This is a genomic window from Neobacillus sp. S1115 (assembly GCF_055385565.1).
This window is the reverse complement of sequence record NZ_AP038275.1, coordinates 2,713,775-2,771,445: the sequence shown is the minus strand read 5'-3', so window position 1 is coordinate 2,771,445 and position 57,671 is coordinate 2,713,775. Positions and strand designations below refer to the sequence as shown.

The window sequence follows — 57,671 nt, the reverse complement described above, 5'->3', positions numbered from 1 at the left end:
AGTGGGGGTCGCTCATTACGGTTGGATGGGGAATGATGATCGGCGGTATCGTCTTCAGCTTTGTCTATCGACCATGGCAGTTTCATGGTGATTGGTCCGGAACGTCATTTTTGGCGATGGTGTTTGTCATCATTTTCGGAACAATCATCGCTTTTTTCTGTTACATGGAAAGCATGAAGTATATTAATGCATCAGAAGCGAGTCTTCTTGCTTCCGCAGAACCTTTATCGGCAGCCTTTTTATCTGTTGCTTGGCTGCAGGTTTCGTTTGGACCCGCTGAGTGGCTTGGCTCCTTCGCCATCATTGCAACAATATTTATTTTATCGGCTGTAAAAAAATAAGGATAACCCAAAGGGTCGTTGAATGACGACTCCTTTGGGTTATCCTCTGTTTTGGCTAATAAGAAAGTATTAACTTTCTGTCGAAAGCTTAATACTTTCTTAACGCATAAATTCAACTACGCCTCATGAACCGTCCTATCGGACTCGCCAATTGGCGAGTTTTCATTTATTATTCCCCTAAATCAACGTTATGATAAACCTGTTGAACATCATCAAGATCTTCAAGCGTATCAATTAATTTCTCGAACTTAGCCACCGCATCTTCTGGAAGTTCAACCTCGTTTTGCGCAAGCATAGTAAGCTCGGCAGTTGTAAACTCAGTAATACCTGCAGCTTTGAACGCTTCCTGCATGGCATGGAATTGGTCTGGTTCCGCATACACAATCACCTGATCGTCTTCCTCTACCACGTCACGGACGTTTACGTCTGCTTCCATTAGAAGTTCAAGAACTTCTTCTTCGGATTTGCCTTCTACTCCGATTACTGCTGTAGCATCAAACATATAAGCTACAGAACCGCTGACACCCATGTTTCCGCCATTTTTTCCAAATGCGGCGCGGACCTCCGAAGCAGTGCGATTTACGTTATTAGTTAAGGCATCAACAATAATCATCGAGCCATTCGGACCAAAGCCTTCATAACGAAGTTCATCAAAGCTCTCATCAGAACCGCCTTTAGCTTTATCAATCGCCTTGTCAATAATATGCCTTGGCACGCTGTAAGTCTTAGCACGCTCTAGGACGAATTTTAAACCCTGATTGGCCTCTGGATCTGGTTCTCCGCGACGTGCTGCCACGTAGATTTCACGGCCGAATTTAGCATAAATACGACTCGTGTTAGCGTCCTTTGCTGCTTTTTTATCCTTGATATTGTTCCATTTACGACCCATATGAACACTCTCTTTCTGGTTTGAATCTATCCAAAATAATTTATGAAAAAGCTGTTACGATTCATCCTTTTCAAAAATTGCTTATTGGAAGTCTATTTTCTAAATATACACAGATAATATTATACCTAATTTAGCTCATTTGTTAAGAGTTTGATTTTTAAAAAGAAAGAAAGTTCATTAGAAAATGATTAGTAACAAACCATTCAGCGGGTGATAACGACATTGATTACCAAAAATAATAACGAGAAATCCACTGTACTACCAGTAATACAATGCCCGTACCGATGTTTATCCAGCCCAAAAAGAGTGATGCGGTTTTTTCCTTTTTCATATTCGCATTTTTATATGCTTTATTGTCGGTAAGGAGAATTAAAGAGCCTGTTAAAAATAAGATGGCGATGACATAGCCTAAAAAACCAATATACATGCATGACACCCTCCAAAGTTATTTTGCTTTCATACCGACACGATGTATATGGGTACTTACCTGAACATCATAAGTAAGATTTTTATATACCTCTTCCCATCTATCTTTGGTTTTCACCTTATCATTCCAATAATTTGGTAGTTTCGCTCGAAAATGTTCTCCAAATCCAAATACATCAGATTCAACTTTTTGTGTCTTTGCGATCAATTTTCGAATAGATTGATCGACTCCTTTAGAAGTCTCCGTTTCAATTTTCTTTATTATGCGAGAGTTCGTTAACATAATCTTCGGACCTTGTTTTTCATCAATTTCACTTTCATATCGAATTTTGATAACAACATGTGGTTTTCCGTCCTTAAGACTAACATTTATTTTCGTTTTCCGGTTAATGGCCCTGACGATTACCATTTCATCAGTGTCCGGCACTTTTACGAAGGCTGCATAGCCTCCCCTTCCGATACCCAGGATGGCCATGTAGATGCCAATTTCTAAAGGCGTGGTCTTTCCTGCCATCTTGTCCCCCTTGAAATAGGCAAGACCATTCAATTGAATATTTTCTTTACCTTTAATAGCTAAGTAGGGCAAGTATGGATCCTGGCCTTTGCTGGATTGAACCGTCCAAAACAAACCAATAAAGCTGGGGGGGAATCTTCCCAACGCTGATAAATTATCAACCATATCTGCTAAATAAAGGGATGGGACCCGCTCAAGTTCCGGAGACAGCTTCATATAGGTGGACGCAGGCTCTTTAGAAACAACAAGGGAAGCGGTTCTTCGAATTTCCGGATTGCGCCTAAGAAAATCGTTAAATCTTAGTGTTCCTCCTTTTGCCACTTTTTCATTTAGTACGATAATTCGCAAATGCCCCAAAAACAATTCATCAGCTATCTCCTGCTGAAGATTGAGCATTGCATCTTCAAAAGTATGTCCTACCACCTTAACCACCAGAACAGAACTTCCTGAACCTTTTGTTTGTTCAGGACCTAATGGAATTCGACCGGGTACAGCAACTTGAGCCGTTAATTTGATAATTCCTTCCTTTGGATTAGGGAATTTACTTCCTAAATGAGCGATGGCTTCTTCCTTATTCTTTTCTTTTTCATCTGCTTCATCAATTCCGATGGCCAGAACATTTGCGCGCTGTTCAATTTCTTGGCTATCCCAACAGCCGCTGAGCAGAGGAATGACTAATATGGTTGCGATCAGTATTTTTATATAATCATTCAACACGTTTTTTCTGCCTCCATCCCTTTAAAAGGTCAATCGCTAATAACAATAGCGGGTACATGATAGTTATCACTAGACCCGCTCTGCCAATCATTTGGATTACCTCATACATATGTAAGATGTTTTGAGGAAGCATGGCGAGAACAAACACAATAGGCATGATGAAATAGGAAAGAGCTTTATGGTCCTTTAACCTAAAAAGTTCTTTTATAGAATGAATGGTAAAAAAATAGCTCGAGAAAAGGGTCGTAAAAACAGCGGTTACCCAAACAGCTAAAAAAATAACATCCAGACGTTGTAAAATATTACCTGGCACGCTCGTTGTTCTGGCCAATTCCAGCGTTGGCCAAAACAGATGTTTGATTTCTTCAGGCCCGAACACAGAGACTGTTGCAATGACAATTAATAGGTATAACCCTCCTGATATGAAAATCCCCCAAAAACTCGCCTTAAGGGCTTTTTGGGGATTTTTCATTGCTGGAATTATCATCGTTATGATAAAAGAACCTTGTAACAAGGCAGAAATGGTCAACATTCCAGACATCATTTCCTTAAAGTTGTTTCCAATCAGCGGCCGCAAATAAAGGATGTTGGCATTTTTTAGCGATAAGGCCACGACAATTAAAGCTGGAGCCAAAATCATTGGAAAATAAAAATTATGAATGTATGCAAAAACATTTATATTGTTTCGGCAGCTTATGCATGCAAGAGATAGCATCACGATGACGGTTACTTCCAACGGTGTTTCTCTCAATACTGCCGTTACAACAACAGCCCCAAATTCGCGTGCTGCTAGGCTTGTTAATACTAAAAAAAAGAAAATAACGAATAGGCTGCAAAACCTCCCAAGCCACTTACCTACTATAACCTCACTGTAAGTAATGATCGTTTTATCCGGATGACGGATTCCAAGATACGCGAGGATAAATAAGCCGATGGCGGCAAAACCAATTCCCAATAATGTGACCAATGGTGCACCTGAATCCCCTGATCGAACGGCAAACAAAGGCAACGGAAGAACTCCTACCCCGATAATGGTACTAATTAAGGTCGTTGTTGCCTGAAGTGTTGTTATCTCCTTTGGATCCCCCATTATTCGAAGCCTCCCGTTGATCGTTACCAACCTTGTTATGTTTTAAAACAGTATTTTCATTTTTACCAAGTCTGGTTCGATTTGCCGGATGCAGAAACTCCGGCCTTTTTGGCATCCACCACAATGGGCTGCGGATTACAACATCCTTCATGCCTTGATAGTTTTCTGGTGAGACAGGTGACATGTACGGGACACCAAAAGATTTTAAGGACAACATATGATTAAAAATAAAGATGATCCCTATAACGACACCGTATAATCCCAAAATCGCTGCCATGATCATAATCGGAAATCTAAGCATTCGTAGGGCAAAAGCAGCCGAATAGGCAGGTGTCGCAAATGAGCCAATCGTAGTTAATGCAATCACGACTACTGTAATAGGACTTGATAGCCCCGCCTCAACTGCAGCTTGACCAATGACCAAAACTCCCACAATCGATAAGGCTCCGCCCACTTGTTTGGGAAGGCGAACCGTTGCTTCTCGTAAAATTTCCATCGAGATTTCAATGATTAATACTTCAATTACAGCAGGATAAGGGACACCCGCACGTCCACCCGCTACCGCTACAGCAAACTCAGTAGGCAGAAGTTCGGGGTTAAATGAAATTAGTGACACATATAAGGACGGAAAAACAAGTGAAAATACCAGAGCTAATATCCGGGCGAGCCTGACAAAGCTGCCCATTAAGAATCTTGACGAATAGTCCTCCGTTGTTTGGTAGAATTGATTAAAAACAACTGGAACTAACAAAGCAAAAGGGGAGCCATCGACAAGAATGGCGACTCTCCCTTCAATCAAATTGGCTACTGTCCGGTCAGGCCTTTCCGTAGACTGCGTTTGGGGAAATGGTGAGAAAGGGTTATCTTCAATAAATTGTTCCAAATAACCCACATCCAAAATGGCATCTATATCAATTTCAGACAGTCTTTTTACCACTTCCTTGACGACCTTCTCATTTGCAATTCCTTTAATATAGCAAATGGCTACAGTTGATTTTGTCAAACGGCCAATTTTCATCGATTTCACTTGGAAATCACTGGTTGGAAGACGATATCGAAGCAGCATAATATTTGTTGAGATATTTTCTATATACCCTTCCCGTGGTCCTAAAATAACCTGCTCCGTCTCCGGTTGGTCAATGGAGCGTTTTTCAATCCTCTTCGTTCCTATATGAATGGCTATAGGAATACCGTCAATTAAAACAACGGTTTCTCCGCGTAAAAGAGCTTCAATTAATTGATCAGTATTCCTCCCAGTATCTGCAAGGCTATGATATAGAGTTTCATTCATAATGATGTCAATCAAATTATCAGGCTGTATTTTTCTATCTAACAAATGGTCAGGTACATACATAAGTGACTTTAAAATATCCTTATTAATGGCCTCTTGATTTACGATATTGGAAAAATAAAATAGCACCGCTTGAAATTGCCCAAAAATTTTAAATGGCTTAATGGTGAAATCGTCATTATCTCCTAAAATTTGCTTAATATATTCCTCATTTTCTCTAAGTGTACTGCTGAGGTGTCTGTCACCTTGTTCCTCCTCCATTTCGCTATGAAACTTCATATATGTATTTTTTCTATTTTTATTTTTACTCTTTCGATTTTTAAATAAGGTCACTTCACCACCGCCTTACCGATAATTTTTGTCATTTTTCGGTAAATATTCCTTTCTGTCTTACTCTGCAATAATAAATTTTTTTACATATAAAAAAAGCGGTCCACTTTTCAAGTGAACCACTTACAACATTGCTAATATTAATTTTGGTGCCTTTCAACATTTTTTCTATAATTTTAAACCAACATTTGAAATAGCGTACTATCCTTATTTACTTCCCTGCAGTTAAAACCTTTCGTCTTGATTCGTTCAATTAAAGGGAAATAGTCTTCTCTATCCTTAAGCTCGATTCCAACTAATGCCGGTCCGGTTTCACGGTTGTTCTTTTTCGTATATTCAAAATGGCTGATATCATCGTTTGGTCCAAGGACCTCTAATAAGAACTCCCGCAGTGCACCTGGGCGCTGTGGAAAATTAACGATAAAATAATGCTGCAGTCCTTCATAAAGCTTTGAGCGCTCCTTGATTTCCTGCATCCGGCCGATATCATTGTTCCCGCCGCTGACGATACATACAACAGTTTTACCTTTAATCTGCTCAGCATAAGTATCTAATGCAGCAATAGATAAAGCACCTGTTGGCTCAACAACGATCGCATTTTCATTGTATAAAGATAAAAGCGTCGTACAAACCTTTCCTTCAGGTACAACTACGATATCATCGATAAGCTCTTTACAGATATTAAAAGTCTTCGTACCAACTGTTTTAACCGCCGCACCATCAACGAATGGGTCAATTTTATCAAGCGAGGTGACTTCCCCTTTTAAAACCGATTCCTTCATCCCGGGGGCGCCTTCAGGTTCAACACCGATTAATTTAGTTTCTGGAGAAAAATGCTTCAGGTATGTACCCACACCAGCCATTAGACCGCCGCCGCCAATTGCTCCGAATAGATAGTCGATATTTTCATGACAGTCATTTAGAAGCTCTACACCTACTGTACCTTGCCCGGCAATGACGTCATAATCATCAAACGGATGGATAAACGTCCTGTTTTCTTCACGGCTGCATTCTATTGCTTTTTCGTATGCATCATCAAAGGTATCGCCTACCAAAACGATTTCGACGCTGTCCTTGCCCCAAAACTTCACTTGGTTTACCTTTTGTTTTGGTGTCGTATTTGGCATAAAGATTTTCCCGCTAATGTTTAATAGGTGGCAGGAATAGGCAACCCCCTGTGCGTGGTTTCCAGCGCTTGCACAGATAATGCCATTCTCTAAATCCTCGGGGCTCAACCTCTTTATACGATTATAAGCACCACGGATTTTAAAAGAACGGACACTCTGCATATCTTCGCGTTTTAAGTAGACATGGCAGCCATAACGCTCAGACAATAAATGATTGTATTGAAGCGGAGTCGGCGAAATCACATCCTTGATGGTGTGACTAGCAATGATGATATCCTCCACATTAAATGTTTCGACCTGTTGACTCATGGTCAATTCCCTCCTCAAGTTTGAAAAAATCTCAGCTTTTATAAACAATAAAAAACCCGTCCCCATTGGTATAGGGACGAGTTAGCTCGCGTTACCACCCTACTTCCGCAGCATCCAATAAACAACTTGCTGCGGCTCTCGATCATCCGTACATTGAATATACGTGTTCCATTGTAACGGCGGACTTCCCGGTGCGGCTTACTGGAAATATTTCAGCAGCACATCTCAGAGATGATTTTCAGACAAGGTCCGTCATCGGCTTCCACCAACCGCCGACTCTCTTTAGACAAACAGCAAATCCTACTCTTCTCGTCATCGATTTTATAAATCAATTTTTAATAAGGTTAACACCGAAAAATGGCTCTGTCAATATTTTTAGACTATTTATATTATTTAGACAATTATTAAAGCGCTTACATTTCCATTTCAGGACACAGACGTCATATATTAAAAGTTAGCTTCATTAAAAAGGACAATTACCCTATATTTCCACTAATTATGTTATAATAAAATATAAAAATATTCTGATATTTAGAGGAGAGGTAAAAATGATTATTCCCTACAATGGCAAAACCCCTTCTGTTCATGAATCTGTATTCGTCGCTCCTGGCGCTTATATCGTTGGCGATGTTACCATCGGCAAAGACTCCACCGTTTGGTTTAACGCTGTTCTACGGGCAGATGACGGCCCGATCATTATCGGAGAACGCTGCAGTATCCAGGATAATTCCACCATACATATGTTTGAATCCTGTATCATCGAGGACGATTGCACGATTGGCCATAATGCCATCCTCCACGGCTGTAAAATTGGCAGGAAGACAATCGTCGGTATGGGCTCTACCATATTGGACAATGTCGAGGTGGGCGAGGAATGTATTATTGGAGCCAATACCCTGCTGGCAGGCGGAATAAAGATACCGCCCCGCTCCCTTGTGTTAGGTTCACCGGGAAAAGTGGTCCGTGAGCTTACCGAAAAGGACTTGCAAATGCTGCAAATGTCGAGTGCACACTATGTCCAGAAAGGGAAAGAATTTAAGGATATATTAAAATAACGTTAATAAGGGCACTTGCTTAAGCAGTGCCCTTCAAATAAAAACGTAAGTTTACATAATATTATTATATTAAATATTATTGTAATGATTTAATATCCTTAATGATTTGCTCATAAGGTACATCCGTTGCACCTTCATACTTCTGAACAACAACCCCCTTTTTGTTTACTAAATAAAACGAAGTGCTGTGCACATATTGATTTGACCCTTCCAGCTTCGCTGCCGGGGCCATAAACGACTTATTAGCAAAGCTTTCAATAAACTCCTGCTTATAGCCCGTGATCAAATCCCAGTTTGCGAAATCAGCCTCCACTCCACTCGCATATTGCTTTAGGACTGCAGGCTGATCCTGCTCTGGATCAATGCTAAAGGAGACGAGCCGGGTGTCCACACCATCATCAGCCAATTTCCGCTGCAGCTCGGCCATATTGGCAGTCATTGGCGAACAAACCGTGTCACAGTTCGTAAACACAAAATCAGCCACCCAGACCTTACCCTTTAATTTTGATAGGCCAACTTGTTTCCCGTCTTGATTGATTCCTTCAAATCTCTCCACCTTCATGCTAAGCGGAAACTCTATCTTCTCCTTCTTTTCTTTATCCGCCGAACAAGAAGTAAGAAGCAGGACGGAAAATAATACAATTAAAAAACGTTTCATTCTCACAATCCCCTTTTGCTTAAAAAAAGTGCCGAGCATCCACTCAGCACCTTCTTTCATTTTTAGTTAATAAATTCTGTATCAATTAATGACGCAAAATCAGGCTTTTCCTTCAAGAATTTAAGCTCTACGGAAGAGTTAGCAAACTCTTGAATCACATCTTTATTGACATCAGTCGTGAAATGAATATTTTCCCAAGCAGCATCGACGACATCCTTAGCAAGGTCTTGCTTTGTAATCTCTTTAATGCTCTTAATTGTGATATCTTTTGCTTCTTCAGGGTTTTTTTCAATAAACGCAATAGCTTCGTCTTGTGCTTTCACAATTTTAGCAATAACATCTTTATCATCTTTAATTTTCTTGCCGCTTGAAACTAAGATTGTGTTTGGCAGAGTTTTACCAAAAGAAATTTTAGAGCTGTCGACGATAATTTTCCCGCCGCCGTCTTTCACTAACTGTGATGCCCATGGCTCTGGAACAGCCGCGATATCCACTTTTCCGGACTCAAACATGCTTGCATACTGGGCAGGGTTGCCGGTTACATGCTTCAATGTACCGCCAATCCGAGCCGAAGAGATTCCGAAATCCTGTAAAAATGTTTCCATTTGAACATCATGTGTACAGCCAACGCCTGGAGTAATAAACGTCTTTCCGTTGAAGTCTTCAACAGAATTAATGCCGCTCTTCTTGCTTGCTACAATGGCTGTACCGCCTGAAGAGGCACCTGCAAGGATTTTAACATCTGCGCCGTTTGTAAAGTTATTCATAACTGGCCCAGGTCCAACTAAACCAGCATCAATATCGCCAGTTTTAAGAGCGGTCATAAATGCGCCGCCGTCCGGGAATGTTTTGTATTCCACTGTTACATCTTTACCCAATTCTTTTTCATAATAGCCTTTCGCCTTTGCAACCATAGCCGGAGCATGATCAATGTTTGGAAAATAACCGATGACTACTTTTTTAGCAGCCTTTTCTGAACTGCCGGAACTAGCTTCTTTTGAGCCACAGCCCGCTAGCGCTCCGAATACCAATAATAGAATAATGCTGATGATGGATACCTGCTTTTTCATCTTTTTCTCCCCTTTTAATCTCTAATTGCTAGTTTCTAAACCCCAGCGGCGCATGACATTTTTTTCAACGCGCTGGAAGAAGGTAATATCAACAATCGTTCCAATGACGCCGATGATGATCATAATCGCGATAACAAGGCTCATATTGCCAAAATCGGAGGCAAATTTAAGTGTATAACCAAGCCCCGGACCGCTGCTTAAAAGTTCCCCCGCCATGAGCGCTCGCCAGGCAAATGCCCAGCCAAGTCTGGCACCCGTCACGGCGTATGGGATGGATGCCGGAAAAATAACCTTAAGGAATAAGTCCAATCCCCCTGAACCCATCGTTTGTGCGGCCTTAATATATAGAGGCGAAACGTTTTTAATCCCCATCCGCATATTGATGGTCATTACCAAGGTGGCGCCAAGAATGACGATAAACGTAACGGCTTGTTCGTTTAAGCCGAACCACATGATTGCAATCGGCAGCCAGACGATGCTCGGTACACTTTGCAGGGCCAAAATCAAAGTTCCAAGAGTCTCATCAGCGGTTTTATTTTTTGCTAAAAGAATGCCAAGACCGACACCAATTACGATGGCAAGTGACAATCCAATAGCTAAGCGCCGCAGGCTGGCAAGTATATCGTAGATTAGTGTTTTATCAGAAAAACCTTTGGCAAGTGCTTCGTAAACATCCGTTGGTGCCGGCATTAGTGCTGGTGAAATGTCAAAAATTCTTACTGCCCCCTGCCAGATGATTAAGAGCAGTGCAAAGAATATGGTGCGTTTAATTGTTTGCTGCATATGCGAGTTCCTCTTTCACAACTTTATCAATCTCGGATTGTAGTAATCCCATAATCTTTTCTTCCAATTTGGTCACCATTTGCGGATGGTTTGCGCGCGGCCTTGGGATTTTTACGTGAATATCCTCGAGAACCACTCCTGGACGCGTTCCCATCACAACAATCCGGTCTGATAGCTTAATAGATTCGCTGATGCTATGGGTGACAAATAGGATCGTTTTCCGTGTTTCAAGCCAAATTTTTTCTAACTCGGTATGGAGACGCGAACGTGTCTGCTCATCAAGCGCACCAAACGGTTCATCCATTAAAAGGACCTTTGGATTCATTGAAAGCGCACGGGCGATTGCCACGCGCTGCTGCATTCCGCCCGATAGTTCATGCGGTGAATGCTTTGTATAGTTGCTGAGCTGCACCATTTTTAAAAATTGGTGGGCTGTTTCCCTTGCTTCCTTCTTTTTCATCTCTTTGCGGAGCGGGAACATAACATTCTCTTCCACGGTCATCCACGGGAATAGAGCAGGCTGCTGGAACACCATCCCGCGGTCTCGGCCCGGTTTGGTAATAGGCTGGCCATTCAAAAGGACCTCGCCGCTGGAGGGCTTAGTCAACCCGGCCACAATAGATAATAAGGTCGATTTCCCACAACCGGACGGCCCAAGAATCGAAACAAATTCGCCCTCTTTTATTTCCAGATTTATATCTGAAAGAACAGTACTTACCTCATTTTGATTAAGAAACTGCTTATTTACCTCATTAATGTGAAGAAACACTTCGCATCCCCACTTTCCCTATAATTCGCATTAATTTTATCGGATTTATATTGATTAAAATTTATTATAAAGGTTCTGTGGGTAAAGTCAATTATTTTTCTGCAAATTTTGCAAATTAATGATTGTGGGTTGGGTAAAAAAGGTGCCAGGCTCCTCTGTATTTGTATATTTGGAAAATTCAAGGGGAAATCTACAGGAAAAAGGAGGATTCGTTGATGCAAAATGTATATCGTTTGGCAGCCAAGTTTATACCCTGCTTGATTGTACTTGGGATCATTCTCGGTTTGTTTTTTGATTTTAGTTTTGGAGATGTCCTATTGATAACGGCTGTACTGGGGATTGTCAGTTATGTAGTAGGAGATTTACTGATTCTTCGTAAAACCACCAACCTCTTGGCAACCGTGGCGGATTTTCTAGTTACCTTTTTGGCGGTGTGGTTAATGGGGCGAATGCTGACAAACGAAAATAATCTAATTTGGGCCTCGTTTATTTCAGCTGCTGCCGTGGCCTTATTTGAATACTTTTACCATGGTTTTCTTACGAATGAGAAAAACAAACAATTTACAAATACCTCGAGGCCTATCCAACAACAACCACATTTCCAAACAGAAGCTGCCGAGGAGTTTACTCCGGTAAAGCCGGACGTCAGGAGTTCGGACGAGAATAAGTAGAAATAACCTAATTCAGAGCATGGTTAACTCTTATAAAAAAAATCCTCATGGAACAATTCATGAGGACTTCTACCACAAAGGTTTACATAATATTTTTATATGCAACCTTCTTATCTAGTCATAAGTTGTTATCCCTCACTCAATTCTGCAGTCTTCGCAGGAATGAGGAAGCTTAGCACAACCGTGACCAAACTTAAAATTAAAGCATAAAGAAAGACATTCTGCATGCCATTTACAATATTTGCAGTATGGTTAATAATCAACCCCATCACGGTAACGCCAATCGATGTACCGATGTTCCGCAAAAACATCTGCAACGAGGTGGATACTCCTTTAATATTGGCTTCAGCGAACTCCTGCGAAGCAATCGTGCCGACTGCAAACAATAACCCAAATGAAAAGCCCTGTACCGTCAAAATTAAAAACAAATTCGTATACGACAAATCTTTAATAAACATAAACAGTGCAAGTCCTGATAACGCAGTAATAAAACTGCCGATAATAAATAACCGTTTATAACCGAATCGGATAATCCATTTTCCAGCGGGTGTACTGCCAAACATCCAGCCGACCGCAATGCTTAATAAAATCAAGCCACTCTTATAAATACTCATATGCGAACCCTCTTGAAGAAACAGCGGTATATAATTAGAGGTGCCAAAAAACGATAAACAGTACACTAACATAAATAGATTTGTCATCAGGATGCCTCTATTTTTAAAAAGGGAGACAGGTAAAAAAGGATGCGCTTCCTTTCTTTCTACCAAAATAAAAATAATCATACCAATTATGCCCGCTATCACATACCAGATGGCGTTGCCTACATTGGTAGATAATAATAGAAGGCTGACCGAAGCCCCAAATAAAAAGAAACCTTTATAGTCAATATGAGTTTTCTTAAATTCTGTTTGCTCTTTATAAGGAAGCAAACATAATACAGTTGCTATACCAATCGGAATATTAATAAAGAAAATCCATCTCCAAGTCAGAGCCTCGACGAAAAAGGAGCCCATCACTGGCCCGACAATAGAAGAAATGGCCCAAATACTGCTGAAAACCGCTTGGATCTTGCCGCGCTTTTCAATCGTGAACAAATCTCCGACAATAATCATCGAGAGTGGAATCATGCCGCCTGCTCCAAGGCCTTGAATACCTCTATATATAACTAAGGAAACCATTGAGTTCGCCATGCCGCATAAAATGGAACCTAATGTAAAAATTCCAACCGCAATCATCAGCAGATTTTTTCGTCCATACATATCCGATAATTTTCCGTACAAAGGTACGGTTACTGTACTTGCCAGCATATAGACAACAAATATCCACGCAAACAACTCCATTCCGCCAAGCTGTTTGACAATAGTAGGACTAGCTGTCTGCATAATATTGGCGTCAAGCGCCGAAATGAGGGTCGTGATGACCAGCCCCCAAAATACATATTTATTTTTCCCCATATAAACCTCCGTGAAAAAGCCAAAAATAACTCTTCCGATTTTTTACATATATATGATTTCAGTCTAAACTATTATAGCAAAAGGTTTACTAATTTTTTATTTTTTAAAAAATATGAATAATCGGCGCCTGGACATATGTTTCATTAGAACTGCCCCATACCTCTTCAAAAAAAAAAATCAGTTCTCATGCAAATGATGCACAAGAACCGTCCCCATGTTTCATTTTTTTAATAATGGCTGCGTAATTGTTGGGAGGGTGACTTCTACGGTTGTTCCTTGGTGTACTGCGCTTGTAAATTTGATTTGGCCGCGGTGGCCTTCGACTATTTTGAAACAGGTCATTAATCCGAGACCGGTTCCTTTTTCTTTTGTTGTATAGAATGGCTCTCCTAGTGTTAGAATCCGTTCTTCTGGTATGCCGACCCCTTCGTCGGTAATCCGGATGGATATCTCTCCTTCTTCCTTTACCCCTACCGTTACAAAGATATCGCCGCCTAGAGGCATGGATTCAATTGAATTCTTCAAGAGATTTAAAAAAACTTGCTTTAACTGATTTTCTTCACCAGATATCATCGGGAGCTCTTCAGCAATTTCAGTATAAATCTGCACATTATTAATGATAGACTGAGTATTTATTAAGGTAATAACATCATGTAACAATAGTTCAATATTCTGTTCCTTGAAAACAGCCGCGGATGGTTTAGCCAGAACCAGGAATTCGCCCACAATGGCATTAATACGTTCCAGCTCTGATAATACGATATCATAATATTCACCCTGTTCACTGTTCGCTTTGAATAATTGGATAAATCCCTTAATGGACGTAAGCGGGTTGCGGATTTCATGAGCAATTCCCGCCGCCATTTGGCCGAGCAAAGCCAATTTTTCGGATTTTTGCAGAAGTCTTTCTGTTTCCTCTCTTCGGGCTGTGACATCCTTTCCAACCACGAGGATCGCTTCTTTTTTTCCAAAAACAATTGATAAGGGGGTAACTTCAAGAAAAAATTCCGTTCCGTCGGTCCGTTTAATTTTATATTCAATAGTAGCAAGGGGGCATTTTTCTTTCTTAATTAGCTTGATTCGTTCTTCGAGCCGTTCTTTATACTCAGGCGTGATAAATTCAAAAATAGACTTCCCAAGAACTTCTGCCAAGCTTTTGGCGCCAACCATACTGAGAGCTGCCCGATTTCCATAAACAATTTTCGTATCCTGATAAATAAAGATAGATTCAGGGAGTGAATCAAGTAATCTCTTATAGCTTTCTTCACTTTCACGTGCTTTTTTTTCAAAAAATCTGGCCTTATCGTATTGCCAGCCAACAAACCAAGCGATCAGGGTAAAAAGGAAAAAGTCAAATGTAAAGAAGGGTTCATGATACATAATCTTTTGGTAGGTAGTAAAAATGAGTGATAGTAGCAGCAAAATGATTTGTCCTGATTTATTCATGTCCATTCCTCTTTGTGTATGTAGGTTACCTGATATAATTCGACGAAATCACAAATAATCCTTTATCATTCTCCAACTTTTTCATCTCAAGGAAAAAAGGTCCAATATAAAAGGCATCTATTTTATGCCCGGGTATAAATTAATTATTCGTTTTCCAACTAGGTCATTAAGAAGAAAAAACCACCTGAAAAAACTCAGGCGGTTCTTCTTATAGACTATCAACCCAGTGCATAAATTCACCAACAACCCGTAAAAATTCTTCCGGTTCCTCAATATATGGCATATGGGCACTGTTTTCAAATACATGAAATTTTGAGCCAGGTGTTGAACGGCTGTAATGCTCTGTTGTTTCCGGCGTAGCCTCATCGTACCGGCCACACGTATATAGTGCGGGGCAAATGATTTCCTTCAATTGTGAGGTGCAGTCAAATTCTTTTAAATTCCCCAGTACCGTAAATTCGGATGGTCCCCACATAATATTGTAAATTTCGGAGTTTCGGTATTCAGGGTGCGCTTTTAGATGCTCAGGTTTTGGAATCCGGCAGACAAATTCTTTGCTGAACACCTCGATGGCTGCCTCAAACTCTTCCGAATCCGTGGCTCCGTCTTCTTCACAGCGTTTTATGGTATCTTGGACTTCAACCGGCAGCTTTTTCAAATTCCGCTTTTGATCCTGTTCCCATAATGGCGCACTCAGGCATGGGCTTGAAAAAATGACACTTTTCACCCCGCTCGGTTTCGTTAAACAATAGGCTGCCGCTAGTGTGGTTCCCCAGGAATGCCCAAGAATATGTACTTCATCAAGGTTCAAAGCGGCGCGAATTTGTCCCAACTCTTCCACGAATCGATCCAACTGCCAAAGTGAATCATCTTGTGGCCTTTCTGACCTGCCGCAACCTAATTGATCGTATAGAATGACCGGGCGGTCTGCCGCCAACTTCTTCAACCCCTGTAAGGAAAAGCAAGATGAACCCGGACCGCCATGCAAAATAATTACCGGTGTGTTCCCCGTTCCATGATCATATTTCTCATACCAAACTTTCCCACCGATTACGTCTATGTATCCTTCTGTCCGCATTAGAATTTCTCCTTTAATATTTATCTTGATTCTGTTTAAGACTATTTTACATCATTTATCTACAACAGAATATTAGGGACTTATGAATAATTTTAATTTTACTTCCCACTCTATAGGATGTCAGGGAGGTGAAAAACACAATGGAACAATCGCCTAGTAACAAACAGCAAAAAGGAAAATCACTGACGAGCGGTCAGAATTCAGGAACTCAATACCATGAGGACCATGCCGGAAATATAGAAGGGTACGGACAGCCTCACCCCATTACTAATAGCATCGATACTAAAACGAATAACACAAAAGCATAAGAGCTGGCCAAGAGTGAATTTTTCGTTCACTCTTTTTTTACGGACTCATTATATTTTCAGTAAAACAAAAAGAGATTGGGATTTGCTCCAATCTCTTTGTTGTTATTGAAATATTAACCTGATTTTCTGGCAATAATCTTCCCTTTCAATGAACCACTTAACACACCTGCATTCCAATACACCATGCCCATGGCAGTTAAAAGAAGGACACCGGTTACCAGGAACACACTTTGAACCGGTAATATTCCGCCTAAGAAGCCACCAATCATCGGACCCGTCATGCCGCCAATCTGATTGGCGGTTTGGTTTAATCCAAAGGCACGGCCACGGAATTCATCTGGCGTGGATTTTACGACCAAACCGTTTAACGCTGGATAAACCGCGCAGAAGAAGACGCCAAACATGAAGCGGATGATAGAAAATCCCCATATTTGCGAGACCAGTACCTGGGCTAACATGCCGATGCCGCCGCCCATCAAGCCTATGAATAACACCCGCTGAAAACCTACTTTATCAGCCCATTTTCCCCAATACGGGGCAAATAAAGCACTGGCGATACCTGGCAGTGAAAACACGATACCGGCAATTAAAGAAGCGTTATCGGAAGACCCGCCCAACTTTACAACGTATAAAGGAAGCACCGGTTCGATCGTCATGATGGAACAACTTGTTACAACTGTTAAAATGAGCACAAGAAATAACGGCCGGTTGGTCATCGCTGTCTTAAAATCATTTCTTACAGAGCCTCCGCGCTCTTTGTTAGGCTTGAAATTTTCTTCTTTTACCCAAAAAATAATCAGCAGCGTGGCGAGGAATACAAATACTCCACCACTGGCAAAAGCAAGCCGGTTACCGACAAGATGTGCAATACCCCCGCCTAATAGTGGACCAAGGATGCCCCCTGATGCTGATGCCGAGGAGATCATGGACAAGGCATACCCAACTTTTTCATTCGGAGTATTGGTTCCAATCAAAGCAATTGCACCTGGAATAAACCCACTGAGTAACCCCTGTAAAATCCTTAATGCTAAGATTTGGTATGGATTGGTGACAAATGCCATTAACGTATAAATAACAAAAAGGGCAATTCCAGCCCTTATAATCATTGGTTTTCTTCCATATTTATCGGCCACACGCCCCCAAAATGGTGAAGCGAATGCACCAGCAAAGAAAGCAGCGCTAAAGAGCACACCCGACCACATTTCAGCGTGATCATGCACCCCTAATTGCAACAGAAATATCGGTAAAAAAGGAATCACCATGGAAAAACTGGCTGATGTAAAGAACACGCCAACCCAAAGCACCCATAAATTTCGTTTCCACATTAGCACGTTTTCCATCTCCTAAATTGTACTTTTTTCCAAAAATTTAAATTTAATACTGTCATAATATCATAAACTAAAATTATTTTCACTCCCGAAATATCCGATTGTTGAAATAAAAGTATCCCAAGTATTTTTACTTGGGATACTTTTATCACTATTGTAACGGAAGAAGGACCTCAATAATGGTTCCCTTCTTGTCACTCCAAAAATGAACTGTGCCGTGATGGTTTTCAATGATTTGTTTGGAAATCATAATTCCGAGCCCTGTGCCATTTTCTTTGGTCGTAAAGAATGGTTCGCCCATTCGCTTCAAAAGCTGCGGCGGAATGCCGGCACCCGTATCCTTAAAGAGAATCTTCACCTTGTTCTCACCGATTACTTTCATTTCAATAATGCAACTGCCACCATTCGGCATTGCTTCTATGGCATTTTTTAAAAAGTTGATAAAGACCTGCTTTAACTGATTTTTATCCCCCTTGATGGTGATTGGTCCATTTGTATTAACCACTTCAATACTAACATTATTCATAATTGCTTGGGTATCGATTAATGTTTTAATATCTTCAATCAAGGCTGGCAAATAGACGGATTCGAACTTAACATCCTGCGGTTTGGCTAGAACTAGCAATTCACTGAGGATTAGTTCAATGCGATCTATTTCCGATTCAATGATTCCAAAATAGGTTTGATCTTCCATTTTCCTTTCCATTAACTGCAAAAACCCTTTAATGGCTGTCAGTGGATTTCGGACCTCGTGGGCAATGCCTGCAGCCAATTGCCCGGCAATGGTTAATTTTTCAGAGTTTAGCAAAAGCTCCTGCGTCTTTTTACGTTCAGTAATATCCCGAATAATCACATGTTGGGCATAATGATTATTGAAAAATGTAGGAATTCCTTTTATTTCAGCATCAAAAACTGACCCATCCCGGCGGATTACTTTGTAATCCCGAAAATCGACCGTTTTACCATTAGAAACGGTTTGAATCCGCTCCTTCACCTCTTGATGGTAATCAGGGTGAATAAAATAGAGAAGTTCTTTTGATAGAATCTCTTCGGCATTGGCAGCACCTAGCAATTCAATACCTGTTTTATTTACAAAAATAATATCCTTGTCCTGGGCAATGAGTACAGCATCCGGGGAATGTTCAACTAATTCGCGGAATGCCTTCTTACGGCTCCACAATTCCTCTTCCGCTTTAATCCGTTCAGTAATTTCCCTGACAACTGAAACAACCTCCACTATTGTTTGTGTATCCGGGTCAAAAACCGGTTTACTGAGTGCCTCCACCCAAACCAAATTTCCATCTTTCCTGCGGATCCGATACTTCCCGCGGATGCTTTCCCCACCTAAATAGGATAATTTTCGATCGGCATAAGCCTTTTCCCAATCTTCCTCGTGCACGATGAATGTAAGAGTGGTTCCAATCAATTCCTCGGCCTTGTAACCGGATATCGTTTCGCAGGATGGAGAAATATAAATGATTTTCCCCAATAGGTTAGTACAGAGGATTGTATCAAGAACATTTTCCGTCAATAAGCGGTGAAACTCTTCAATTTTCCGAACTTCCGTCTTTTTTTGTTTTAATAGAGTAATATCTTTTATGACAGCTATCACCCCAACGATTTGGTTATCGACACTGATTGGTATGTTTGTAATATTGACATCATGGATAGCACCGCTTTTGTTGTTCATCTGGCAGTCGAAGTTTTCCAACTGACCCAATGATGTCTTATGAAAATGATAGAAAACGTTGTCTAAGCTATCAAGTGGAAAAAAAGTCTGCAGTTTCATCGTTAACACTTCTTTAGCAGTATACTCACAAAGCATCTCAAATGTTGGGTTGACCCTCACTATATTACCTGCAGTATCTAATAATATAAGCGCATTTTGGCTGCGTTCAAACAGCATTTCGTAATCAGCAAAACGTTCCCCTATGTATTTTTTTAATAACTGGTTCTTTTCATTCTTAATGTTTTCAACAGGACTGTTCATCTTTCTCTATCAGTTCCTTTCCTACTTTATACCTATACAAAAAAGCCAAGATAGGTTAATGTCCCATCTTGGCTTGTGTCTAGCTCAATCAAAATTGTCTAACTCACTTCCGCCCTATGTTGTTGGAGATAAAATCAATACGATGGCACTTTTATCTAACTGAAAATCCCAATCCACAAATATGTCAGTTACTTTCGTTTGAAGAATGCCTTCGAAATTACCTTTATTATGTAATAATCTTTTTTCAAGATTACGTTTAGAGATCTTTAATATTTCGGAATGGCCTAACCGAATTAACTCCCTCTCAATCGGAACAAGTATTCCCTTCCTAATCACAACCAATGTTCGATTGTTAATGAAATAGGAATCAATCTTCTCCGGTTCTTTTTCAGCCTGAATGCTGATAACCCTGACTTCTTCATGTATTGAGTTTCTTCCACTGTACTCCGCATTATTTTCGTCTTTCGCGGGATCAGAACCGATACAGACAAACATCCCGCTTTTATTATGCAAGCCCCAGTCATAATAAAACTCTTTAATATCCAATCCGGTTAAGATTTTCATATATGCCTTAAATTCCGGAATAAGTGTTTCCATTAAGATATCCCTTGTACTTTGGAACAACTGTTTTTGTTTTTGTTCCAATAAAACGTTCTCAGTCGGTGAGATGAAGTTTCGCAAATAAACCGTTACAAAAGCCTGATTGACCGAAACATAAACGGATTCGGGTCCCTTTCCAAATGCTTCACGCAGTGCTCTGCCAATATAGCTTGAAAGTTCCATTTGAAGCTGTTTGCTTTCCAATAAAACCATCCTCTTAATTGAGATAAAAGCATTTTTTCTTTCATCCCAAATTTATTGTATATTTTTCCGCTAAAATTTTCAATGATTTTCTACTATTTGCCATTGACAAATAGAAAAAAGATTTAAAAGTTCATATAAATATTATTATTTATAAAAAAATAATTATTCATTTTTATACTGAACGGCAGTCAGTTTGAATCGGCATCCGGTGCCAACAAGCGCATCTATTGTCGTTATTTGAAAGATGTTCAATAATAGCCGCCAATCCTGAATGATTCTGCCGATATTTGGTGATAAGTTTTTCACGTTGCCTGCAGGAAAAAAACAGTCTTTTCTAAAATTTAATTAAAAAGACGAAAATCATTGTCTAACGAAATTAGTTGAAAGGTGGTTTTATACATGGATTTAACCCTACAACAAATCGTCGAAGGCTTGCCGAAGTCCCTTTTAAACGCTACTGACAGAGATTTGGAAGGTTTCCAAAAGATTATAGAAGAAGCAATTAAGTTAAGAGATGGCCACAGAAATCTGCAAAAAATGATAAAGAACTTCTCTACCTCTACCATACGCACCTAAAACATTTGAATGCACAAAAAAAGGAAGGTGCCAGATTACACCTTCCTTTTGTCCTATTTACTTTTTTAAATGATATGGAACTGTCGTGACAATCACGTTTCTGCGGTACAGCAAAAAGGATCGGATCAGCAGGCTGGATTGATTATGAAGAATGTTTTCCCAATTGTGCTTTGGCATAAATTGCGGAATGACGACAGTAACACGGAAATTGGCCTCACTTGCTTTATTTTCAACAGTATCAACGAACTTCGTTAATGGATTAATGATACTCCTATAATGAGAATGGAGCGTCACAAGGCGGATATCCGGGTGCCATTTCTTCCATTTCTCTTCAAATTTATGCTCGTCCTCTCTTTCAAACGCGACATAAACAGCAATAATTTGATCAGGCTTCAGCGATTTTGCATAATTGATCGAATTTTCGACCACATGGGTAATACCCGCCACAGGCACTACAATGACATTCCCTTCAATCGGAACAGCAGGCTCGCAATCGGAAATTCTAAGCTGGTCCCCAACTGCTTCATAATGTTTTTTAATCCTGTGGAACAGAAGGATAATCAATGGCAAAAAGATTAATATCGGCCAAACCCGTGAAAATTTTGTAACGAAAAAGATGAGTGTTACTGTAAAACTGATTAGGGCCCCGGTGGTATTAATAACAAACTTTAATCCCCAGCCATTTGGTTTTTCGCGAAGCCATTTGACCATCATACCTGTTTGTGACAAGGTAAACGGTATAAACACCCCGACGGCATAAAGCGGAATAAGATGCTCTGTCTCCGCATGAAAGGCAAGGATTAAGATCATAGACGCCGCACCAAGAATAATGATTCCATTCGAATACCCTAATCGGTCTCCTCTAACCAGGAACATTCTCGGGATGAATTTATCTTTTGCCAAATTGACCGACAATAGTGGAAACGCAGAATACCCCGTGTTTGCGGCCAAAATTAAGATCAAAGCTGTAGTTCCCTGTATAAAGTAGTACATGAAATTCCGTCCAAAGGTGTGCTCAGCTATTTGTGAAACAACGGTTACCTCTGCTCTAGGCACGATGCCGTAATAATAAGCCAAAAAGACAATTCCCGAAAATAGAGCCGCAAGCAGAATTCCCATTGCCATTAAAGTTTTGGCGGCGTTTTTGGGTGCCGGATCTTTAAAGTTTGGAATGGCATTCGAAATCGCTTCAACACCTGTTAAGGCAGAGCTTCCGGAAGCAAATGCCCTTAATAAAATAAACAAACTGATCCCAGCCACTGGCGTCCCTATTGGAGTATGTAAGGCAGGCGAAATTTGGCCAGTCATGATTTTATATAAACCTACACCTACTAAAATAAACAAAGCTAGGACAAAAAGGTATACAGGATAGGCTAAAATGGACGCAGACTCTGTTACTCCCCTTAAATTTAAAAGGGTAATGAATAGAACAAATAGAATCGCAATCCCCACATTATCGCCATGCAAATTAGGAAACGCTGAAGTGATGGCATCAGTCCCAGCGGATACACTGACAGCAACCGTTAAAATATAATCCACTAACAGAGAGCCTCCGGCCACCAGCCCGGAATTCACTCCCAAATTACTCTTCGACACCACATAGGCTCCGCCGCCGTGCGGATAAGCAAAGATGATTTGCCGATAAGATAAGATAAGTGCAGTTAACAGGATCAATACGCCGACGGCGATCGGAATGGAATACCAGAATGCGGTCGCTCCAACTGTCACGAGGACAATCAAAATCTGCTCAGGACCATAAGCCACTGACGACAACGCATCCGAAGAAAGAATCGCCAAAGCTTTTGTTTTATTAATTTTTTGTTCTCCTAGTTCATGTGATTTCAAAGGCCTCCCTATCAAGAACCTTTTTACAGAAGAAAACATTCATGTCACCGCCAAATTTCATAAGTTGTAAGTAAGTTTCCCTATTTTTCGCAAAATAAAAAGTGCCTCCAAGTCATTACGAATAGACCTGTAGACACATCATTTCTTTTGCATCACAAGCTCCGCCTTCCTACTCAATATAACGCTTGCGAGGTTAGCTGTCGGGTTCGGGCCTTTGAGTAGCCCTGCCTGAAAGGATTCACCCCTAGGATTATTTACTAATCCAGAACAATGGTTCCCCCGCACCTATCGGTTTCAGCGATTTAGAAATTTGAAACTGTGAATATCATACTCCCGTGTTCGCTTGTTGTAAATGATTTTTTTTATAGATAAACGGTTATGTTAAGTAACGGGACAAGCGATTATTCCATAAAATAGTCAAAAGGAGGATTTTCATGCGTAACGAAAAAAATCCTATTATATCTGATGAATTTTTAAACGAGCTAGTGAAAGACATTAACGAGGAATTTGGGTGGGACACGGTTGAACAAAATGTCGAGCGTTATGACCATGAAACACATAAAAATTGAGATGTCTAATAAGAGTGAAAACAGACTACGATGTAAAAAATCGTAGTCTGTTTATTTAACAGAAGGTAGTTATAATATTATGAGTTACTATTAGAAGCCGCGAACCGGATGAGGGACATAAGGTTCTTCCAAATAGGCCACTTCTTCCGGGGTGAGTTTAATCGAGATTGCTGCAACTGCATCTTCAAGATGAGGCATTTTCGTGACCCCAATGATAGGTGCTGTAACAGGTGCTTTTTGCAGCACCCACGCAAGTGCAATTTGTGCACGGGGAACCTCCCGTTTTGCGGCTAATTCCGCTACACGTTCGACGATTTTACGGTCCGCCTCAATTGCAGATGTGTAAAGTGTTTTTCCAAATTCATCTGTCTGGGATCGGGAAGTCGTTTCTACCCAGTCGCGGGTCAGCTTCCCTCTTGCCAGCGGACTCCAAGGAATTACACCGATTTTCTCTTCCCGGCAGAGCGGCAGCATTTCGCGTTCCTCTTCACGATAAAGAAGGTTTAAGTGGTTCTGCATGGAAACGAACTTCGTCCATCCGTTACGCTCAGCAATATTTTGTGCTTTCATAAATTGCCACGCATACATGGATGAAGCGCCTATATATCTGGCCTTACCGGCCTTCACCACATCATGCAGTGCTTCCATTGTCTCTTCAATAGGCGTCTTGTAGTCCCAGCGGTGTATCTGATACAGGTCGACATAATCAGTCCCTAGGCGCTTTAGGCTGTTGTCGATTTCTGCCATAATAGCTTTTCTGGAGAGCCCTCCACCATTCGGGCCTTTATGCATGCGCATGTACACTTTGGTTGCAATGACAATCTCATCCCGGTTTGCAAACTCCTTCAGGGCGCGGCCGACAATTTCCTCACTTGTTCCGTCTGAATAGGCGTTTGCCGTGTCAAAAAAGTTGATGCCATCATCAAGTGCCTTTTTAATAATCGGGCGGCTTAGTACTTCGTTAAGCACCCACTGGTGAGTTCCTCGCTCAGGAACACCGAAACTCATGCAGCCAAGACATAACCGGGAAACATCTAACCCTGTATTACCAAGCTTAACGTAATCCATCATGTATGTACCTTCTTTCAATTTAGTTTCAACTTAACTATAATATATTTTGGGTAATTTTTACATAATGCATTTTTCGCATTTTTAATTGATTATAAATTCTAGGAGGATTTAGGAATGGGTGAATTAAATCTATTATTCCGCAAAAGAATTGGGTACCCGCAAGACGAAACTGTTACCTTTGAAAAAGTAGACACCATTCTTTATAAAACAGCAAAATCCATTCCCTTTGAAAATTTGTGCATCATCGCTAATAAAACTGCCGAAATTTCAAAAGAAAACCTAAAAAACAGAATCCTATTAAAAAATGAAGGCGGACTTTGTTATGACCTTAACACCATTCTATATTATTTTTTAATTGAAAATGGTTTTAATGTCTCCTTAGTTCAGGGTGTAGTATACAATCATATTGCCAATCAATGGAGTTCTACCGGAAGAACTCATGTGGCGATTGTCATCACCCACAACGAGTACCGATACCTCATCGACACAGGTTTCGGGGGGAACCTGCCATTGAAGCCCATCCCATTCAGCGGGGAAATCGTAGCATCCCAAAATGGAGAATTCCGCATCGAGCAAACCAACACAGAGCATGGAAATTACATTTTGCATATGAAACTAAAACATAAAGACCAAGATTGGAAGATGGGCTATGCTTTTGACACCAGGAAATCCGTAGATGAATCTGATTTAAATGAGATGCAGAAAATCATAATCGAGCACCCCGAATCCTCTTTTAATAAAAAGCCATTGATCACCAGGTTCACCGACAGGGGTAACTTAATCCTTACTGACACTTCGTTAACCGAGTGGACGGATGGAAAAATGGTCAAAAAGGATATTGACCCAGAGCAGTTCAAATTGATTGCCAAAGAACAATTTGGAATTTGAGACTAAAATAAAAAGGCATGGTCCGTGATTGGCCACGCCTTCTTATTTTGACCTTTAGATGATAATTCCACCATACCTCCCGTTCACCAATTTCATGCATATCAACAATTAGAATTTATGTAAAAAGAAGAGTATGATAATAATATCTAACTATAAGAGGGACTCAGATGTAATGCTAGCATCTAGTTAAAACAAAATAAAGGAGTCTTCAAAAAATGAGTTACATTCAACGTGGGACACGCACATTTAAAATGGTAAACCTAGCATTATTTGCAGGCGGTTTTAGTACCTTTGCCATTCTTTGGGGAACACAGCCCCTCCTGCCAGATTTTGCTCAGGAATTTCATATTTCTCCGGCGGTTTCCAGTTTAAGCTTGTCTTCCACTACGATTGCCTTATCTATCAGTCTTTTAATAGCCGGTTCTTTATCGGAGGTATTTGGACGTAAATCCATCATGACGATTGCGTTATTTACCTCGTCTATTCTAGCCATTTTAACGGCTTTTACACCCAATTTTCATTTACTGATTTTAAGTCGGATCTTGCAAGGCATTGCGCTTGCTGGCCTGCCGGCTGTAGCGATGGCCTACTTAGGCGAGGAAATCGAAGGCAAAAGCTTAGGAATGGCAATGGGGCTATATATCAGCGGGAATTCCATTGGCGGAATGGCAGGAAGGATTATCAGCGGCGTTTTAACCGATTATTTCAGCTGGCATGTCGCCTTAATTGGCGTTGGCATTATTAGTTTACTGGCAAGCTTTGTTTTCTGGCTGATTTTGCCTAAATCTACACATTTCACACCGCAAAAATTAGCCATTAAAAAACTGGCTACTTCATTGTTCAGCCAATTTAAAGAACCGGGTCTTATTTATCTATTTATTATTGGATTTTTATTAATGGGCAGCTTTGTCTCTTTATACAACTATATTGGCTTTGAGCTCATTAAGCCGCCTTATTCATTAAGCCAAACACTGGTTGGATTTATTTTCATCGTGTATTTAGTAGGAACCTTTAGCTCCACTTGGATGGGTATGCTGGCCGACCAGCATGGGAAAAAGAAAATTTTACAGCTGTCTTTGGTCATCTTATTGGTTGGTGCCTGCATCACGCTAAACCCCCATTTATGGATCAAAATCTTGGGAATCGCCATCTTTACCTACGGATTTTTCGCCGGTCATTCAATTGCCAGCGGCTGGGTCGGCAAGGCCGCCACTCACGATAAGGCACAAGCCGCATCCTTATACTTATTTTTCTATTATGCTGGTTCGAGCATTGGGGGAACAGCAAGTGGAACAATGTACAGCCAATTCGGATGGCACGGGGTTGTCTACATGATTGCGATTCTTGCCATTGTTTCAATTGGAATATCGATTCGTTTAGGGATGATGGCCAACAGAAAATCAAAATTATCTTCCATTAAAGGATTAAAGCATAGCAGTTAAAAAACAACAACGTCACAGTTATTTCCATCGATTGGCCAACCGTATTTTCACCTGGTAAAGCAGATAGCTAATTACCCATGTTAAAAGAGAAAAAGTTAAGGCAATGCTGGAAAAAGCAAGCACATAGGCATTATACTCCGCCAGCTTAGTAACGGCCCGGTACGTATCAAAACCAAAGATTCCGGCCGTCAGATTCCATAGGACAAGAAGGAAAAATATCATCCCAAGTCCTCTGGCGGAGCCTTTAATGTCTGCCCAGCTTAAAGCTATATGCGAAGAAATACAAATGGCCAGCACAAAATAAACCCAAAATAACGGGTTCAGCAGATTTTCGAAGGTAAATAAATTCTTACTAAAAACGACCACGACTTCCCATACGGTCATTAGTAATGGCAAATCAACTTTTTCAAAGGTTATATGCTGTGCAATAAAAGAATCAAGTGTTGCAAAAGATTGTGGAACTAGCAAATACATTCCTAATAGCAACGACCCAATGCCGCTAAAAATTGGCCCCAACCCTATAAAAAAATTCCCTGCCTGCTGATACATACTGTGCGGGTTATATTGGTGGCGCACGAAACCAAGCGTGCCATCAGGGCTATTAAGCTGAAGCAGCTTCACCTGTGTCACCTTATGCCCCCATAAAAAGCACTGCAGCAGATGCCCAATTTCATGAATAGGAACACCAATCCACGCCGTAGCAAGCACCCCTTTTGCTCCAAATGCCCGAAACAAAAAGGAATTGGAAGACCGTTCAAGCACACCCAAAATCAAGCCCACCAAAATGATGATCCCGAAAAGGTATATTAGTTCAAGTAAACTTATTAGCATTATATTGAAAAAGGATGTCAAGATGCTCATGGTACAGCCCCTTTAGGGTAAATATAATTTTATCCACATTATACCAATATAGACTCATTTAATAAAAACAACAAAAAAGACTCTTAACCTCTCCCGTATTTGGAATTGCGGTATATATTGAAATGGAATAAAATGAATGAAAGAGTAAAATTTTACTAGATTATAGGGCTGGTGAGGAATTTGTACGAATTCAAGCTGCGCAATATTCTGAGACAAGTGAAAAGCCAAAATCCGCAGAAACGGTATGAAGCCCTTGGGCAGCTATTTGAATATAAACAGCAGGAAGGGCTAGAGGTACAGATTGATCTTTTGAAAAATTTGATCAAAACAGCGGCATCCAAATTTCCCGAGCGCGTCGACCATTGGGATAACCCTTCCTATTTCCTCATCGATTTCGTTTGTGATTTTTCCAGACCGGAAGTTGCCGAGGGACTTATCAGACATTTTGATAGTTTTGACATTCAGGCGAAAGAACGGGCAATTGACTTCTTAATTTTAACGGAAGACGAAGAGATTTTTTCTTTTTTGGAAGAAAAAATTGTCCAATTAATCCAGACAAATGATTTTATTATCCCTTACCGGCAATTGGCGCCCTATCCCACATTGCTAAAAGGGATTCTTGATGCCTCACTGGACATGCTTGAATCCCAGCGTTTTAAATTTTCAACCTATGACATGCTGCTGTCGTTGAATGCCTCTGGTTATGAAAAGGGATATCAAAAAGAAGTAGTTCTGCCCATTTTGTTAGAGGACTACATGACAGAAAAGCAGGAATATTTGAAATTTGATCCAGATTATACCACAAAATATGTGTATACTGCCTGGAAGGATAGTTATTTTATTGTTCGAAATCGAATGAGGCTGTTCTTAAATTTGATGGAATATTATTTTACTCCTGAGGTGGAAATAGAACTTCAGCAGGCTTTAAAATTCCGTGACCCATTTTTGAAAACAGAAGCGCTACTTTTGTGCATGGTTAAAAACCTTCCTTACGATGACAGCATCTTAAAGGATTGCGCCACACATATCGAGACGGCAGAAATGGTCTACTGGGAATTGAAGGATCGGAATATGGTGCAACTGTACCCTATTCATGAGGGCAAGCAACCTCATTTGGCCAAGACCCGGCTTTTTACCACCATTATCAAATTGCCGGAGGAAGACAATGGGATTGTCCATTATCCGGACGACATCCAGGTTCAAGATAAAATGGAGATGGAAAATTACTATGGCCAGCCGGTGCGGTACTATTTAATGAACTTTAAGGAGCATGACCGTGAGTATGTGGGTTGGGTAGGCGCGTATGCCCTTGAAGATGGGGAAGATACCGCCGTCCTTTGGATCGATTCCTATACGGATTATGTGGAATTTGATTCAGCTCCGATCGAAAAGCACAAGCAAGACTTTTTCAAGGAACGTGCCGAAGAAAAGCAGAATTATGATAATAGTGTATACTTCCAAAGCTCTCCTAAGCTAAGCAGAGGTGCATGGTTCTTTATCGCCCTGGCAATTGTGCATTGGATACGCGAGATATTATCCGGATTTGCGGAAAACTCCCTTCTTATCTCGATTCTCTTCACCGTGGTTGGCGGCGCGCTGTGTTATTTGGAATTCTATAAGAATAAAAAGAGAAAAGTATTGATTATCGGCCAGCAGCTGGTAAAGCAGGATGGTGCCAATCAACAAAGCATTGGCATTCAGGAAATCAAAAAGGTTGAGTATGACAAGAAAAACGTGCTCATCTACAATAAGAAAAATGAACTTGCCTTCAAATTCCCGATTAGATGGGTCCACTATGAATTGTTTTATATGTACATGAAGGAGCACTCGGGGCATTTGAAGAACCGGCCGTTTATACAGGGGTAGCTCGCTCGCCTGAAATGGGCATCAAATGACGCTTGAGGTTTTCCTCAAGCGTTTACAATTTAAATACGCAAAATGCTCAGTATTCAGTTTTGGGTTATCTTTTTATTTTCTCAATTAAAATACAGTACTCCATATAATAAAAAACCAGCCAATTAAACCAAAAAAGGATTCCCTTGGTGCCTTTCAGACACCGATGGGAATCCCTATATATTATGCAGGCGTGGCCTGCGGTTCTAATTTTTCAATTTCCAACGTTTTAATATGGTAGCCGTCGACTTCGAGGACTTTAAATGCAAAGTCTCCGTATTGTATTTTGTCCCCTTCGCTAACGTCAATTTTTTCAGATAGAATCCAGCCTCCGATGGTATCCATTTCTGAATCATCGAGGTCGAGTCCGAATAAATCGTTAACTTCTTCAATCAGCACTTTACCATCCACGATGGTTTTGGTTTCATTGATGTGATTGATTTCAGGCATTTCGTCAGCGTCAAATTCGTCGCGGATTTCACCGACGATTTCTTCCAAAATGTCCTCAACAGTCACCAATCCTGCTGTACCGCCATATTCGTCCATTAAAATAGCCATATGAATCCGTTCTTTTTGCATTTTCACCAAAAGCTTGTCAATATCAATCGATTCAAACACCTGAATGGCAGGACGAACATATTGGTCAATCGTTGCGTCCAACTGATTACCAGAAATAAAGTCCGTTAAGACTTCCTTCATATTCACCATACCGACGATGTTGTCTTTCTCCCCATCGATCACCGGGTATCTCGTGTAATTCTCATTCTTCATAATTTCGAGACATTCGGCTACAGTTTGCGATTTGTCAAATGCCGCAATTTCGGTCCTTGGTACCATGATTTCTTTGGCAATCCGATTATTAAATTCAAAAATGTTGTTTACATAATGATATTCCGATTGATTAATTTCCCCGCTTTTAAAGCTTTCAGAAATGATTATTTGCAGTTCTTCCTCTGAGTGTGCCTGTTCGTGTTCCGAAGCAAGCTTCAATCCAAAGAGTCCTGTTATAAATCGCGCCGAGCCGTTTAACGCTTTTACAAACGGATAAGCAATTCTATAGAAAAGAATCATCGGCCTTGCCAATATTAATGTAACTTTCTCAGCTTTTTGAATGGCTAATGTTTTCGGTGCCAGCTCACCGACAACCACGTGGATAAACGTGACCAATGTAAAGGCAATTACAAATGAAGCAATAGTTGTCACTGACTCAGGGAGACTCAAGCTTACGAACAGCGGATGTAAAATATGTTCCACTGTCGGTTCACCTAACCAACCTAACCCTAAGGCTGTAACGGTTATCCCTAATTGACATGCAGATAAATATTCATCTAGATTTGAAATTATTTTTCTTGCGGCAATGGCACTTTTATTACCCTCGGCCACAAGCTGGTCAATCCGCGTGCTGCGGACTTTTACAATAGCAAATTCGTAAGCAACGAAAAATGCAGTAAATGCTATTAAAATAGCAATTACAAATAAATTAATAATGGTCAATAGAATCCCTGCTTACGAAAGGTAAGCAAGGAATACACCTCCTGTTTTTTTAAAAAAATTAGTTTAATAGTAATAACAAGGTTTGCGCCAACGTGACACCCTGCGGTGAAAGCTTATTGACGACCATTTCTTTTTCATGTTCATTTAATTTTTGCAGAAATGGTTCGATGATTTTAATTTCCTCTTTCAGATGCTGCATGATATTGGCAATCTGATCCACGTGTTTTTCCACTTTTTCTTTGTCAATGCCGCAGTCCGCTTTCATCAGTTCAATGGATGACTTGATTTCTTCTAGCGGCATTTTCAAGTTTTTGTAATGCTCCACTAATTTCAAGATTTGAACGCTCTCTTCTCCGTACATTCGATAATTTGAATTTGCCCGCATAGGGTTCAGTAAGCCTATTTGGGTGTAGTAATCGATTGTTCGTTTGGAGATGTTCATAACTGCTGCTAATTCACCAATTCGATACGACTTCCCAACTTACTCACCCCTTCCGATTTTATGTTTACTATATCACATTTTTAACTGTACAGTCAACGTAATGGTTTTTAAACAAATGTTTTTGGACAAATTGGTTGAAACTACTCTTATAGTTGAAACGTAAAACATTTAAGAAATTAATCGATTTGGAGTTGATTTATTTTGACAGCAATGGATTCAGCTGATTTTTTAAAAAGTGAATTACGGAAGATTGAAAAATGGGAAAAGGATCAAAAGGGCCTATGGTTCTGGGAGAAAATCGGCCGCCTGCCGTTTGTTTTGCTTGATAAACTTACCCCTAAATCAATTCAGGAAAAGCTTGGCACAGCTATTGATGAATTGGGAGGATACATACAAACGGGCGGACAATACTTGATTAATGAGGATGGTATTTTAAAAAAGTTTGACCGTGAAGTGGTAAGTTTTAATCAAGTACAAGAGATGCCAATCAGCAAAATGGATGCAGTAGCCGAACAAATTCGAAATTCGCGAACCAATATGGCTACTGTTCAAGGTGCCACAACCGGGATTGGCGGAATATTTACACTTGCTATCGATATTCCCTTACTAATCGGTATGTCCCTAAAGGTACTACAGGAAGTCGCTTTGTGCTATGGATATGACCCGAGGGAGAAATCGGAGCGAATCTTCATTGTGAAATGCTTGCAGTTTGCTTCCTCTGATATTGTTGGGAAAAAAGCCATTCTAGATGATCTCGCGGTATTTGAGGAGAAGAAGCAGAACGCCCAAATTTTTTCGCAATTGCAGGGCTGGCGTGAGGTTGTCATGACCTATCGGGACAACTTTGGCTGGAAAAAGCTGTTTCAAATGATTCCGATTGCCGGGATTATTTTTGGGGCATTTGTTAATAAATCACTTATTGGGGATGTTGCGGAAACTGGGATTATGCTGTATCGAAAACGGAGAATATTGGAAAGAATGCATCAGTTGGAACGAGCTCATTAAGAATTTAAAAAAGTTTCCCCCTCTCCTTTGTGTCAAAATTTGGTATAATAAAATCAAATTGATAGGAGTGAATTTATGATTAATATTTTAGGTCAAGTTATGGTTTATGTTAACAATCAGGATGAAGCGGTAAAATTTTGGACAGAAAAGGTTGGATTTACGGTTATTTCAGAGGAAGATAACGGTCAAGGCATGCGTTGGATTGAAGTCGCCCCGACCAATCAGACTGAGACAAGCATCATTCTGCACAATAAAGAATTCGTATCTAAAATGGCACCTGAGTTAAATCTTGGCACTCCCTCTTTAATGTTTTTCACAAAAAATCTTGAACAATTACATAGCGACTTATCAAACAAAAACGTTAAAGTTGGAGAAATTGTTAATATGCCTAATGGTAAGGTGTTTAATTTTGCAGACAGTGAAAATAACTACTTTGCCGTGATGGAAAGAAACAAGTAAGAATTGAGGGATATTCTCCTGGTAAAGAGAAAAAGCATGGATCTGATTCCATGCTTTTTCTTTTGAATTATTTAAAATAGTCCCTTAAAAACATAGCTGTATCAATCATTTTTACTCTTATGGCATTCTCCATTCCAAAATACCCTTTAATCAGAATAGTTGTTTTTTCCTTTATTTGACCAACAAGCGTTTGATGCAATTCATCGATAGAATGAAAATGTTTCACATTTTCATCGGCTATACCGGATTGATTTGCAGCCTTTCCTATTATTTTTGTTCCTTCCCCTACTGTATAAAGATAATCAATTTTACAGCTAGCTGCATAACTTCCTATATCTCTATAGGCTTGTTCCTCATGAATGCCTAAGTCAAACATGCAGCCCAAAATAGCAATTTTTGTATCCTTACCAATATTGGATAAGACATTAATGGCTTCTTTCATAGCATCAGGTTTTGCATTAAAAGTATCATTAATGATGGTTATTTCATTTTTTAAATGATAGATTGTTAAGCGGCCAAACGTTTGATAAAAGTTTTCTAATCCAAGACGTATATCAATTATGGACAATCCTAATCGATGGGAAACTGCTATAGCAAATAAAGCATTATACACATTATGTTTACCGAAAATCGGAATATAAAATGGGCAGTCCATACCATCCATTTCAACCCGAAAATTCATTCCATTCTCAGTGTAATAAATTTCCCTCGCCTGATAGTTGGCTTTGTTTTGAATGCCTATAGAAAGAATTTCGCCCCGAAAATCCCCTTTATCCAACAATTTTGAATTCAGATCGTCCTCGTTTAAAAATAAAATCCCATCTGATTTCATTCCTTTAATCAATTCTGACTTTGCGGCTATTACACCAAATTCCTGGTCCTCAAAATTTCCAATATGGGCTATTCCGACATTGGTGATGATTCCGATATTTGGTTGAATAAGTTTGCAATGCTCCGTAATATTCCCAGCATGTGTCATCCCGTATTCTAAAACCAGCGCCTCATAAGTAGGATCAATTTGCTTCACATACTGAGATGTAAACCAAACGTCATTGCCATTTTCATATGACTTAAAAACCTTCCAGCGCCTCTGTATAATAGATGACACCATTTCTTTAGTAGTTGTTTTCCCTGAACTTCCTGTAATGGCTATAATCGGTTTTTCTATACCAATATTATCCACTTTCAATCACCCGCTTTTCACATGAGGATTAATGTATAAAACTCCTTTTCAAAAATGGAGCTTTCAATTAACAGGTTATGAAAAAAGAAATAAAATTGTTATACGAAAATAGAAATCACCCAAAAAACCACACCTATTTTTGGTATAGCCCCATGCGAAATATTCCAAACATAATATACTACTATAAAACTATTTGAAAAGGTGATGAAGTGTCACAGAATAATATTGTTCATATTCATTTTCTTGAGGAGAACCCAAACAGGGAACTATTAATCTCTCGGAAGTTGTGGAAGGAATTTGGTTTAAACAGGCGTAATTATTCTATTCAGTTTGGTCATCGGATTATCGTAGCAAAAGTTATCCCTATTGACGGCAACGAATCAGAAATTTATTTGTCCTCAATATTAATAAAAGAGTTAATGATCCCTTTCCCCTGCAAGTTAAGGGCTCATTTTGATAATGGCACACTGCGGATAGGTCCATTAGTAGGAATATTAATGGCAGATAGCTCTCACATTCAATTTTTTGAATATCTACTGTCGACGCTGAAGAATGAACCAATATCCATTTTTCTTTTTACTCCTCAGGTAATCAATTGGTCGAAAAAAAACGTCATAGGTACATTTCTCGAGACGACAATAGATGGGTCAAATAAATGGCTGGAATGCCAAATTCCTTTCCCTAACGTGGTCTACAACCGAATCTATGGGAGGGAAAATGAACAAAAAGAGATTTTTAGCGTCTTCAAGAAGAATATGAATCTTTATACTAGCGCTAAAATGTTTAATTCTTCTTTTTTTAATAAAGACATGGTTTACCAACAACTCAATTCCCATCCTGAGATTATGAAACATATCCCTGATACATGTTTAGCCCCGTCCGTTTCAGACATACAGGACTTTTTAAACAGGTATCAAGAAATTTTTCTTAAACCAGTAACAGGAAGTTTTGGATATGGTATTTTCAAGGTAAGTTACCAAAATGGGACAGGCTTTCTATGCCAATACCGTGAAGATTCACAAGAAGTGTTTCGGGTTTATAAGAGTTTAGACGACCTCGCTGATCATCACTTTAAGGATGGATTATTATCCACCTATCTTTTGCAGCAAGCTATCGATCTAGCTTGCGTCGACGAACAAACCTTTGACTTTAGAATACATCTTAATAAAGACGGTTATAACAAATGGCAGCCAACCGCAATGGTTCCCTTTTTGACGAATAAAAATCAAGTAACTACTCATTCCGGAAAGTATACCTCAAGAGACGTTCTTAAAGAAGTATTTTGTGAGCGGAGTATCGAATTAACAAATCAAGTGAAAGATGCAGCAATCTATGCGGTCACAGCAATGGAATCCTCCCTAAATCAACTTATTGGAGAGGTTGGGATTGATATCGGTATTGATAAGAATGGTCATATTTGGATCTTTGAAATTAATTCGAAGCCTAGCCACATGATAACTATTAGCGAAAGTCTTATGAATGAATATCAGCATTCCACCCGCTGCCTAAGTGAATTTTTCCAATACTTGGCGGGCTACCGAATGAAACACGGGGACGGTTCTGCTGCATCACCTGATGCAAATTAAACGGAGTATAGGTAAATTTATATTCTGGAAACCCTTTATAAGCCTCAAAGCTTGACAAGTTGACGTCAAAAGCCGCCAAAAATGGCGGCTTTCTCTTGAATTGGAAAAACTCCTTCGATATTTCAAATAAAAAAGAGGATTTTTGGTTTTACAGAACCGCTTCCCTTCATTAGTTTGCATGCCGCATTCCCATATCTGCAGCCGTTTTACGTGAGACTTTGTGGTTAATTAGGTAAATGCTTAACAGAATTAATACCATGCCGCCAAATAAGCTAGCTGTAAACGGCTCGTTTAACATAAATGTTCCGATGACCACGCTAATCATTGGTACAAGGAACGTGAAGGAACCAACCTTGCTGGCTTCACCTGCACTCATTAATTTCAGGTAGGCAGCCGTTGCTAAGGTTACACCGAAGATACCCGCATATAGCAGGCTCCAAACAAATGAAGCGTTCCAGTGAATGGCGTGCAGGTTTTCGGTGTATGCTCCATAACCAAACATTAGCAAACCACCGATGATATTTTGGATGGCTACAAGCCATAGGTTATGCACAAGTGCACTAGTTTTTTTGACATAGACTGTGCCGATGGCCCAGCCCATTCCGGTAATGAGTGCAAGAATAATTCCAATTGCAGAAATTTTTCCCGACATCCCTTCAAGACTTACCACGACCACGCCAAGAAATCCAATGACCATGCCTAGAATTTTCTTTGCTGATAAGGATTCCTTCAGCCACATCCAAGCTAGTAAAACCACAAGCACGGGCTGCAGATACACAATAACGCTAAATAAGCCGGAAGGAAGATACTGCAAGCCAATCATCTGGATGCCATTGAACATAAGGATATTAAAAAATGTTGAAATAAGATAAATAGACCACGTTTTTTTCCATTGGATTTTTCGCCATTTCGGGATTAAAATAAACGCCAAAAAAACCCCGCCAATCACTCCACGCAGTCCGGCAAAAAGCATCGGCGACGAATAGTTGAGAGACACTTTGTAGACCGGCCACATTGTTCCCCAAATCAGAACAACAAAAGCAATGCCAAGGGCCGTCTTTGTTCTGGACAATTGCTCCATTTTTTTGAGTACCTCCCCTAAACAATGTATTAATGATGTAAATTATTTCACAATTTCCATTCTATCACTTTTTTCAGAATATTGTTTGAATTGTGCTTTTCGATTTACTAAACAAATATGACACAGTGTCATTTTTGGTGTTGACTTATGACGATGTGTCACATATAATACTTCTTATCAAGAATTGTGACACATTGTCACACCTCAGACAGGAGAATATTGATGCCTAAACAAACGTTTTTTCATTTACCTAAAGATAAACAAGACACTTTAATTCAATCTGCCAGGAAAGAATTCTCTAGGGTCCCATTACACGAAGCATCCATTGCCAACATTATCAAAGATGCTGGAATACCTAGAGGAAGCTTTTACCAATATTTTGAGGACAAAGAGGATCTGTTTTATTACTTGTTAAGCCGGCTCTCACAAATCAATTATGAGAGATTTGTTTCAACCCTAAAGACTCATGACGGTGATTTATTTAATACGTTTATTGACTCATTTCAATTAATGATCAAATACCTTAGAAATCCGGAGCACCAAAATCTTTTTAAAAATGCTTTTTTAAATATGAACTATAAAATGCAAAATACTTTGGCCAATAACATTTATGAAGAGGATCAGAAAAAACGATATTTAGATATGGTTAACTTAATTAACATAAGTAATTTAAGCATTAAGGATGAACAAGAGCTACATCACGTTATAAAAATTATAAACGCAGTCACATTCCATAACCTCGTGCAAATGTTTGTAAAGGATTTATCGGATGAAGAAACTCTTCAAAATTATATTAGCCAGCTTGACTTGCTAAAACGCGGGTTATATAAAGTAGAACACCAATGAACTCCCTTAAAGGGATAAAAAGGAGAAAAACATATATGGATTCAACATTACAACAAAAGAAAACACCCTATTTAATGCTTGCGATTTTATTTGTCGGAGCATTTGTTTCCTTTTTAAATAATTCACTTTTAAATGTAGCGCTGCCATCAATGATGACAGATTTAAATATTAAAGATTATTCCACTATCCAGTGGCTTGCAACAGGATATATGCTAGTTAGCGGCGTTTTAATTCCTGCCTCAGCATTTTTGTTAACACGCTTTTCGAATCGTCGTTTATTTATAACATCTCTCGCCATTTTCACTCTAGGTACTGCATTAGCAGCCTATGCTCCAAACTTTAGTGTATTACTTACCGGGCGATTGGTTCAAGCAGCAGGTTCTTCCGTAATGGGGCCATTATTAATGAATGTGATGCTAATCAGCTTCCCACGGGAAAAACGCGGAACTGCAATGGGAGTTTTCGGATTAGTTATGATTACAGCTCCTGCAATCGGGCCGACTTTATCTGGTTATATTGTAGAAAATTATGACTGGCGTTTACTGTTCGAAATGATTTTGCCGTTAGCTGTCATTAGTTTAGTATTAGCTATTTGGAAGCTTGAGAATGTAATGGAACAAAATAAAAATGCCAAACTGGATTATTTCTCAGTTGTATTATCTTCTATCGGCTTTGGCGGTTTGTTATATGGTTTCAGTTCTGCGAGCTCAGACGGCTGGACAGATACAATCGTCTTAACCACTTTAATCGTTGGCGCTATTGCCTTAATTGCCTTTATCGTCCGTCAATTAAAAATGGCTGAACCATTACTGGATTTACGTGTCTACAAATATCCAATGTTTGCACTTGGCTCAGTTATCGCGATTGTAAATGCAGTAGCGATGTTCTCCGGGATGATTTTAACACCGGCATATGTACAAAATGTCCGTGGCATTTCCCCGCTTGATTCAGGATTAATGATGCTGCCTGGTGCGATTGTGATGGGGATTATGTCGCCGATAACAGGGAAATTATTCGATAAATTTGGTCCTCGCATTCTTGGTGTAACAGGACTTGTGGTTACAGCCATTTCAACTTATATGCTGGCAAACCTGCAAATCGACTCAAGCCACGCCTATATAATACTTGTTTACACTCTCCGTATGTTTGGGATGTCAATGGTAATGATGCCAATTATGACAAACGGACTTAACCAATTGCCAACGCGCTTGAATCCGCACGGTACAGCTGTAAATAACACCGCACAGCAGGTGTCAGGTTCAATTGGTACAGCGGTTCTTGTTACCATTATGAATTCCGTTACTAAAACAGAAGCTCAAAGCCTAGTGGCTGGCGTAGATCCAACAACCTTTACCGCTGCTTCAAAAGCGCTATTAACACAGAAAGCTCTATTAGCAGGCATTCAATATTCATTCTATGTAGCACTTGGCATAAATATTGTCGCCCTAATCCTAGCCTTATTCGTTAAACGAGTCGATACAAGCAAAGAGTCGGTAAGACAATTAGACCAGCAAAAAAATAATCCTACCAAAGCGGTAGCACATTAATGGTATGTGGGGGACGGTTCTTCATTTGATGCACAAGAACCGTCCCCATGCATCATTCTGCTCTCAACATTCCTGCCAATTCTTCTAAGGCGCTCAGCTGTTGAATGCGGTAGTGGCGCCCCTCTTTTTTTAAATAGCCTTTTTCGCAAAATTGCCCGAGCACGTGCAGCAGGTGGCGGTATGAAACTCCTAAAAAGTCACATACCGAAACATGTTTTTCCTTATATATTCTTTCATCAGCCGTTTGCAAAATAAATTCGGCAAGCCGGTTTTCAAGCGGGAACGCGAGGCTTTGCGAATATTTTGCGGCCATTTTAGTTGCTTTGGCACTTAATAACTTTGTTAATTCACGCAAGAATACTACATCTTCTAACAGCTGTGTGCGGAAGCGATGAAAAGGAAGGGCAAAGCAAACCGTCTTTGTAGTGGCTTGAATCCCTTTTGTATAGTACACATCGTTTAATAATTCCATTTCTCCTACATATTCGTTCTCATTGATAAAGTTAATTAACGAAACTTTCCCATTCAGATGCGTTAAATAAATCTTCGCTTTGCCTTCAATGACATAATATAAAAAATCCGGTCGCATTCCCTCTTGAATAATCCACTCATCTCGTTTATATTCACGCACCTCTACAAACTCGTCAATTGGAAAAGAAAATAAATGGGCAATGGAGTGTTCTTCCAAATATCGTTTCCTTTTTTCATTTTTATAAATTTCCATAATCCACCTCAGAATATGAGATATCTCATATTATTGTACGATTCCACATGATATCATGCAAATCATGAGGTGAAACATTATGAACACACAACGCTGGATGAGCAGCCAGTTTTTTACTTTTTATTTAACTTGGGGCGTCTTCCTTCCCTATTGGACGGGTTGGATGATTCATACAAAAGGAATTTCGATTTCACAAGCCAGTTTAATTATGAGTTTAGGTTTGGTTGTTCGGGGCATTTCCACATTAATGGCGTATCCATATTTTTCGAGGAAGTTCAGCAGTAAAACTTTATTAAATGGGATGGCAATTGGGACATTGGTTTCCATTCTGTGTTATATTCCTTCGAATTCCTTTGCCAGCATACTACTTGTAACGCTGCTAATAAACTTTTTTTACCCTACATTGATGCCTGCTCTGGATACCGCGGCTGGCATCCTAGTACAGAGTAAGCAATTAAAACATTATGGAAAGAGTCGTTCATGGGGGTCTATAGGGTTTGTCGCTGCTGGCATGGTCTTAACAGTCTTAACAGGAGCACTTGGAGATGTAGTCATTTTATGGGCGCTCTTAATCGGTACTATGGTTTTCGTTGGACTTGGCCTTATGCCAGCACCACTAATTTTGTCTGAAAAACCTCAACCTAATCAAACAAAAAAAGCAAGAATGCTGAACTTATTTCGCATCAAACACTTTGGTTTGGTGCTCGTAATTGTAATTTTACTGCAGGCAGCCCATGCAACTTATTACACCTATGGATATATTTTTTTACAAGAAATCCATTCACCAAAATATTTAATCGGCGTAATCCTGAACATTGCCGTGATTGCAGAAATCATTTTCTTCTTAATTGCCGATCGGTATTTTCAGCGATTTTCATCAGGGTCTTTACTAGCACTTTCAGCTCTAGGTTCAACTGTACGTTGGATATTAGTGTTTATTTTTCCAAATGTGGTGGTCTTCTCTATTTCGCAAGTTTTGCATTCACTTTCGTTCGCCATGGGTCATTACGCCTTTATGAAATACTTGATCAAAAATATACCGCACCAGCAGATACCGAATGCACAAGGCATGTATTCAGCACTTGCATTAAGTTGGAGCACAGCGGTATTCACTATATTCGGCGGCTATCTATATGAAATCGAGCCGCGATTCGCCTTTATTGGCATGATTGTTTGTTCCATCCCTTCGATGGTGCTTGCGCTTATATATCGGAAACTTGAAAAATAGGGACGGTTCTTGTGCATCTTATGATGCACAAGAACCGTCCCTTGGTATTTCCTTTGCATTTACTCAATACTAGAATTCGTAATATCAGCCTCTATCCTGCTCAGGAACTCTTCTGCGGCGCTGTAACCTTGCTGCTTCAAATACCAGTTATTTGCAGCTGCCTCGATTAACCCAGCTACATCACGTCCTGGCTGAAGTTGGATTTCAATGGAAGGTATCTTAACACCCATATAGTCTGTAGAGTGAACTTCTTGGTCCAAATCGTTATACAAGGCATCTTTTTCCCATCTGGTCAAATTAATATCCAGCGCGATTCGTGTTTCGTCCTGAAAAGCCTTGCGTCCATATAACCGAACCACATTCAGCAGCCCAATACTGCGAAGAGCCAAAAACTCTTTGGTTTTCTCATCATGAGTACCCAGAATGGTTTGATGACTAAGTTTTTTTAGAACAACAATATCATCCGCTACCAGCCGATGTCCCCGGCGGATTAAAGTGTGTGCTGTCTCGCTTTTTCCGACCCCCGAATTTCCGCGAATTAAGACCCCAATACCGGATACATTCATACAAACTCCATGCACAGCAATTTCCGGTGCTAATTCTTTCACCAAATACGCATCCAATTTGGGAATAAACTCTGATGTAATCTCAGGCTTATTTGTCAACAACAAGGGGATGCCCTGTTCAACACAATGTTGATTCAAATAGGTAAGTCCTTCTTCACCACAAGTTACGATAAAGCATGGCGGATGATAATGGACAATATTTCCGATTCGGATTTTCCGTTCCTCTTTACTTAACCTATGTAAATAAGTAACTTCCTTTTTTCCTAAAATTTGAACTCGCTCTGTTGGAAAAAAGTCAAAATGGCCAACAAATTCCAAGCCCGGACGATGCACCCGTGATTGCGTTATCACATTCTGAAGCTTACTTTCACCAGCAAGCACCTTCAATGAAAACTTCTCTACCAAGTTTTCAACTGTTATTTTCTTCACTTCTAAACTCCCCTCAATTAGTCTTTATATAATTGCATTATACTTAGATTAATGGAATCATCATCATTATCAAAATAAATTGTTGTTTCTAACAATCCTTGTCCATGTAGATTACTCCCTCGGTATTACTGGTAAAGGACGAAGAAACATAAGAACCGTCCCCATGCATCACTTTTCCTTTAAATAAATAATCAGCTCGGAACGGCTTTTGAGTTCTAGTTTATCTAGAATGCGGGAAACATAGTTTTTAACTGTTCCTTCTGTTAAAAATAATGTCGCACTGATGGTCTTATTGCTTTTCCCTTGCATAATTTGTTCAACGACTTCTATTTCTCTTGGTGTAAGTATCTTGGACAAGTCTTTCTTTTCCGTGGTAGGTACCTGCAGAGATTCGGGAACATTCCGGAGGGCGCTGATTAGTTTACTTGTTACATCTGAATGAAGTAGCAGCGTTCCTTCGTGTGCGGCCTTTATTGCCTTAATAATCTCTTTTAGGTCAGAGTCCTTTAGAATAAAACCGTCTGCCCCATTCTTCAGTCCGTTAAAAATATACTCATCTTCATTAAAGGTAGTTAAGATGATTACTTTCACATTTGGATATTTTTCCTTAACTGCTTTTGTAGCCTCGATGCCATTCATGACAGGCATTCTGATGTCCATAAGTATCACATTAGGCGTCATTCTTTCCAATAATGCAATAAGTTCTTCCCCATTCGTTGCTTCCCCGATGATCCGAATTTCTTCATTTAAGCTAAGTAACATTTTTAAACCATCCCGGACAATTCCTTGGTCATCTACAATTATCACGTCAATCACTTTTCATCACTCCACATTTGTCACAAATGGAATTTCTGCTTCCACCGCAAAACCGTGTCCCTTGGCCGACACAAACTGAATACTCCCTCTCAATAAATGGATTCGTTCCTCCATTCCCCGCAGGCCGTGGGATTTTTTAATATCGGTACACCCTTCCCCGTCGTCCTCTACTTTCACCAACGCCTTTTTTTCATTTACAAAAATATCAATATGAAACGCATGGGCATTCCCATGCTTAATCCCGTTCGTAATGGCTTCCCTCACTGTTTCAAAAATTCCATTTTGAATGTCGCGGCTTGCGAACTCAACGGTGTCATCGAAAAATAATTCAAATTGTAATCTGCCGGCGGTTTGCAAGCTATCTATTAAATCCTCAATAGAGTCGCGAAGTTTAACCTTATCTTTCCATGCCTGATTATCCTTTAAAACGTCAACTGCTTTACGAAGGTTCGTTATCGATGTTTGCGAAATGACTAAGGCTTTCTTCATGACATCCTTTGATTTTTCTGGATTTGAATCCATCATATTGCCGGCAAATTCCAGGTGCATTTTTAAGGCGATCAGAGCATGGCCAATGGAATCGTGAAGCTCCTGTGCAATTCTAGTCCGCTCTTTTATAATCGTGATTTCCTTCAGTTTGGCATTTGCCTCCATTAATTCAGCATTGAGCAGATTTCCCTTCTCCCTTTCCCTGCTGTTGCTCCGAACAAGGAAGATTAGGGCCATTAAAGCAAAGTAAGGGATTAATGCTTGTTGGATTCCTGCCTTAAGAGCAAACATACCGATAACAAACATGAAAATATGAAGAATGACAAGAGCAATTTGTATAGTCGGCAGATAAATAAAAATTTCAACGATTGGAAAAATAAAATAAATATTTAGCGGTATGTTATCAAATTGAATCACATATAAACCGATTGCTATAATACTTACCGACATCGATATATAGTAGATTATACGATTTTTTTCATATAGTTGGTAATGATTTCTGTAAATATCATTTAAATGCAAAATAACCAATCCTATAATGAAAGCCGCCTTTATAGGTATCGAAGAAGGAGACTGCCCCATAATATCAATCGAAGCCATAATGATCAGGATGATTCGAAAAATCATCATGACCGAGGGAGTTTTATGTTTTTCCATGACATAACATCACATCCATCATTTAGTTTCTATTTTAATTGCATTATACTATTCTGCTAAAAAACTGAATAGCTATCAAAAGTCATACAAAAATGAAAAATGGGGACGGTTCTTCTGCATCTGATGCAGAAGAACCGTCCCCATGAAACTTCCCATAAACTTAAACTGATACAGGTTCCTTTTCTACACTACGTTTCTCTTTCGATAAATCCTTCTTATTGTTTACAGGTGCGCGTCCTTTACTTAAGCCAAGTGCAAACGCTGTTGAAGCATGAATTTCGTCGAAAAGCTCTGGGTTTTCCACTAGTGAAATGCCATAAGATGGTATCATTTCTTTTATTTTTGGTTCCCACGCTTCGCGGTGCTGAGGGAAACATTTTTTTATGATCTCGAGCATGACGGAAACAGCTGTTGATGCACCTGGTGAAGCACCGAGCAATGCTGCGACTGATCCATCTGCTGCAGTAACCACTTCAGTACCAAATTGAAGCGTTCCTTTACCGCCCGCTTCTGTATCTTTAATAACTTGTACACGTTGTCCGGCTACCACGATATCCCAATCTTCGCTTTTTGCATTTGGAATAAATTCGCGCAGCTCTTCGATACGCTGTTCCTTCGATAACATTAGTTGTTGGATCAAGTATTTTGTTAATGGAATGTTTTTGGCACCTGCCGCCAACATCGTAATGACATTATTTGGTTTGACAGAACCTAATAAGTCCATATTTGAACCAGTTTTCAAAAATTTGGGTGAAAAACCCGCAAATGGTCCAAACAATAGTGATTTTTTGTTATCGATAAATCGTGTGTCAAGATGCGGCACTGACATTGGAGGAGCACCAACCGCCGCCTTGCCGTATACTTTTGCATGATGCTTGTTTACAACCTCAGGATTGTTACATACTAAGAATAGTCCACTTACAGGGAATCCTCCAACATGTTTACTTTCAGGAATACCGGTTTTTTGCAGTAAAGGCAAGGAGCCGCCGCCGCCGCCAATAAAGATAAATTTTGCAGTATGGCGTTCAATTTCACCGGTTTCCATATTCCACACTTTTAATTCCCATAGTCCATCCTCAGTACGTTTAATATCATCAACTTGATGTTTGTATTTAATATCAACGTTTTGATTCTTTAAATGTTCAGTCAACATGCGTGTTAAAGCACCAAAGTTTACATCCGTACCAGAGTCAATTTTTGTAGCCGCTATTGGTTCCTTCGAAGTCCGGCCTTCCATAATAAGCGGAATCCATTCTTGCAATTTTTTCGGCTCATCGGAATATTCCATCCCTTGGAACAATGGATTGTGTGAGAGTGCTTCAAAACGTTTTTTCAAGAACTCTACATTATTTTTCCCTTGTACCATACTCATATGTGGCAGCGGCATAATAAAATCGTGCGGATTGCGGATCAGATTACTGTTAACAAGATAAGACCAAAACTGTCGTGAAACCTGAAACTGTTCATTAATTTTGATAGCTTTGTTTATATCTATTGAACCGTCTGGTTTTTCTACAGTGTAGTTCAACTCGCACAGTGCAGAATGTCCAGTTCCTGCATTATTCCATTCGTTCGAGCTTTCCTCGCCTGCTTTTTCAAGCTTTTCAAAAACTGTAATTTTCCAGTCCGGTACTAATTCCTTCAAGAGTGTCCCTAAAGTGGCACTCATGATTCCGGCACCAATTAAGATAACGTCTGTTTCAGTTTGTCTGCTACTCATTTTTCCCATCCCTTATATGGTATGATTTGCAGAAAGGATGCTGGCGCCCATGCTTAAAGCAAACAGCAAGCTAAGGCGCGACTAGTTACACACCTTTTCTGGATCAATTAATTCCTTTATATAGTGTATCACTAATATCGATAGATTTAAATATTTATTACTATAATAATAGTTAGTAAGCTATTTAAAAGCTGGTAAAAGTGAGAAGTACATCCACAAGGCCCTGTATTTATCAAATCTTTTTGGCGATCGCTTACATTTTTGTAAAATCATTTTTTTATGATGAATATTTATAAACCGCGCCGTTTACCTATACACGGATTATATTTAATTATCCTATTAATATCTTTTCTTCAGCATATCTAAGTCTTGCCTCATGGCGCTGCGACATGAGCGCGAATGCCATGGTTAATGGCCCAAGGCGACCGATGAACATCATTAAAGTTATTAAAAGTTTTCCATAAGGTGATAAATCCCCTGTGATACCCGTTGACAATCCGACTGTTCCGAATGCCGAAATGGTTTCAAAAAGCAGCTTATTCATCGGCATATCTTCTGTGTATGTCAGCAAAAAGAATATCGTAAAAATAAAAATGATGGCTGACACCCCAATGGATAAAGATTTATTGACCAAGCTCCAGGAAATTCTTCTTTTAAAAATATTAACATCGCTTCGATTCGTCAACACTGTCCAAAAGGCAAATATGATAATGGCAAACGTCGTAACCTTAATACCTCCGCCCGTAGAGCCCGAAGAAGCACCGATAAACATCAATGCCATCGTAAAAACTTGCGAGGACAGCGTCATGTGGCCAATATCAATGGTATTAAAGCCGGCCGTTCTTGGTACGACACCTTGAAAAAAGGAGGCCCAGAATTTGTCGTTCCAGTTTAGGTTTCCAATCGTTGCGGGATTATGAAATTCAGAGATTAATATAATGATTGTTCCCACAACATTAAGGATTAATGTCATAAGCAGCGCCACTTTGGAATGAAGGGACAGCTTACGTAAAGATTTTTTCTGCCAGACATCCAAAATGACTGTGAAGCCAATACCGCCGATGATAAATAAGGAAGTGATGGCTAAGTTGACGGTTGGATCCCCTACCCATTTGCTGAGATTGTCTGGTTCGAGGCCAAAACCGGCGTTGTTAAAAGCGGATATGGAATGAAAAAATCCGTAATACAAGGCTTTAGTCCATGGCATCTCAAAAGACCAGCGTATGGCTAAAATTAGCGCCCCTGTTATTTCTACAATTAAAGTTATCAAGATAATTCTAAAGACTAGCTTTACCACGCCTGAAAGTGTAAATAGGTTAAGCGAATCTTGAAGTAGAAGTCTTTCTTTCAAGCCAATTTTCTTTCCGAGGATGATAAACATGAAAATGCCTATGGTCATAAATCCCCAACCGCCAATCTGAACTAAGAAAAGAATTACCAGTTGGCCGAAAATGGTAAAGGTTGTTCCTGTATCCACAACCGCGAGACCTGTTACGCAGACAGCAGAGGTTGCCTCGAATAAGGCGTCGACAAAATGGAGGCCCCTTCCCTCCTCATAAGTCGAAATGGGCAGCATTAATAAAAGTGTACCTAGTAAAATAAGTACCGCAAATCCGATAACCAGAATTTGCGCAGGATGAAGCTGGATAAACTTCCCTTTTTTCTTGATTAACTCCACAAATACTCCCCTTTGTTTGATAAGATATAAAATGTGTAAATATGGATAAATTTATGAATCATATCTTACTCTTGGGAATTGGATTTGTAAATAAAAAATTTCCTTTTCCCGCGTGTTGTTTCCTTTCATGATTCCATTTCAGATTCTTCCCAACTTTGCGCGGTTTTAAAAATTTTCTTAGCCTCATGCCGGTCGGTGGCCTGCAATTTATTAAGAATATTCGTAACATGATTTGCTACAGTTTTCACACTTAAATGGAGTTTTGCAGCAATTTGTGCATTTGTTTTTTCTCCGACAATCAACTCCAATATTTCCTTTTCACGGGCAGTTAGGTCGGACAATACAGGATTTACCGATTCTATCTCTTCTGTTTTTGAAAAATAATGCATCATCCGTGCGGCAATGTCCGCGCTGAACACGGCGCCGCCATTTCCGACCATGCGAATAGAATGAAGGAGTTCCATTTCTCCGGCATCCTTTAACACATACCCGCTTGCACCCATTTTCATTGCCGTAAAAACAGATTTATCATTTTTAAGCATCGTGACAATTAGAATTTTTATTTTCGGAAATTTTTCCTTTATGATTTGAGTGGCTTCAATTCCATTTAGTCCTGGCATGCGAATATCCATGACAATGACATCCGGTTGGAGTGAGGACGCCATTTCTACAGCTTCCTCTCCTGTGGCAGCTTCTCCAATCACTTCTAAGTCATCCGTTGTTTGAATCAAATTTCGAACTCCTCCGCGAAACAACGGATGGTCATCAGCTAAAACTATTCTCATCCCTAATCACTCCTGTCGAAAAAGGCAGAACTGCCCTTACTCGTGCTCCACCCGTTTCCAAAGATTCCATTTCACATTTCCCGCCAAGCTCCAATGCTCGCTCTCTTATCGATGTTAAACCAATTCCTCCGTTTTGGGACGGCCTCAGCTTATCAGGAAACCCAGCGCCATTATCCGTAACCTCAAGTTCTAGTGTGTTTTCGACAATTGTTAAACGAACTGTGCATTTGGTCGCATTCGCGTGGCGGATTACATTGACGAGTGCTTCCGTTATAATCCGGTACGCTGCAACCTCAACTGCTGCGGGCAATACAGGCAAACTTTCCGGGGCTTCCAAGTAAATTTCAATAGAACTAACTTCCGATGTGGCAGACACTTCTTCCGACGTTTTCCTGATTTCGTCCACCCTCGCCTTGATTGAACCCAGCAGTCCAAATTCATCAAGAGTCGGTGGGCGTAATCCATGGACCATCGTACGAATTTCATCCACAGTTGAACGAATTACTTGACGCAGCCCCTCCATTAACTCCAAAGCTTTCGCTGGATTTCTTTCAATATATTGCTCGGCTGCCGCGACGTTAAAAGCTAATGACATGAGCCGAGGGGCAAGGTCATCATGAAGGTTGCGGCGAATATGGAGCCGTTCCTCTTCACGGGCCAGCACCAATCTTTCCCGTGACTGCTGTAGGTCATTTGCCAGTAATTTCATTCCCAAAGTCATTTTCACATTTTGAAGAACGGGACCAGCTTGGCGGAGAAGAACCTCAATAAGTTTATTGTCCTCACCAGTAAATACCTCATTTAAAGACCTGCTTGATAAATGAAGTGTCCCTAGCTCTTCTCCTCCATGAATAATCGGTAATGTGTGGATATCAAACTTTACTTTTCCCGATGCTGCAGCAAGTGTCTCTTTTCCGTTTATATTAACGAAAATCCCGGCGTATGGCAGGCGAAGGGCATCCCGTATTGTACCCGTCACAACGTTTAGCATCTCTTCAGGAGGAATGGGTTTGATCAAATGATCCCCAAGTTCCTTCAGTATGGTATATGGTTCATCATGTCTTCCCTTCATCAGCCTGTTCACAAGGAGCTGCAATCTTTCTTTTATTGGCGCGAAAAAAATTGCAACAATGGCGGTTGCCACTAAGGAAATGATGAAGTTGTTATCTGTCTTAAACAAGCTGCTAAAATAGAGAACTAAAAATGAGTATAGAAGAATAATAGCCAGCGACAAGGTGCCATAAACAACCGTCCGGTTCACAATAGGGTCAATGTCCCACAGGCGATGACGAAGAATCGCAAATGCCAATGTTAATGGTATGATGGCCACAACGCCATACAGTAATGCACTTAAATAAAGATAGGATACAGGGTTTTCGCCAAAAATCGGATAGACAAAAAAACCGCTTATGATGATTGACCCCAGAAATGAAACTGATAATCCAAAGACCACCCATTTGGTTTGCTGCCGTTCTACCCGGGTGGATATTTTTTTATATTGATAGATTTGTGAATAAATCGTCATAATAATCATGATTCCATAATAAAGCAGTCTCGCCGTGCTCGACCAATTTAATAAATCAACAACCGTGCCCGGAAAAATCAAACTAATGAACTGGATGATACAAAAAGGAGTAAAAAGGACAAGCGGCCAGCGGTGAATAAAACGTCCGTTAGGAAATATTAAGAAGAATAAGAATAAAGCCATTCTACCTACAGCCCCGATTATTTCCGGAAACTGCTCTACCAATTTGCGGCCATCTGATGCAAGGTATACCAATGATGTGTAGGCTGATCCATATGTGACCAATGCCAATACTGCCAGAAGCCCCATCATATCCCGCCTGCTTTTAATAAAAATGATGATAGCTGCTGTGAAAAATAGGAAGGCAAACGCGGATTCGAGGATGACAAATAATGCCGCATACGTGTTAGAGGTTAAATGGTATTTGCTTAACGCTTCAATCGTTGTTGGGGGCGCAGGTGCCAAGGAATTGCAGGACTTGAGGATACATTCGTTTCGTAGGGTGTCATAATAGCCCGCAATGGATTGAATGAAAAATACTAAGGTCAATATAGAAAAAATAATCACAAAGACTTGAAACAGGAAAATTTTCTTATTTACTCCATTCATCCAGGAACGATCCCCACCTTTTGTACCTAAGATATAGGAAAATTATAACAAGACGACCAACTTCTGTATAGATTTGGTTTTTCCCGTTTATTCCCATAGAAACTTCCCGATTGAAATGGGAATCCCCCTCCCTTCAAATCAGGAATTCCCCTTTGATACGATTAATTCGTAAACAACAATACAAAGGGAGTTGGAAAACATGACGTTAGAAAAAATCGTTAAGGTTCTTGGGTTTATTGCTTTCTTAGGGGGAATCGCCAGAATGGGGATGACGCCGTCAGGTTTGATTTGGGGGTCGGACAGCACACCTGAACTAATCTTCGCTTTTGCGGCAAGTATATTAATGGCAATCTCGTCTATGGCTTTGTTTATGTCCCAGTCACGGCAGACAGGGGTTTTCGGTTTCATCTCCGGTCTTATTCTTTCTGCAGGAAACTTAATGCTATCGGCGACATTCTATGGGTTGTTCGCTTACGGCGATTACCCGAAAGACGGCTTGTTCGTCAATCTTGCGAATAGTCTCTCCTACGGAGGGCTGCTGCTTGCCACGGTCATCCTGATGATTGTTACCTTTCGTGCAAAAGTGTTCCCTCGCTGGTACGCAATTGTGTTCTTGCTGATGCTTGTCTGTCTTGGCCTTCCGTTCCTCGGTGATTTCTTCGCCTTCTTCTGGGGATTGACATATGTACTAATGGGTTACTCCATCTTCACTGGAAAAGGAATCAACGTTGTTACTGTTAAAAAAGAGGAAATTGCCTCATAAAATTATGATTTTTTCTTTAAAGTAATATATCAGCGGATTTTTTAAAGATATCAGCGAATTCTTGGCACATATCAGCGAATTTTTCATTATATCGGCAAATTTCCAATTTTATCAGCGAATTTTCGAAATATATCGGCGAATGCAAATTATTATAATTAAAAAAGCTCCAACGCCTAACTCTCTGGCTTTGGAGCTTTTTCAATTAACCTATAAAGCAGCAAATTCACTAATCAACTGCTCAAACCGTTTCAAAGCATTGTCTATCGGTTCAGGTTTAGATAAATCTACACCGGTTTTCTTTAACAACTCGAGCGGATAATCGGAGCTTCCGCTCTTCAAAAATTCAAGGTAAGCATTGACGGCTAATTCATCCCCGCTTAATAGCTGTTCAGCAATATGAATGGCAGAAGCAAAGCCGGTTGCGTATTTGTACACATAGAAAGGTCGGTAAAAATGCGGAATCCGTGACCAGCCGTATTTCACTTCCTCATCAAACACCACTTCGTCCCCGTTATATTGCCTAAATAAGGATTCGTAAATTTCACTAAATACATTTGCGTTTAAAGGTTTTCCGCTTTCCGCATATTCATGGGTGATTTTTTCAAATTCGGCGAACATGACCTGTGTAAAGAAAGTGCCTCTAAATTGGTCAATAAAGTGATTGAGCAAGTATTTCCGTATCTCTTGATTTGTTTCTTTTTCTAACAAATAATGAATCAATAGTACTTCGTTCACCGTCGAAGCCACTTCGGCTACAAAAATGCTGTAGCCGGCGGAGATTCTAGGCTGATGCTTGCTGGAATACCAGGAATGCATGGCGTGACCGAATTCGTGAATCATGGTGAACATACTATCCAAATCATCATGTTGGTTTAGCAGCACAAATGGATGTACCCCATAGACACCAAGGTTGTAAGCGCCCGAACGCTTGCCTGGCGTTTCCCGTACATCGATGTAGCGGGCATCTTTAAAGGTTTTCAGAGTATTAACGTAATCCTCTCCCAGGGGTGCCAAAGCTTTTAAAATCGTTTCATACGCTTCTCCATAGGAAATTTCTAATTTTACACCAGGAACCAGAGGAACGTTCAGATCGTACTGGCGCAGCTCCTCCAAGCCAAGCAGTTTTTTTCGAATAGAGCCATATTGATGCAACGGTCCAATATTGGCTTTTGTCGCCGTAATCAGATTTTCATAGACCTCTTTTGGAACCATATCCCCGAACAAACCTTTTTCCAAAGCGGATGGGTAGTTCCGCAAGCGGGCCAACGTCGCATTAGTTTTAACGTTCGCAGACAAAGTCGAGGCAATCGAATTTTTCAATTGCAAATACGGCTGATAATAAGCCTTGTACGCTTCCCTCCGCTTGTCTCGATCCTCATCTTCAATTAACTTTGAGTACATGCCGCGCGTCAGTTCGACTTTCATTCCTTCATCACTCGTCACCTCGCCGAATTTGATATCGGCGTTGTTAAGCATACTGTAGGTGTGACTTGGCGCAGAAAGGGCCTCACCTAAGTTGGATAAGATCTCTTCTTTTTCCTTGGTCAGAACATGTGCTTTATATCGGAAAGCTTCAAAAAGATCTTGTTCAAAGTATTTTAACCGGGGTTCTTGCTCGATATATTCTCTTAATGTGCTTTCCTCTAGACTCAATAAAAATGGCATGAAAAATGATGAAGCTGCGCTTATTTTTACGGAAAGCTGCTTGGCACGGTCAACGAGCGATTGCGCCAAGGCATCGCGGGTGTCTACATCGGCCTGGAGCATGCCGTATACATAGACAAGATTTAATTTACTGGAAACTTCCTCTTTTTCGGATAGATAATCATAAAGCGACTCTCCATTGTGAATCGCACCGTCATATTTTTTCAATTCAGCAGTCTTTTTTTCAATCCAGAGATAATCATTTTCCCAGTCTTCAAGATTTTTATAAAGGTCCTTGAAATTCCATTTTTCTTTTTCCGGCACCTCAACCCTTGACTTATAGGTAATGGTCATGTGAATCCCCCTAGCAATTGTAAGTTACTTAATTTTACCATTTAATTGAATGCTGTTATAATCAAAACAAAAAAATTCCCGCGGGTGAGTTTATGAAAAAAAAATACTCGAATCTCGATGATGTGAAAAACAACAAGTCATTTAAAGATATGATGAAGTGGAACAAAGAAAGAAGAAGCAAGGTAAAGGATTTAACGATTAATATTCCACAATGCCAGGATAAACAGTTTGAAAAAATTAAAGAAAACCGGAGCCGAACTTCTTATACCTGGATTGGCCACTCCACCTTTTTGATTCAAATGAATGGGATTAATATATTAACCGATCCAGTTTGGGCAAAGCGGATGGGCTTTCAAAAAAGATTAACTGAGCCCGGGATTCCACTCGAGGATCTTCCTGAGATTGATGTAATCGTTATTTCTCATGGCCATTACGATCATTTGGATTTTCCAACCATCAAAAAGTTAAAGGGGAACCCTCAATTTTTTGTTCCAATTGGTTTAAAGCCGCTTTTTAACCGGAAAGGGTATCAAAAGGTCAGCGAAATGGGCTGGTGGGAAAGTGCTGAAATCAGAGGAATCCAAATTCATTTTGTCCCCGCCCAGCACTGGACAAGAAGGACTTTGACGGACATGAATACATCCCATTGGGGAGGGTTTATTTTTCAAAATCAAAAAGAAACGCTGTATTTTGTCGGAGATACAGGATATTTTGCCGGATTTAAACAAATCGCCGAACGTTTTAATAACATTGATACTGTGTTTATGCCAATTGGTGCTTATGAGCCGGAATGGTTCATGAAGGTTTCGCATATTTCGCCGGAAGATAGTGTTAAAGCCTTCTTAGAATTAAACGCGAAAGAATTTGTCCCAATGCATTATGGAGCCTACCGCATCGCGGACGACACAGGACCCGAAGCCCTCGAAAGGCTTTATCGTGAATGGGAAAAGCAACAACTGCCGAATAAACTGTTAAAGGTTTTGACAATCGGTGAAACAGTGATGAAAAAATAATAATATCTTAAAAAAAAGGTACATCACTTGATATTGTGTGTACCTTCCTTTAATTAATTTATTTTTTTATTGTTTTATAAATCACTGTTTAATCATATGTAAGGTTTCCTGTTCATTTATTATTTTCCACGACCTTGTCGAAAATGTTTTCACTTTTCGTAGGAGACTCTATCTGGCCTTTCCCCATTATTTTCATTAATGCTTCCTGTGTAAGAGGTTGTGCATGTGGCATTAGTTCAAATCCGAATTCGCCATCCGTTTCAATCGTTCCGATTTTTACATCAGAAATATAAGAAATTCCTTTTTGTCGCATCCGCATTTCTAATTGCCCTTGGGTAATACGAAGTTTTTTTAAACTTTCCATTATGATTTTTCCATCAACAATGACCAAGGTCGCTTCGCCAATTGCATAACGTTCAATAAAACTCGATTTCATCTGCAACTTTTGAAAAATAAATAAAAATATACCGAAGAAAATCAGAATAATGATTACCTGATAAAATTTATTTTCCTTAATAGCATGCCCCATGGTGGTCCCGGTTGCCAAAATGACAACCGACTCCAAATTGGTCATTCTCGCAACCGATTTTTTCCCGACAAATCTTAATATAACGATACTTGTAATTAATAAAATGGTTGCCTCATAAATAAAGTAGAATTTCAACAGTACCACACCAAACATAGCTTATTTACGGTTATTTTATCCCAAGTTCATTGGAAATCATCCACTAATTTCTCTCTCAAATTTGCCTGTTATAATAGGAGAATTAAGGAGTGGTTCCAATGAAGTTCATTAAACACCTTATTATTTTTGTCTTAGTCATAGGCCTTGGCTTATCAGCCTGGATTTATTACCCCAAATATCAAATTCACAATATAAAAAAACAGACTGTGGAAGTTAGTGCAACTGTCCATAAAATCACTTATCTTGATTATTTTCGAAACATGAAAAAAGATGAAATTAATCACCTGGCAATTGGCGACTCTGTCATACGCGGTGTAGGTGCGGGACAAAATGAAGATCTTGTCAATCAATTTTCGAACAAGCTAGGCAGCCAGATTCAGAAGAACATTCAATTTCAAAATGAAGGTATTAACGGGGTTACGAGCGGCGGGTTAAGGGAATTGGTTCTCGAAGGCCGGTTTGATGAAGAAATGAAGAAAGCCGACATCATTACCATCAATGTCGGCGGAAATGATGTACTGAGGGCTGCTAAGGGGCAGAACCTGCAAAATGTATTTCAATCGTTTGGTGAGCTACAAACCTCTTTTACAAAAAACTTAACTGACATTGCATCAAGTATAAAATCGGTGAATCCGAATGCCACCATTATATTTTTGGAATTATATAATCCGTTATCACCGTCCGACAAACTGTATTCTCTTGCAGATCAATTGTTGCCAAAATGGAATCTTAAGTTATATGAGACTGCCAATCAGTATTCGCCATCCCTAGTAATCGAAACCACTAAGGTAATAAACGGGGAGAGACCGGAAAATTTATCACCGGATGGTGTGCATCCTAATTCGAACGGTTATTCTGCTATATCAGAGCTAATGATTTATCAATTTAAGCATCAGTATCGAATCGATTCTGTATAAAACGAAGGAGCCTTGTGGGCCCCTTTGTTTTTTATATTTTTCTAACCGGCATACTATGTACCGGTTTTCCCGAAGTATTCTTTTTCAATATCCTCGAATTCTTTTTCTAATTCACTTATGGACCATTCATATAGATGTTTTTCATTGATTTTAAAGATACCTAATTTAATTAGCTCTTCAATTAGAAATTGTCTTTTTTCCTGAACAGTTTCGTTAAGAAGATGTTCCATTAAAAGCTCCCCCAATCTCTAAGCTAATAACAATTTCACTCACCTTCCATTGCCATTATAAAAAGTCCAATTCATGGAATTTGTCGAAAAAGCAGATTTTTACCGATTTGTTATCGTTATTTAATAAACTAGTGTGATAGTCACGAATATTTTTAATGAAATTGTAAAAAATTAGGCGTTTAAAAAATACTTTTTTATGAATACAATAAAGCCAGAATAAATAAATTTATTCCGGCTCTTTAGAATTATTCATTTTTCCGCCTTTGCAGTTCAGCCAATATGGCCGGGTATTCTTTGTCAATTCTAAAAAACAGCATTAGGATAATCTGGATAACAGCTAATGCGAGCGGTATTTGAATATTAACTGCTTTGATCATTTCAATAGCCAAAGCTGGCTGCTCGGCAGCCCCGCCTACATATCCGCCAATCCCAAGCAGCCATCCGACTACTGCAAGACCAAGCCCTGTACCAAACTTCATTCCAAAGCTAGCAGCACTATTGACCAGTCCTTCTGTCCGTAAACCGGTTTTGTACTCGCCGTATTCCACGGTGTCGTTGACCATCGCCAACAGCAACCCAAGCGTTGGCATGACTCCCAAGCCCGCTAACGCTGTCCCAACTAAAAAAACAGGTAAATTATTAGGGTCAGCCCATTTTATTATTTGCCCCACAATCGCTACCAGTGAACCAATTATGGCCACGTTCCTTTTCCCGAACCTAGCAACTAAAGGGCCGATGAAAAATAACCCCAAAATCATTGGTGCCGTTAACGTAAGGCCAATGATAGGAAATTTATTGATATCACCTATAACCCACTGCGCGTAGTATAGCCCTGCGCCTTGTACCAGACAGATGGTGGTGTAAAAGGTGACGCAAAAAAGCGTAATGATGATCCAGTATTTATTTCGTAAGATGGCCTTAAAGCCAGCTGAAAAGGGAATTTTGTCTATTTGTGATGTTGAAGATTCAATTCTTTCTTTGACAAATCGGAAGGTAATGTAAAGGGCAATAATTGATAACAATCCATAGAAACCAGCAAGTCCTGTCCATCCGATGAAAGCCGTCAACGGTTGGGTAAAGGTCATGACAATTAAGGTTCCAATCATGGTGAAAATCGTAGAGTAAATGTTTGATAAGGAACGGCTATGCTGATGCTGTGTCATGACGCCGAGCAATGTTTTGTACGGGATGGAAGCAGCGGTGTATAGGAGGATGAACAAAATGTATGTGATGTAGGCATAAATGATTTTGCCTGTATGATCGAGGTCTGGGACTGAAAATAACAATACAATTGAGACACCGAGTGGAACAGACATCCAAAGCAACCATGGCCTGGCTTTTCCATGTTTAGATCTCGTCATATCAACTATGGAACCCATTCCGATATCAGTAATTCCATCAAACAATCTTGCAATCAGCATCAAGGTTCCGACAATCGCACCAGCAATACCGACTACATCCGTGTAATAAAAGGTTAAAAATGAACTAATCAGTGTATTGACAGAGAAAATCCCAAAACTTCCGACTCCATATGCCCACATTTCTTTTTTTCTTGGTTTCTCTAAATCGTGCTTTTGTTCAATCCATGGCCCCTCAATAATTG

At 39.9% G+C, this 57,671-nt stretch carries 54 protein-coding genes, 1 riboswitch and 1 other annotated feature (2 of these 56 running past the window's edge); of the genes, 18 read left to right on the top strand and 36 right to left on the bottom strand.

The annotated features are described in order from the left end of the window. Nucleotides 1-341 carry the 3' portion of a DMT family transporter gene (locus tag ACZ5B7_RS13415; RefSeq protein WP_464494122.1) on the top strand. 571 nt of this gene lie to the left of the window's left edge, so the window shows 341 of its 912 coding nt (coding positions 572-912); its start codon lies beyond the left edge, outside the window; it ends in the stop codon at nucleotides 339-341. 169 nt (nucleotides 342-510) lie between these two features. Here the strand turns inward: ACZ5B7_RS13415 and ACZ5B7_RS13410 are convergent, their stop codons facing one another. The 6 genes from ACZ5B7_RS13410 to ilvA all read right to left on the bottom strand — a co-directional run bounded on the left by ACZ5B7_RS13410 (nucleotide 511) and on the right by ilvA (nucleotide 7,034). Then, nucleotides 511-1,230 (bottom strand): YebC/PmpR family DNA-binding transcriptional regulator, encoded by a 720-nt coding sequence (locus ACZ5B7_RS13410; protein ID WP_423802267.1) that lies wholly within the window; start codon nucleotides 1,228-1,230, stop codon nucleotides 511-513. 226 nt (nucleotides 1,231-1,456) lie between these two features. Beyond that, nucleotides 1,457-1,657: a CLC_0170 family protein gene (locus tag ACZ5B7_RS13405; protein WP_464494121.1), complete on the bottom strand. Its 201-nt coding sequence runs from the start codon at nucleotides 1,655-1,657 to the stop codon at nucleotides 1,457-1,459. An 18-nt stretch (nucleotides 1,658-1,675) separates the two neighbouring features. Continuing rightward, entirely contained in the window at nucleotides 1,676-2,887 is a 1,212-nt protein-coding gene (locus tag ACZ5B7_RS13400; protein ID WP_464494120.1) for a Ger(x)C family spore germination protein, read from the bottom strand. Next, complete coding sequence (locus ACZ5B7_RS13395; protein ID WP_464494119.1) at nucleotides 2,877-3,977, bottom strand: GerAB/ArcD/ProY family transporter; 1,101 nt, start codon at nucleotides 3,975-3,977, stop codon at nucleotides 2,877-2,879. Before ACZ5B7_RS13395 ends, ACZ5B7_RS13400 begins: the two co-directional genes overlap by 11 nt. After that, nucleotides 3,925-5,547, bottom strand: coding sequence for a spore germination protein (locus tag ACZ5B7_RS13390; protein ID WP_464494494.1), 1,623 nt, complete (start codon nucleotides 5,545-5,547; stop codon nucleotides 3,925-3,927). The genes ACZ5B7_RS13395 and ACZ5B7_RS13390 overlap by 53 nt, the downstream gene beginning before the upstream one ends. A gap of 227 nt (nucleotides 5,548-5,774) precedes the next feature. Beyond that, complete coding sequence (gene ilvA, locus ACZ5B7_RS13385; protein ID WP_464494118.1) at nucleotides 5,775-7,034, bottom strand: threonine ammonia-lyase IlvA; 1,260 nt, start codon at nucleotides 7,032-7,034, stop codon at nucleotides 5,775-5,777. A gap of 69 nt (nucleotides 7,035-7,103) precedes the next feature. Next, nucleotides 7,104-7,359 (bottom strand) — a binding site (T-box leader). Between the two features lie 223 nt (nucleotides 7,360-7,582). On the opposite strand from ilvA, the gene ACZ5B7_RS13380 reads away from it, so the two are divergent. Next, on the top strand, nucleotides 7,583-8,089 hold the full coding sequence (locus ACZ5B7_RS13380; protein ID WP_213140161.1) for a gamma carbonic anhydrase family protein: 507 nt from the start codon (nucleotides 7,583-7,585) through the stop codon (nucleotides 8,087-8,089). Between the two features lie 76 nt (nucleotides 8,090-8,165). Here ACZ5B7_RS13380 and ACZ5B7_RS13375 read toward each other — a convergent pair whose 3' ends face one another. The 4 genes from ACZ5B7_RS13375 to ACZ5B7_RS13360 all read right to left on the bottom strand — a co-directional run bounded on the left by ACZ5B7_RS13375 (nucleotide 8,166) and on the right by ACZ5B7_RS13360 (nucleotide 11,369). Next, nucleotides 8,166-8,747, bottom strand: coding sequence for an SCO family protein (locus ACZ5B7_RS13375; RefSeq protein ID WP_464494117.1), 582 nt, complete (start codon nucleotides 8,745-8,747; stop codon nucleotides 8,166-8,168). Nucleotides 8,748-8,809: 62 nt separating this feature from the next. Beyond that, nucleotides 8,810-9,817, bottom strand: coding sequence for an ABC transporter substrate-binding protein (locus tag ACZ5B7_RS13370; RefSeq protein WP_464494116.1), 1,008 nt, complete (start codon nucleotides 9,815-9,817; stop codon nucleotides 8,810-8,812). 21 nt (nucleotides 9,818-9,838) lie between these two features. Then, nucleotides 9,839-10,600 carry an ABC transporter permease gene (locus ACZ5B7_RS13365; RefSeq protein WP_213140164.1) on the bottom strand — a complete coding sequence of 254 codons (762 nt, stop codon included), beginning with the start codon at nucleotides 10,598-10,600 and terminating at the stop codon, nucleotides 9,839-9,841. Continuing rightward, nucleotides 10,584-11,369 (bottom strand): ABC transporter ATP-binding protein, encoded by a 786-nt coding sequence (locus ACZ5B7_RS13360; protein ID WP_464494115.1) that lies wholly within the window; start codon nucleotides 11,367-11,369, stop codon nucleotides 10,584-10,586. Before ACZ5B7_RS13360 ends, ACZ5B7_RS13365 begins: the two co-directional genes overlap by 17 nt. Nucleotides 11,370-11,584: 215 nt before the next feature. Between ACZ5B7_RS13360 and ACZ5B7_RS13355 the strand changes: the two genes are divergently transcribed. Continuing rightward, nucleotides 11,585-12,040, top strand: a complete 456-nt coding sequence (locus ACZ5B7_RS13355) for a YndM family protein (RefSeq protein ID WP_464494114.1) — start codon at nucleotides 11,585-11,587, stop codon at nucleotides 12,038-12,040. 128 nt (nucleotides 12,041-12,168) lie between these two features. Here ACZ5B7_RS13355 and ACZ5B7_RS13350 read toward each other — a convergent pair whose 3' ends face one another. The 3 genes from ACZ5B7_RS13350 to ACZ5B7_RS13340 all read right to left on the bottom strand — a co-directional run bounded on the left by ACZ5B7_RS13350 (nucleotide 12,169) and on the right by ACZ5B7_RS13340 (nucleotide 16,018). Continuing rightward, on the bottom strand, nucleotides 12,169-13,494 hold the full coding sequence (locus tag ACZ5B7_RS13350; protein ID WP_464494113.1) for an MDR family MFS transporter: 1,326 nt from the start codon (nucleotides 13,492-13,494) through the stop codon (nucleotides 12,169-12,171). A gap of 219 nt (nucleotides 13,495-13,713) precedes the next feature. Beyond that, the gene (locus tag ACZ5B7_RS13345; protein ID WP_464494112.1) at nucleotides 13,714-14,940 is read right to left on the bottom strand and encodes an ATP-binding protein; all 1,227 of its coding nucleotides are present in this window, start codon (nucleotides 14,938-14,940) and stop codon (nucleotides 13,714-13,716) included. A gap of 208 nt (nucleotides 14,941-15,148) precedes the next feature. After that, the gene (locus ACZ5B7_RS13340; protein ID WP_464494111.1) at nucleotides 15,149-16,018 is read right to left on the bottom strand and encodes a proline iminopeptidase-family hydrolase; all 870 of its coding nucleotides are present in this window, start codon (nucleotides 16,016-16,018) and stop codon (nucleotides 15,149-15,151) included. 128 nt (nucleotides 16,019-16,146) lie between these two features. Here ACZ5B7_RS13340 and ACZ5B7_RS13335 point away from each other — a divergent pair, with 128 nt between their 5' ends. After that, entirely contained in the window at nucleotides 16,147-16,326 is a 180-nt protein-coding gene (locus ACZ5B7_RS13335) for a hypothetical protein (protein ID WP_464494110.1), read from the top strand. A gap of 113 nt (nucleotides 16,327-16,439) precedes the next feature. Here the strand turns inward: ACZ5B7_RS13335 and ACZ5B7_RS13330 are convergent, their stop codons facing one another. The 4 genes from ACZ5B7_RS13330 to ACZ5B7_RS13315 form a co-directional block, all read right to left on the bottom strand. Further along, the gene (locus tag ACZ5B7_RS13330; protein ID WP_423802254.1) at nucleotides 16,440-17,657 is read right to left on the bottom strand and encodes an MFS transporter; all 1,218 of its coding nucleotides are present in this window, start codon (nucleotides 17,655-17,657) and stop codon (nucleotides 16,440-16,442) included. A gap of 148 nt (nucleotides 17,658-17,805) precedes the next feature. Continuing rightward, the gene (locus ACZ5B7_RS13325) at nucleotides 17,806-19,644 is read right to left on the bottom strand and encodes a PAS domain-containing sensor histidine kinase (protein ID WP_464494109.1); all 1,839 of its coding nucleotides are present in this window, start codon (nucleotides 19,642-19,644) and stop codon (nucleotides 17,806-17,808) included. A gap of 114 nt (nucleotides 19,645-19,758) precedes the next feature. Next, entirely contained in the window at nucleotides 19,759-20,457 is a 699-nt protein-coding gene (locus tag ACZ5B7_RS13320; protein WP_464494108.1) for a Na-translocating system protein MpsC family protein, read from the bottom strand. 153 nt (nucleotides 20,458-20,610) lie between these two features. Next, complete coding sequence (locus tag ACZ5B7_RS13315) at nucleotides 20,611-20,754, bottom strand: hypothetical protein (protein ID WP_464494107.1); 144 nt, start codon at nucleotides 20,752-20,754, stop codon at nucleotides 20,611-20,613. A 93-nt stretch (nucleotides 20,755-20,847) separates the two neighbouring features. Here ACZ5B7_RS13315 and ACZ5B7_RS13310 point away from each other — a divergent pair, with 93 nt between their 5' ends. Next, nucleotides 20,848-21,024, top strand: coding sequence for a hypothetical protein (locus ACZ5B7_RS13310; protein ID WP_464494106.1), 177 nt, complete (start codon nucleotides 20,848-20,850; stop codon nucleotides 21,022-21,024). A gap of 57 nt (nucleotides 21,025-21,081) precedes the next feature. On the opposite strand, the gene ACZ5B7_RS13305 is transcribed toward ACZ5B7_RS13310, so the two are convergent. Further along, the gene (locus ACZ5B7_RS13305) at nucleotides 21,082-22,908 is read right to left on the bottom strand and encodes an APC family permease (RefSeq protein ID WP_464494105.1); all 1,827 of its coding nucleotides are present in this window, start codon (nucleotides 22,906-22,908) and stop codon (nucleotides 21,082-21,084) included. A gap of 128 nt (nucleotides 22,909-23,036) precedes the next feature. Beyond that, a riboswitch (cyclic di-AMP (ydaO/yuaA leader) is annotated at nucleotides 23,037-23,179 on the bottom strand. Between the two features lie 124 nt (nucleotides 23,180-23,303). Here ACZ5B7_RS13305 and ACZ5B7_RS13300 point away from each other — a divergent pair. After that, nucleotides 23,304-23,438: a hypothetical protein gene (locus ACZ5B7_RS13300; protein ID WP_464494104.1), complete on the top strand. Its 135-nt coding sequence runs from the start codon at nucleotides 23,304-23,306 to the stop codon at nucleotides 23,436-23,438. 90 nt (nucleotides 23,439-23,528) lie between these two features. Here ACZ5B7_RS13300 and ACZ5B7_RS13295 read toward each other — a convergent pair whose 3' ends face one another. Then, a complete protein-coding gene (locus tag ACZ5B7_RS13295; RefSeq protein ID WP_464494493.1) occupies nucleotides 23,529-24,506 on the bottom strand; it encodes an aldo/keto reductase in 978 nt (325 codons plus the stop codon). 117 nt (nucleotides 24,507-24,623) lie between these two features. On the opposite strand from ACZ5B7_RS13295, the gene ACZ5B7_RS13290 reads away from it, so the two are divergent. Further along, nucleotides 24,624-25,397, top strand: a complete 774-nt coding sequence (locus ACZ5B7_RS13290) for an arylamine N-acetyltransferase family protein (RefSeq protein WP_464494103.1) — start codon at nucleotides 24,624-24,626, stop codon at nucleotides 25,395-25,397. Between the two features lie 215 nt (nucleotides 25,398-25,612). Beyond that, nucleotides 25,613-26,839, top strand: coding sequence for an MFS transporter (locus ACZ5B7_RS13285; RefSeq protein WP_464494102.1), 1,227 nt, complete (start codon nucleotides 25,613-25,615; stop codon nucleotides 26,837-26,839). Between the two features lie 18 nt (nucleotides 26,840-26,857). Here the strand turns inward: ACZ5B7_RS13285 and ACZ5B7_RS13280 are convergent, their stop codons facing one another. Then, a complete protein-coding gene (locus ACZ5B7_RS13280; protein WP_464494101.1) occupies nucleotides 26,858-27,700 on the bottom strand; it encodes a hypothetical protein in 843 nt (280 codons plus the stop codon). 180 nt (nucleotides 27,701-27,880) lie between these two features. Here ACZ5B7_RS13280 and ACZ5B7_RS13275 point away from each other — a divergent pair, with 180 nt between their 5' ends. After that, on the top strand, nucleotides 27,881-29,566 hold the full coding sequence (locus ACZ5B7_RS13275) for a hypothetical protein (RefSeq protein WP_464494100.1): 1,686 nt from the start codon (nucleotides 27,881-27,883) through the stop codon (nucleotides 29,564-29,566). Between the two features lie 210 nt (nucleotides 29,567-29,776). On the opposite strand, the gene ACZ5B7_RS13270 is transcribed toward ACZ5B7_RS13275, so the two are convergent. Continuing rightward, complete coding sequence (locus ACZ5B7_RS13270) at nucleotides 29,777-31,087, bottom strand: hemolysin family protein (protein ID WP_464494099.1); 1,311 nt, start codon at nucleotides 31,085-31,087, stop codon at nucleotides 29,777-29,779. A gap of 58 nt (nucleotides 31,088-31,145) precedes the next feature. After that, entirely contained in the window at nucleotides 31,146-31,550 is a 405-nt protein-coding gene (locus ACZ5B7_RS13265) for a MerR family transcriptional regulator (RefSeq protein ID WP_464494492.1), read from the bottom strand. 189 nt (nucleotides 31,551-31,739) lie between these two features. Between ACZ5B7_RS13265 and ACZ5B7_RS13260 the strand changes: the two genes are divergently transcribed. Both ACZ5B7_RS13260 and ACZ5B7_RS13255 read left to right on the top strand, forming a co-directional pair. Further along, nucleotides 31,740-32,534, top strand: coding sequence for an EcsC family protein (locus tag ACZ5B7_RS13260; RefSeq protein ID WP_464494491.1), 795 nt, complete (start codon nucleotides 31,740-31,742; stop codon nucleotides 32,532-32,534). Between the two features lie 75 nt (nucleotides 32,535-32,609). Continuing rightward, nucleotides 32,610-32,993 carry a VOC family protein gene (locus ACZ5B7_RS13255; RefSeq protein WP_464494098.1) on the top strand — a complete coding sequence of 128 codons (384 nt, stop codon included), beginning with the start codon at nucleotides 32,610-32,612 and terminating at the stop codon, nucleotides 32,991-32,993. A gap of 67 nt (nucleotides 32,994-33,060) precedes the next feature. Here ACZ5B7_RS13255 and ACZ5B7_RS13250 read toward each other — a convergent pair whose 3' ends face one another. Further along, nucleotides 33,061-34,176: a UDP-N-acetylmuramoyl-tripeptide--D-alanyl-D-alanine ligase gene (locus ACZ5B7_RS13250; protein WP_464494097.1), complete on the bottom strand. Its 1,116-nt coding sequence runs from the start codon at nucleotides 34,174-34,176 to the stop codon at nucleotides 33,061-33,063. 209 nt (nucleotides 34,177-34,385) lie between these two features. Here ACZ5B7_RS13250 and ACZ5B7_RS13245 point away from each other — a divergent pair, with 209 nt between their 5' ends. Then, on the top strand, nucleotides 34,386-35,762 hold the full coding sequence (locus tag ACZ5B7_RS13245) for a YheC/YheD family endospore coat-associated protein (RefSeq protein ID WP_464494096.1): 1,377 nt from the start codon (nucleotides 34,386-34,388) through the stop codon (nucleotides 35,760-35,762). A 169-nt stretch (nucleotides 35,763-35,931) separates the two neighbouring features. Here ACZ5B7_RS13245 and ACZ5B7_RS13240 read toward each other — a convergent pair whose 3' ends face one another. Beyond that, complete coding sequence (locus ACZ5B7_RS13240) at nucleotides 35,932-36,843, bottom strand: DMT family transporter (RefSeq protein ID WP_464494095.1); 912 nt, start codon at nucleotides 36,841-36,843, stop codon at nucleotides 35,932-35,934. 222 nt (nucleotides 36,844-37,065) lie between these two features. Here ACZ5B7_RS13240 and ACZ5B7_RS13235 point away from each other — a divergent pair, with 222 nt between their 5' ends. Together ACZ5B7_RS13235 and ACZ5B7_RS13230 are read left to right on the top strand one after the other, a co-directional pair. After that, nucleotides 37,066-37,689, top strand: coding sequence for a TetR/AcrR family transcriptional regulator (locus ACZ5B7_RS13235; protein WP_464494094.1), 624 nt, complete (start codon nucleotides 37,066-37,068; stop codon nucleotides 37,687-37,689). A gap of 35 nt (nucleotides 37,690-37,724) precedes the next feature. Beyond that, a complete protein-coding gene (locus tag ACZ5B7_RS13230; protein ID WP_464494093.1) occupies nucleotides 37,725-39,236 on the top strand; it encodes a DHA2 family efflux MFS transporter permease subunit in 1,512 nt (503 codons plus the stop codon). A gap of 52 nt (nucleotides 39,237-39,288) precedes the next feature. On the opposite strand, the gene yeiL is transcribed toward ACZ5B7_RS13230, so the two are convergent. After that, nucleotides 39,289-39,960 carry a transcriptional regulator YeiL gene (yeiL, locus tag ACZ5B7_RS13225; RefSeq protein ID WP_213140193.1) on the bottom strand — a complete coding sequence of 224 codons (672 nt, stop codon included), beginning with the start codon at nucleotides 39,958-39,960 and terminating at the stop codon, nucleotides 39,289-39,291. A 79-nt stretch (nucleotides 39,961-40,039) separates the two neighbouring features. On the opposite strand from yeiL, the gene ACZ5B7_RS13220 reads away from it, so the two are divergent. After that, nucleotides 40,040-41,188 carry an MFS transporter gene (locus ACZ5B7_RS13220; protein ID WP_464494092.1) on the top strand — a complete coding sequence of 383 codons (1,149 nt, stop codon included), beginning with the start codon at nucleotides 40,040-40,042 and terminating at the stop codon, nucleotides 41,186-41,188. A gap of 59 nt (nucleotides 41,189-41,247) precedes the next feature. Here ACZ5B7_RS13220 and hprK read toward each other — a convergent pair whose 3' ends face one another. The 7 genes from hprK to ACZ5B7_RS13185 all read right to left on the bottom strand — a co-directional run bounded on the left by hprK (nucleotide 41,248) and on the right by ACZ5B7_RS13185 (nucleotide 50,462). Further along, entirely contained in the window at nucleotides 41,248-42,183 is a 936-nt protein-coding gene (gene hprK / locus ACZ5B7_RS13215; protein WP_378581670.1) for an HPr(Ser) kinase/phosphatase, read from the bottom strand. A gap of 168 nt (nucleotides 42,184-42,351) precedes the next feature. Next, nucleotides 42,352-42,996, bottom strand: coding sequence for a response regulator (locus tag ACZ5B7_RS13210; protein ID WP_464494490.1), 645 nt, complete (start codon nucleotides 42,994-42,996; stop codon nucleotides 42,352-42,354). Nucleotides 42,997-43,005: 9 nt separating this feature from the next. Beyond that, nucleotides 43,006-44,145, bottom strand: a complete 1,140-nt coding sequence (locus ACZ5B7_RS13205; protein ID WP_464494091.1) for a sensor histidine kinase — start codon at nucleotides 44,143-44,145, stop codon at nucleotides 43,006-43,008. A 160-nt stretch (nucleotides 44,146-44,305) separates the two neighbouring features. After that, nucleotides 44,306-45,865 (bottom strand): malate:quinone oxidoreductase, encoded by a 1,560-nt coding sequence (locus ACZ5B7_RS13200; RefSeq protein WP_464494090.1) that lies wholly within the window; start codon nucleotides 45,863-45,865, stop codon nucleotides 44,306-44,308. A 331-nt stretch (nucleotides 45,866-46,196) separates the two neighbouring features. Next, complete coding sequence (locus ACZ5B7_RS13195; RefSeq protein ID WP_464494089.1) at nucleotides 46,197-47,543, bottom strand: TrkH family potassium uptake protein; 1,347 nt, start codon at nucleotides 47,541-47,543, stop codon at nucleotides 46,197-46,199. 125 nt (nucleotides 47,544-47,668) lie between these two features. Beyond that, nucleotides 47,669-48,328 (bottom strand): response regulator transcription factor, encoded by a 660-nt coding sequence (locus ACZ5B7_RS13190; RefSeq protein WP_464494088.1) that lies wholly within the window; start codon nucleotides 48,326-48,328, stop codon nucleotides 47,669-47,671. Next, a complete protein-coding gene (locus tag ACZ5B7_RS13185) occupies nucleotides 48,309-50,462 on the bottom strand; it encodes an ATP-binding protein (RefSeq protein ID WP_464494087.1) in 2,154 nt (717 codons plus the stop codon). Before ACZ5B7_RS13185 ends, ACZ5B7_RS13190 begins: the two co-directional genes overlap by 20 nt. A 199-nt stretch (nucleotides 50,463-50,661) precedes the next feature. On the opposite strand from ACZ5B7_RS13185, the gene ACZ5B7_RS13180 reads away from it, so the two are divergent. After that, nucleotides 50,662-51,225: a hypothetical protein gene (locus ACZ5B7_RS13180; protein WP_464494086.1), complete on the top strand. Its 564-nt coding sequence runs from the start codon at nucleotides 50,662-50,664 to the stop codon at nucleotides 51,223-51,225. A 207-nt stretch (nucleotides 51,226-51,432) separates the two neighbouring features. On the opposite strand, the gene pepF is transcribed toward ACZ5B7_RS13180, so the two are convergent. Beyond that, nucleotides 51,433-53,223, bottom strand: a complete 1,791-nt coding sequence (gene pepF, locus ACZ5B7_RS13175; protein WP_464494085.1) for an oligoendopeptidase F — start codon at nucleotides 53,221-53,223, stop codon at nucleotides 51,433-51,435. A 92-nt stretch (nucleotides 53,224-53,315) separates the two neighbouring features. On the opposite strand from pepF, the gene ACZ5B7_RS13170 reads away from it, so the two are divergent. Continuing rightward, nucleotides 53,316-54,236 (top strand): MBL fold metallo-hydrolase, encoded by a 921-nt coding sequence (locus ACZ5B7_RS13170; protein WP_464494084.1) that lies wholly within the window; start codon nucleotides 53,316-53,318, stop codon nucleotides 54,234-54,236. A 112-nt stretch (nucleotides 54,237-54,348) separates the two neighbouring features. On the opposite strand, the gene ACZ5B7_RS13165 is transcribed toward ACZ5B7_RS13170, so the two are convergent. Further along, on the bottom strand, nucleotides 54,349-54,900 hold the full coding sequence (locus ACZ5B7_RS13165) for a DUF421 domain-containing protein (RefSeq protein WP_464494083.1): 552 nt from the start codon (nucleotides 54,898-54,900) through the stop codon (nucleotides 54,349-54,351). A gap of 119 nt (nucleotides 54,901-55,019) precedes the next feature. Here ACZ5B7_RS13165 and ACZ5B7_RS13160 point away from each other — a divergent pair, with 119 nt between their 5' ends. Next, nucleotides 55,020-55,838, top strand: coding sequence for a GDSL-type esterase/lipase family protein (locus ACZ5B7_RS13160; protein WP_464494082.1), 819 nt, complete (start codon nucleotides 55,020-55,022; stop codon nucleotides 55,836-55,838). Nucleotides 55,839-55,891: 53 nt separating this feature from the next. On the opposite strand, the gene ACZ5B7_RS13155 is transcribed toward ACZ5B7_RS13160, so the two are convergent. Then, complete coding sequence (locus tag ACZ5B7_RS13155) at nucleotides 55,892-56,068, bottom strand: Fur-regulated basic protein FbpA (protein ID WP_423802222.1); 177 nt, start codon at nucleotides 56,066-56,068, stop codon at nucleotides 55,892-55,894. 245 nt (nucleotides 56,069-56,313) lie between these two features. Further along, a protein-coding gene (locus ACZ5B7_RS13150) for an MFS transporter (protein WP_464494081.1) crosses the window boundary here: on the bottom strand, nucleotides 56,314-57,671 show its 3' portion. Its footprint extends 10 nt past the window's final position; 1,358 of the gene's 1,368 nt are visible here — the last part of the coding sequence; its start codon lies beyond the right edge, outside the window — the gene reads right to left on this strand; it ends in the stop codon at nucleotides 56,314-56,316.

Coding starts and splice junctions, on each gene's coding strand:
- ACZ5B7_RS13180 (WP_464494086.1), top strand. CDS start 50,662: ATGACGTTAGAAAAAATCGTTAAGGTTCTTGGGTTTATTGCTTTCTTA.
- ACZ5B7_RS13345 (WP_464494112.1), bottom strand. CDS start 14,940: ATGAATAAATCAGGACAAATCATTTTGCTGCTACTATCACTCATTTTT.
- ACZ5B7_RS13295 (WP_464494493.1), bottom strand. CDS start 24,506: ATGGATTACGTTAAGCTTGGTAATACAGGGTTAGATGTTTCCCGGTTA.
- ACZ5B7_RS13305 (WP_464494105.1), bottom strand. CDS start 22,908: ATGTTTTCTTCTGTAAAAAGGTTCTTGATAGGGAGGCCTTTGAAATCA.
- ACZ5B7_RS13240 (WP_464494095.1), bottom strand. CDS start 36,843: ATGGAGCAATTGTCCAGAACAAAGACGGCCCTTGGCATTGCTTTTGTT.
- ACZ5B7_RS13160 (WP_464494082.1), top strand. CDS start 55,020: ATGAAGTTCATTAAACACCTTATTATTTTTGTCTTAGTCATAGGCCTT.
- ACZ5B7_RS13320 (WP_464494108.1), bottom strand. CDS start 20,457: ATGGTTTTATTGGAAAGCAAACAGCTTCAAATGGAACTTTCAAGCTAT.
- ACZ5B7_RS13340 (WP_464494111.1), bottom strand. CDS start 16,018: ATGCGGACAGAAGGATACATAGACGTAATCGGTGGGAAAGTTTGGTAT.
- ACZ5B7_RS13235 (WP_464494094.1), top strand. CDS start 37,066: ATGCCTAAACAAACGTTTTTTCATTTACCTAAAGATAAACAAGACACT.
- ACZ5B7_RS13405 (WP_464494121.1), bottom strand. CDS start 1,657: ATGTATATTGGTTTTTTAGGCTATGTCATCGCCATCTTATTTTTAACA.
- ACZ5B7_RS13300 (WP_464494104.1), top strand. CDS start 23,304: ATGCGTAACGAAAAAAATCCTATTATATCTGATGAATTTTTAAACGAG.
- ACZ5B7_RS13380 (WP_213140161.1), top strand. CDS start 7,583: ATGATTATTCCCTACAATGGCAAAACCCCTTCTGTTCATGAATCTGTA.
- ACZ5B7_RS13310 (WP_464494106.1), top strand. CDS start 20,848: ATGGATTTAACCCTACAACAAATCGTCGAAGGCTTGCCGAAGTCCCTT.
- pepF (WP_464494085.1), bottom strand. CDS start 53,223: ATGACCATTACCTATAAGTCAAGGGTTGAGGTGCCGGAAAAAGAAAAA.
- ACZ5B7_RS13220 (WP_464494092.1), top strand. CDS start 40,040: ATGAACACACAACGCTGGATGAGCAGCCAGTTTTTTACTTTTTATTTA.
- ACZ5B7_RS13255 (WP_464494098.1), top strand. CDS start 32,610: ATGATTAATATTTTAGGTCAAGTTATGGTTTATGTTAACAATCAGGAT.
- ACZ5B7_RS13365 (WP_213140164.1), bottom strand. CDS start 10,600: ATGCAGCAAACAATTAAACGCACCATATTCTTTGCACTGCTCTTAATC.
- ACZ5B7_RS13410 (WP_423802267.1), bottom strand. CDS start 1,230: ATGGGTCGTAAATGGAACAATATCAAGGATAAAAAAGCAGCAAAGGAC.
- ACZ5B7_RS13395 (WP_464494119.1), bottom strand. CDS start 3,977: ATGGGGGATCCAAAGGAGATAACAACACTTCAGGCAACAACGACCTTA.
- ACZ5B7_RS13290 (WP_464494103.1), top strand. CDS start 24,624: ATGGGTGAATTAAATCTATTATTCCGCAAAAGAATTGGGTACCCGCAA.
- ACZ5B7_RS13190 (WP_464494088.1), bottom strand. CDS start 48,328: ATGAGAATAGTTTTAGCTGATGACCATCCGTTGTTTCGCGGAGGAGTT.
- ACZ5B7_RS13325 (WP_464494109.1), bottom strand. CDS start 19,644: ATGAACAGTCCTGTTGAAAACATTAAGAATGAAAAGAACCAGTTATTA.
- ACZ5B7_RS13370 (WP_464494116.1), bottom strand. CDS start 9,817: ATGAAAAAGCAGGTATCCATCATCAGCATTATTCTATTATTGGTATTC.
- ACZ5B7_RS13390 (WP_464494494.1), bottom strand. CDS start 5,547: ATGAAGTTTCATAGCGAAATGGAGGAGGAACAAGGTGACAGACACCTC.
- ACZ5B7_RS13350 (WP_464494113.1), bottom strand. CDS start 13,494: ATGGGGAAAAATAAATATGTATTTTGGGGGCTGGTCATCACGACCCTC.
- ACZ5B7_RS13280 (WP_464494101.1), bottom strand. CDS start 27,700: ATGAGCATCTTGACATCCTTTTTCAATATAATGCTAATAAGTTTACTT.
- ilvA (WP_464494118.1), bottom strand. CDS start 7,034: ATGAGTCAACAGGTCGAAACATTTAATGTGGAGGATATCATCATTGCT.
- ACZ5B7_RS13230 (WP_464494093.1), top strand. CDS start 37,725: ATGGATTCAACATTACAACAAAAGAAAACACCCTATTTAATGCTTGCG.
- ACZ5B7_RS13205 (WP_464494091.1), bottom strand. CDS start 44,145: ATGGAAAAACATAAAACTCCCTCGGTCATGATGATTTTTCGAATCATC.
- ACZ5B7_RS13200 (WP_464494090.1), bottom strand. CDS start 45,865: ATGAGTAGCAGACAAACTGAAACAGACGTTATCTTAATTGGTGCCGGA.
- ACZ5B7_RS13170 (WP_464494084.1), top strand. CDS start 53,316: ATGAAAAAAAAATACTCGAATCTCGATGATGTGAAAAACAACAAGTCA.
- ACZ5B7_RS13355 (WP_464494114.1), top strand. CDS start 11,585: ATGCAAAATGTATATCGTTTGGCAGCCAAGTTTATACCCTGCTTGATT.
- ACZ5B7_RS13285 (WP_464494102.1), top strand. CDS start 25,613: ATGAGTTACATTCAACGTGGGACACGCACATTTAAAATGGTAAACCTA.
- yeiL (WP_213140193.1), bottom strand. CDS start 39,960: ATGGAAATTTATAAAAATGAAAAAAGGAAACGATATTTGGAAGAACAC.
- ACZ5B7_RS13185 (WP_464494087.1), bottom strand. CDS start 50,462: ATGAATGGAGTAAATAAGAAAATTTTCCTGTTTCAAGTCTTTGTGATT.
- ACZ5B7_RS13375 (WP_464494117.1), bottom strand. CDS start 8,747: ATGAAACGTTTTTTAATTGTATTATTTTCCGTCCTGCTTCTTACTTCT.
- ACZ5B7_RS13260 (WP_464494491.1), top strand. CDS start 31,740: ATGGATTCAGCTGATTTTTTAAAAAGTGAATTACGGAAGATTGAAAAA.
- ACZ5B7_RS13155 (WP_423802222.1), bottom strand. CDS start 56,068: ATGGAACATCTTCTTAACGAAACTGTTCAGGAAAAAAGACAATTTCTA.